This is a genomic window from Pseudoduganella sp. jia 9, assembly GCF_055502615.1.
On record NZ_JBUPWE010000010.1, the window covers coordinates 1 to 57,671 of the forward strand.

Consider the following 57,671-nt stretch of genomic DNA (forward strand, 5'->3'; position numbering starts at 1 on the left):
TACCGCATGCCGCTGTCGGCCATCGTGTCGATCCTGCACCGTATCAGCGGCATGCTGCTGTTCGTGCTGCTGCCGTTCATCCTGTACCTGCTGCAGGAAAGCATCCGCTCCGAGATCTCGTTTGCCCACTTCCAGGGCATCGCCTCGCATCCGTTCAGCAAGCTGGTCATCCTGGCCCTGGTGTGGGGCTACATGCACCACTTCTGCGCCGGCATCCGCCACCTGGTGATGGACACCCACGTTGGCCTGGACAAGGATTCGGCCCGCAAGACGTCGGTCGCCGTGCTGGTCATCAGCCTGGCCGTGACCTTCCTGGTTGCCCTGAAACTGTTCGGAGTGTTCTAAGCCATGAAAAACAATATCGGACCGAAGCGCCTCGTCGTGGGCGCCCACTACGGCCTGGGCGAGTTCCTGGCGCAGCGCGCCACCGCGATCGTGATGGTGGTGTACACCGTCGTCCTGTTGCTGGCTTTCCTCACCGGCAGCAATTTCTCCTATGAAGGCTGGGCCGGCCTGTTCGCCCAGACCTGGTTCAAGCTGTTCACGCTGGCCACCCTGATCGGCCTGTTCTATCACGCCTGGGTCGGCGTCGTCAGCGTCTACCAGGACTACATCAAGAACGTCGGTGTTCGCTTCCTCATTCAAACCGCGTCGGCCATGTGGCTGATCGCGTGCGCCGTGTGGTCGGTGCAGATACTCTGGAGTGTGTAAATCGTGGCAGCAATCAAATCCTCCATTCCCGTACGCCGCTTCGACGCGGTGATCGTCGGCGCCGGCGGCTCCGGCATGCGCGCTTCCCTGCAACTGGCCGAAGCGGGCCTGAACGTGGCCGTGCTGTCGAAGGTCTTCCCGACCCGTTCGCACACCGTCGCCGCACAGGGCGGCATCGGCGCCTCGCTGGGCAACATGGCCGAAGACAGCTGGTTCTGGCACATGTTCGACACCGTCAAGGGCGGCGACTACCTGGGCGACCAGGACGCGATCGAATTCATGTGCCGCGAAGCACCGAAGGTCGTGTATGAACTCGAACACTTCGGCATGCCGTTCGACCGCAATCCGGACGGCACGATCTACCAGCGTCCGTTCGGCGGCCACACGGCCAATTTCGGCGAGAAGGCCGTGCAGCGCGCCTGCGCCGCGGCCGACCGTACCGGCCACGCGCTGCTGCACACGCTGTACCAGCGCAATGTGCGCGCCCGCACCCACTTCTTCGTCGAATGGATGGCGCTGGACCTGATCCGCGACGCCGAAGGCGACGTGATCGGCGTCGTGGCGCTGGAAATGGAAACCGGCGACGTGATGATCCTGCAGGCGAAGACGACGATCTTCGCCACCGGCGGTGCCGGCCGCATCTTCGCCGCATCGACCAACGCGTTCATCAACACCGGCGACGGCATGGGCATGGCGGCACGCGCCGGCCTGCCGCTGCAGGACATGGAGTTCTGGCAGTTCCACCCGACCGGCGTGGCCGGCGCGGGCGTCCTGATCACCGAAGGCGTGCGCGGCGAAGGCGGCATCCTGATCAACTCGCAGGGCGAGCGCTTCATGGAGCGCTATGCGCCGACGCTGAAAGACCTGGCGCCGCGCGACTTCGTGTCGCGCTCGATGGACCAGGAAATCAAGGAAGGCCGCGGCGTGGGCCCGAACAAGGACCACGTGCTGCTCGACCTGCGCCACATCGGCAAGGAAACCATCGAGAAGCGCCTGCCGTCGATCCTGGAGATCGGCCACAAGTTCGCCAACGTCGATGCAACGAAAGAGCCGATCCCGGTGGTGCCGACGATCCACTACCAGATGGGCGGCATCCCGACCAACATCCACGGCCAGGTCGTGGCACCGTCGGCCGATGGCGGCCAGAAGATCGTGAACGGCCTGTACGCGATCGGCGAATGCGCCTGCGTCTCCGTGCACGGCGCGAACCGCCTGGGCACGAACTCGCTGCTCGACCTGGTGGTGTTCGGCCGCGCGGCCGGCAACCACGTGGTGGCATCGAACCTGAAGCAGAAGGAACACAAGGACCTGCCGAAGGACGCGTCGGACTACGCGATGGACCGCCTGAACCGCCTGGAAACCTCGACCGGTTCGGAAAAGGTGCAGGGCGTGGCCAACGACATCCGCGCCACGATGCAGAAGTACTGCGGCGTGTTCCGTACCGACGACCTGCTGAAGGCCGGCTTCGACGAGATCATGAAGCTCGACGAGCGCCGCAAGCATGTGTCGTTCAAGGACAAGTCGAAGGTGTTCAACACCGCCCGCGTCGAAGCGCTGGAACTGGACAACCTGATCGAGACGGCCAAGGCAACCATCACGTCGGCCGTCGCCCGCAAGGAATCGCGCGGCGCGCACGCGCACAGCGATTTCCCGAACCGCGACGACGACAACTGGATGAAGCACACGCTGTGGTTCTCCGAAGGCAACCGCCTGGAGTACAAGCCTGTCGTCACCAAGCCGCTGACGGTGGAAACCTTCAAGCCCAAAGCACGCACTTTCTAAGGTAGCAAGAACATGGCACGTACTCTCAAATTCAAGATTTACCGCTACGATCCGGACAAGGATGCCAAGCCTTACATGCAGGACCTGACGGTCGAGCTGAAGGACACCGACAAGATGCTGCTGGACGCGCTGCAGCGCATCAAGTCCGACGTGGACGATTCGCTGGCCCTGCGCCGCTCGTGCCGCGAAGGCGTGTGCGGTTCGGACGCGATGAACGTCAACGGCAAGAACCGCCTGGCGTGCACGACGAACCTGAACGAACTGAGCGAACCGATCATCCTGCGCCCACTGCCGGGCCTGCCGGTGATCCGCGACCTGATCGTCGACATGACGCAGTTCTTCAAGCAGTATGAATCGATCAAGCCGTTCCTGATCAACGATTCGATCCCGCCGGAGAAGGAACGCCTGCAGACGCCGGCCGAGCGCGAGGAACTCGACGGCCTGTACGAATGCATCCTGTGCGCGTGCTGTTCGACGTCGTGCCCGTCGTTCTGGTGGAATCCGGACAAGTTCGTCGGCCCGGCCGGCCTGCTGCAGGCTTATCGCTTCATCGCCGACTCGCGCGACGAAGCCACCGGCCAGCGCCTGGACAACCTGGAAGACCCGTACCGCCTGTTCCGCTGCCACTCGATCATGAACTGCGTGGACGTTTGCCCGAAGGGCCTGAACCCGAACAAGGCGATCGGCAAGATCAAGGAACTGATGGTGCGCCGCGCCATCTGAGCCACGAAAATACTGGGCAATAAACGCCAATGAACACTGAAGACAACCGTTCGCATCAACAGGACCCCGCCAACCGTGCCCGCCTGCGCTGGCGCTCCCGGCGGGGCCTGCTGGAAAACGATCTGATATTGACGCGTTTTCTCGATGCGCACGAAACGGAATTGACCGACGACGAAGTGGACGCGCTGACGCGGCTTCTCGACTTGTCGGACAATGCGCTGATGGATCTGGTATTGGCGCGCAGCGAGCCGGAAGGCGAGCTCGATCTGCCGCACGTGCACGCACTGCTTGGTCGTCTGCGCCGCGCCTGATTTTTTTACAATAGCCGCACCTCATCCTGGAAGGAAGAGCATGAACACTTCTGATAACAAAGCCACCCTGTCGTTCTCGGACGGCAGCGCGCCGATCGAATTCCCGATCTACAAGGGCACCGTCGGCCCGGACGTCATCGACATCCGCAAGCTGTACGGCGCAACCGGCAAGTTCACCTACGATCCGGGCTTCATGTCCACGGCCGCATGTAACTCGTCGATCACCTACATCGACGGCGACAAGGGTGAACTGCAATACCGCGGCTACCCGATCGAACAGCTGGCCGTGAACGCCGACTTCATGGAAAGCTGCTACCTGCTGCTGAACGGCGAACTGCCGAACGAACAGCAGAAGGCCGACTTCGTGAAACTCGTGTCGAAGCACACGATGGTGCACGAGCAGATGCAGTTCTTCTTCCGTGGCTTCCGCCGCGATGCGCACCCGATGTCGGTGCTGGTCGGTACCGTGGGCGCGCTGGCGTCGTTCTACCACGACTCGCTGGACATCAACGATGCCAAGCAGCGCGAAATCTCGGCAATCCGCCTGATCGCCAAGATGCCGACGCTGGTGGCGATGGCGTACAAGTACTCGATCGGCCAGCCGTTCATGTACCCGCGCAACGACCTGTCGTACAGCGCCAACTTCATGCGCATGATGTTCGGTAACCCGTGCGAAGAGTACGAAGTGAACGACGTGCTGGTGCGCGCGCTGGACCGCATCCTGATCCTGCACGCTGACCACGAGCAGAACGCTTCGACGTCGACCGTGCGCCTGGCCGGTTCGTCGGGTGCCAACCCGTTCGCCTGTATCGCAGCCGGCATCGCCTGCCTGTGGGGCCCGGCACACGGCGGCGCCAACGAAGCGGCACTGAACATGCTGAAGGAAATCGGCTCGGTCGAGAACATCCCTGCCTTCATCGAGAAGGTCAAGGACAAGAACTCGGGCGTGAAGCTGATGGGCTTCGGTCACCGCGTGTACAAGAACTTCGATCCGCGCGCCAAGCTGATGCGCGAAACCTGCCACGAAGTGCTGGAAGAACTGGGCCTGCAGGACGACCCGCTGTTCAAGCTGGCCATGGAGCTGGAAAAGATCGCGCTGGAAGACGAATACTTCGTGTCCCGCAAGCTGTACCCGAACGTCGACTTCTACTCGGGCATCGTGCAATCGGCACTGGGCATCCCTGTCTCGATGTTCACCGGTATCTTCGCGATGGCCCGTACCATCGGCTGGATCGCCCAGTGGAACGAGATGATCGCCGATCCTGAACAGAAGATCGGCCGCCCGCGCCAGCTGTTCGTCGGCTCCGCGCTGCGCGACGTGCCGGTGCTGAAGGATCGCAAGTAAGCGTTTGGCTTCAAGCAAATAAAAAGCGGGCTTCGGCCCGTTTTTTTTTATCTCTGCAAACAATCCACGTTGCACCGTGTCTACACGGCTGGGACTTGACCGCAGGCGGTGGATTACCCGCCGCGGTAACGGTTTTACGACACGCTGGCCAGTATCCTTGCCTGTTCCTCTTCCGGCCCCGGCCGCTGCTGCGCCCAGTAGTCGATGACGAGCGAACGTTCCAGGCAATCGGCAAGGGTTTTCACGAAGCGCACGTGGGCCGGGTGATTCAGATAGTCGTCGCGCGCTTCGGCGCTGGTGAACGTGAGCATGAAGCAGTGCGTGTAGCCGTCGTTCAGGCCTTCCGGGCTGACGTTGGTGCCGGTTTCGTAGCCGACGATGCCGGGAATCGCCTCCGGCAACCTGGCAAAGCCGGCGACGACGGCGTTCACCGCGTCGGCCGGGGCATCGTTCTTGAACGCAAACAGCACGACATGGCGCAGCAGCAGGTGCGGAACGGCGGAGGTATCGGCAAGCATGGCGGTCGGCAGGAGTGAATGACGGCCTATCGTACACCCGCCTCGCGGCCGCGCCGCGCGCAAGTGAGCGTTGTTGCGCCGATCGCGTGATATTTTTCTTGGCGGTATTCATCCGCCTGGCATTCTGGTAACGTTTGCCCGCGTTTTCGCGCTAATGCGCCGCCAGCCATTCCTCCAGCGCGGGCCGCGTCATCGGCTGGCTGATGAAGTTCCCCTGCACGCTGCTGCAGCCGTTGGCGGCGAGGAAATCGTGCTGGTCGCGGGTTTCGACGCCGGTGGCCACCACGCGGATGTTCAGATTGTTGCCGATGTCGAGCATGGTCTTGGCCAGCGCGCCGCTGCCGGGCATGGCGTCGATTTCCTGCACGCTCCGGCGTGTCATCTTCAGCTGGCAGACCGGGAGCCCGCGCAGGCAGGAGAGATTGTTCATGCCGGCGCCGAATTCGTCCACCGAAAGGCAGATCCCCAGTTCGCGCAGGCCGTTGGCCAGCCGCGTGGCCTGTTCCGGATTGTTCATCAGCTGTTCCTCGCGCATTTCCAGCGTCAGGCGCGCAGGGTTCACGCCGTGGTGCGCCACGCGCTTGGCGATGTAGGGCAGGTAATCGCGCTGCGAGAATTCGCGGCTGGAAGCGTTCACGGAAATCGGGATATCCGGGAAGCCCAGCTCCGCCAGCCTTCGCAGCATGCAGCAGACATCCTCCAGCACGCGCCTGCCGAGCGGCACGATCAGGCCGCTTTCTTCCGCGTCGGGCAGGAAATCGGCCGGCAGCAACTCACCCCGTTCCGGATGGCGCCAGCGCAGCAGCGCCTCGACGCCAAGGATCTCGCCGGTATCGACGGCAACGTGCGGCTGGAACAGCAGATACAGGTCGTCGCGTTCGAGCGCCTGGCGCAGTGCCGCTTCCATGCGCTGCCGGGCGGCCGAACTGTCCGCCATGTCGGACGAATAGAAGTGCACGGCATCCGGCCCGCCGTGCTTGCCTTCGTACATGGCCGTGTCGGCCGCGTGCAGCAGCTCGCCCGGCGTGCGGCCATCGTCGGGCCACACCGCCACGCCCATGCTGGCGCCGACCGACAGCATCCGGCCTTCGATTTCCATCTCCGGCGCCATGGTGCGGCGGATCCGTTCGATCATCCTCAGCGTGAAGCGCAGGCTCGGCTGCGCCGCCAGCACCATCACGAATTCATCGCCGCCGAGGCGGGCCACCGTATCCGATTCGCGCAGCGCCGATAGCAGGCGCTGCGCGACGTGCTTTAGTACCTGGTCGCCCGCCGAGTGGCCCATCGTGTCGTTGATTTCCTTGAACTTGTTCAGGTCCATCAGGATCACGGCCACTTTTTCATCGCTGCGCTGGGCCGCCTGCACGGCGTGCTCGAGCCGGTCGCGCAGCAGCAGCCGGTTCGCCAGGCCCGTCAGCGGATCGTGCGTGACCAGGTATTCGAGCTGGGCCGTACGCTGTTTCAGCGTCGTGATGTCCTCGATGATGCCGATGAAATGCGTGACATTGCCGGCCTGGTCGCGCACCGGCGTGACTGTCAGGTGATTCCAGAACAGCTCGCCGTTCTTGCGCTTGTTGCGGAACACCACCGTGGCCGCACGATGTCCCGCGATCGCGCTGGCAAGGTGGCTGCGCTGCTCGTCATCCATGCCGTGGGCGGCCATGAAGCGCGAATCGTGGTTGATCGATTCCACGGCCGAGTAGCCGCTGATGCGCTCGAACGCCGGGTTGACGTACTCGATCGGATTGTCGCGGCCCTCGTGGCGGGTGATGACGATGCCGTTGCTGGCGGCCAATAACGCGCGTTCGAACAATTCGAGCTTGTCGCGCTGGCGATAATGCCGCGTCAGGTCGACGCCCATGCCGCACAGGTAGCGGCCATCGCCGACGATCGACAGCCGGGAACCGACGAACAGGAAAGGCGTGGTGCCGCCCTCGGCATTGCGCACGCGGGCTTCGATCTGCACCCGTTCGTCGCCGCTCTGGAATACGGTGCAGAACGCGCGCGCGACGCGGGAGCGCATGTCCGGCTCGAACAGTTCCAGCATATGGGTGGTGCGCAGGCGCTCCGGCGTCAGGCCGGTGACCTGTTCCAGCTGCCGGTTCCACAAGACGAAGTAGCCGGACTCGTCCAAGACATAAAAAGTCCCTGCAAGCAGGTCGATCACGTCCCGCAACGGCAAGTTGCCGACAAGCGCAGCCGCGCTTTCCATGATGTGTGCTCCCCGATTCCGTGGTTCTAGTTATTGATGGGCGGCCGAAAGGGGCCAGCGGAATGGCCAGGCACCGGCACGCCGTCATTTATGCAGACTGCTTAAAGTGTGGATGAAATCACAAAAAAGTGACGCGCGGTTGCCATGCACGGCTGAGCGGGAGTTTCAATCCTGTGGCCGCTCTTCGTCGAGCAGCGCGGAAATTTCGGCGCGCTCGCGAGCCGACACGTGGCCGCCGCGCAGCGCGGCCAGCACCAGTGCCTTGCCGGAGCCGGCAAACGCCTTCTGGATCAGATCCTTCAGCAGGCGGGTCTGCATGTGATCCTGTTCCTGGGCCGGTGCGTAGATGTGCGCCCTGGCGCTTTCGTCGCGCGTGACGAGGCCCTTGCCGTGCATGACCTGGAGCAGGCGCAGCACGTTTGCATAGGTCAGCTCCGGCCGGCCGGGGAGGGCGGCGGCATGCACCTGCCTGGCCGTGGCGGAGCCTTGCGCGTATAGCAGGCGCAGCATTTCCAGTTCGGCGGGGGTCGGTTTCGGTGGCGTACTCATGGCGCTATTCCTGGGGGAGTCGGAAGTAGAATAAGTGATCTAGAAAGGGTTGTCTATCGGGGCCGCCGCCGCCCCGCCGTGGGCCCTGGAAAGAAGTGTCCAATTAACTCATTGGTGGTTGTTGCATCTCAATGCAGCGTGCTATCCTAAGTGGCTATTTCTGGAAGCTCGGAAGTAAATTGTCTTACGGGCAACCAAAGAGGTCCTTCCCCCACAACTTGATGTGCGATCCGCTAACCGGTCAGGCCGTGTCGCGGAAGGTTTGTATAACCCGCCCCATACTCGCGAAGCGCGAAGAAAGGTGAGCAAGAATGATGCAACAACAGACGTCCAACTCCTACCTGTTCGGTGGGAATGCGCCGTACGTAGAGGAACTCTACGAAGCGTACCTGGAAAATCCAGGCTCCGTGCCCGACAACTGGCGCGCCTATTTCGACTCGATGCAGCACGTGCCTGCCGTCGACGGCTCGAATAAACCCGACGTCAACCACTCCTCCGTCATCGCCTCGTTCGCCGAGCGTGCCAAGTCCGGTCCGATCCGCACCGTGACCGCGACCGCCGACGCCGAGATGGGCCGCAAGCGCGTGGCCGCCACCCAGCTGATCGCAGCCTACCGCTACCTGGGCTCTCGCTGGGCCAACCTCGACCCGCTGCAACGCCAGGAACGCCCGGCCATTCCGGAGCTGGACCCGGCATCGTACGGCTTCACCGATGCGGACATGGACACCGTGTTCAACATCAGCAACACCTACTTTGGCCCGGAAACCGCATCGCTGCGCGACCTGCTGAACTACCTGCGCGAAACGTACACCCGTTCCGTCGGCGCGGAGTTCATGTACATTTCCGACCCGGCTGAAAAGCGCTGGCTGCAGGAACGCCTGGAGTCGATCCGCTCCACGCCGAACTTCACGGCCGAGAAGAAAAAGCACATCCTGGAACGCCTGACGGCCGCCGAAGGCCTCGAGCGCTACCTGCATACCAAGTACGTGGGCCAGAAGCGCTTCTCGCTGGAAGGCGGCGAAACGTTCATCGCCTCGATGGACGAGATCATCCAGCGCGCCGGCGAAAAAGGCGTGCAGGAAATCGTCATCGGCATGGCCCACCGCGGCCGCCTGAACGTGCTGGTGAACACCCTGGGCAAGGCACCGAAGGACCTGTTCGAGGAATTCGAAGGCAAGCACGGCGACGACCTGCCGGCCGGCGACGTGAAATACCACCAGGGCTTCTCGTCCGACATCTCCACCGCCGGTGGCCCGGTCCACCTGTCGCTGGCGTTCAACCCGTCGCACCTGGAAATCGTCAACCCGGTGGTCGAAGGTTCCGTCAAGGCGCGCATGGACCGCCGCGGCGATACGCAGGGCGCGCAGGTGCTGCCGATCCTGGTGCACGGCGATGCCGCATTCGCCGGCCAGGGCGTGGTAATGGAAACGCTGAACCTGGCGCAGACCCGCGGCTACGGCACGGGCGGCACGGTGCACATCGTGATCAACAACCAGATCGGCTTCACCACGTCCGACCCGCGCGATGCGCGTTCGACGATCTACTGCTCCGACGTCGTGAAGATGATCGAGGCACCGGTGCTGCACGTGAATGCCGACGATCCTGAAGCGGTGGTGCTGGCTTCGCAGATCGCGCTGGACTACCGCGCGCAGTTCCAGAAGGACATCGTTGTCGACATCATCTGCTTCCGCAAGCTGGGTCACAACGAGCAGGATACCCCGGCGCTGACGCAGCCGCTGATGTACAAGAAGATCGCGCAACACCCGGGCACCCGCCGCCTGTACGCCGACAAGCTGGCGGCCCAGGGCGTGATCCCGGCCGACGGCGGCGACAAGATGGTCGCTGCCTACCGCGACGCAATGGACGCCGGCAAGCACACTGTCGACCCGGTCATCTCGAACTTCAAGAACAAGTTCGCCGTCGACTGGCTGCCGTTCCTGAACCGCAAGTGGACCGACGCGGCCGACACCGCCGTGCCGCTGACGGAACTGAAGCGCCTGGCCGGCCGCATCACCACCGTGCCGGAAGGCTTCAAGGTGCACTCGCTGGTTGAAAAAGTGCTGGCCGACCGCGCCAACATGGGCAAGGGCGAGCAGAACCTGGACTGGGGCATGGGTGAACACCTGGCCTACGCGTCGCTGGTTTCGTCCGGCTACGCCGTGCGCCTGACCGGCCAGGATGCCGGCCGTGGCACGTTCACGCACCGCCACGCGGTGCTGCACGACCAGAACCGCGAACGCTGGGATGCCGGCACCTACGTGCCGCTGCAGAACGTTTCCGAGAACCAGGCGCCGTTCACCGTGATCGACTCCGTGCTGTCGGAAGAAGCGGTGCTGGGCTTCGAATACGGTTACTCGACCGCCGAGCCGAACACGCTGACGATCTGGGAAGCCCAGTTCGGCGACTTCGTCAACGGTGCCCAGGTGGTGATCGACCAGTTCATCAGCTCCGGCGAAGTGAAGTGGGGCCGCGCCTCCGGCCTGGTGATGCTGCTGCCGCACGGCTACGAAGGCCAGGGTCCGGAGCACTCCTCCGCCCGTCCTGAACGTTTCCTGCAGCTGTGCGCGGAGAACAACATGCAGGTGGTGCAGCCGACCACCGCAGCGCAGATCTTCCACCTGCTGCGCCGCCAGATGGTGCGCCAGTTCCGCAAGCCGCTGGTTGTGATGACGCCGAAATCGCTGCTGCGCAACAAGGATGCCGGTTCGCCGCTGTCCGAGCTGGCCAAGGGCGCGTTCCAGACCGTGATCGGCGAGACCGACGACAAGATCGATGCGAAGAAGGTCAAGCGCGTGATCGCCTGCTCCGGCAAGGTGTATTACGACCTGGCCAACGCCCGCAAGACCCGCGGCCAGACCGATACGGCGATCATCCGTGTCGAACAGCTGTACCCGTTCCCGCACAAGGCGTTCGCCGCCGAACTGAAGAAGTTCCCGGCGCTGACCGAAGTGGTGTGGGCGCAGGACGAGCCGCAGAACCAGGGTCCATGGTTCCAGATCCAGCACAACATCTTCGAGTCGATGGATGCCGGCCAGCGCCTGGCATATGCCGGCCGCCCGGCTTCCGCATCGCCTGCCGTCGGCTACTACGACAAGCACTACGCCCAGCAGAAGGAATTGCTGGAGACGGCGTTCTCGAAGCTGAAGGGCTTCATCCTGACCAAGTAAGCACAGTACGCCGCGCGGCCCTTCGAGGGCCGCGCGGCAGCAACGCATCCATCGAATACACGGAGTAACAACACATGGCACAAATCGAAGTCAAAGTTCCTCAACTGTCGGAATCCGTCGCCGAAGCGACCCTGCTGGCCTGGCACAAGCGGGTCGGCGACACCGTCGCGCGCGATGAAAACCTGATCGATATCGAAACCGACAAAGTGGTCCTGGAACTGCCGGCACCGAGCGCCGGCGTGATCGTGCAGATCATTCAGAACGACGGCGCCACCGTGGTCGCCGACCAAGTGATCGCCATCATCGACACCGAAGCCACCGCCAAGGTCGCGCCGATTCCGGTTTCCGCCGCACCGGTTTCCGCCGAAGCGCCGCCGACCCCGGCTCCTGCCGCCACTGCCGCAGCCGCAACCGGCGGCGCCAAGGGTGACGTGGCCATGCCGGCCGCCGCCAAGATCCTGTCCGAAAAAGGCCTGTCCGCGACCGATGTGTCCGGCTCCGGCAAGGACGGCCGCGTGACCAAGGGCGACGCCCTGGCCGCTTCGGCCAAGCCGGCAGCCGCGCCGGCACCGGCACCTGCAGCCGCCAAGCCGGCCCTGCAAAAGGTTGCCGCACCGACCGCGCTGAACCTGGGCGACCGTCCGGAAGAGCGCGTGCCGATGAGCCGCCTGCGCGCCCGTATCGCCGAGCGCCTGGTCGAATCGCAATCCACCAACGCCATCCTGACCACCTTCAACGAGGTGAACATGAAGCCGGTGATGGACCTGCGCAACAAGTACAAGGACAAGTTCGAGAAAGAGCACGGCGTGAAGCTGGGCTTCATGTCGTTCTTCGTCAAGGCCGCCGTTGCCGCGCTGAAGAAGTACCCGATCATCAACGCTTCGGTCGACGGTAACGACATCGTCTACCACGGCTACTTCGACATCGGTATCGCCGTCGGCTCGCCGCGCGGCCTGGTGGTGCCGATCCTGCGCAATGCCGACCAGATGACGATCGCCGAGATCGAGAAGAAGATCGGCGAATTCGGCGCCAAGGCCAAGGAAGGCAAGCTGACGCTGGACGACCTGACCGGCGGCACGTTCTCGATCTCGAACGGCGGCACCTTCGGCTCGATGCTGTCGACCCCGATCATCAACCCGCCGCAGTCGGCGATCCTGGGCGTGCACGCGACCAAGGACCGCGCCGTGGTGGAAGACGGCCAGATCGTCATCCGCCCGATGAACTACCTGGCCATGTCGTACGACCACCGCATCATCGACGGCCGCGAAGCCGTGCTGGGCCTGGTGGCGATGAAGGAAGCGCTGGAAGATCCGGCGCGCCTGCTGCTGGACCTGTAATCGAAGCGTAGGTAAATCACCGCGTGCCGGTACGCGACCGGCGTGTGAAGACGTGGTGTCGGCACCCTCGGGTGTCGGACACCGGTTTTTCCCGCCGGCGCAAGTGCTCTCAAAGCACCCCGGTACTAAAGCGAGAGGCATCCTGTGACCATCTCCGACGAAATCCGCCGCCTGCACGAGCTGCACCAGGCGGGCGCCCTGACCGACGCGGAATTCGCGCGCGCCAAGGAACGCCTGCTGGACGGCGGACCTGGCCAGGCAACGTCCGCCGGTAACGGCGACCTGTCCAGCGAGCTGTCGCGGCTGCGCCGCTCGCGCGCCGACCGCTGGCTCGGTGGCGTATGCGGCGGGCTTGGCAAGGCTTCCGGTGTCGATGCGTGGATCTGGCGGCTCGTGTTCGTGCTGTTCACGATTTCGTTCGGCTTCGGGCTGGTGATTTACATTCTGTTGTGGATATTCGTCCCGGAAGACGAGCGTCTTCCGGGAGACGAGATAATTGGAAAATGACATGAGCACAAAACAATTCGACGTAGTGGTGATCGGCGCCGGCCCCGGCGGCTATATCGCGGCAATCCGCGCGGCACAGCTGGGCTTTTCCGTTGCCTGTATCGACGAGTGGGCCAACGAGAAGGGCGGCCCGGCACCGGGCGGCACCTGCACCAACGTCGGCTGCATCCCGTCGAAGGCGCTGCTGCAATCGTCCGAGCACTTCGAGCATGCCGGCCACGCTTTCAAGGAACACGGCATCGAAGTGTCCGGCCTGGCGCTGAACCTGGGCCAGATGCTCAAGCGTAAGAACAACGTCGTGAAGCAGAACAACGACGGCATCCTGTACCTGTTCAAGAAGAACAAGGTGACCTTCTTCCACGGCCGCGGCGCATTCGGCGGCGCAGCCGGTGCCGAAGGCTACCCGATCGAGATCTCCGGCCCGACCACCGAAACGATCAATGCCAAGCAGGTAATCGTGGCGACCGGTTCGAACGCGCGCCCACTGCCGGGCGCTCCGTTCGATGAAAAGCTGATCCTGTCGAATACGGGCGCGCTGGCCATCGAAGGCGTGCCGGCCAAGCTGGGCGTGATCGGCGCCGGCGTGATCGGCCTGGAGATGGGTTCCGTATGGCGCCGCCTGGGTTCCGACGTGACCGTGCTGGAAGGCCTGCCGACGTTCCTGGGCGCTGTCGACGAGCAGATCGCCAAGGAAGCGCACAAGATGTTCACCAAGCAGGGCCTGAAGATCAGCCTGGGCGTGAAGGTGGAGTCCGTGACGGCCGGCGACAACAACGTGACCGTGAAGTACGCGGACGCGTCGGGCGCCGCCCAGGAAACCGTGTTCGACAAGCTGATCGTGTCGATCGGCCGTACCCCGAACACCAACGGCCTGGCTGCCGACAAGGCCGGCCTGGCACTGGACGAACGCGGCTTCATCGCCGTGGACGACGAGTGCAAGACCAACCTGCCGAACGTGTGGGCGATCGGCGACGTGGTGCGCGGCCCGATGCTGGCGCACAAGGCGGAAGAAGAGGGTGTTGCCGTGGCCGAGCGTATCGCCGGCCAGCATGGCCACACCAACTTCGACACGATTCCATGGGTGATCTACACGTCGCCGGAAATCGCCTGGGTCGGCAAGACCGAGCAGCAGCTGAAGGCAGCCGGCACCGCGTACAAGGCCGGTACCTTCCCGTTCCTGGCCAACGGCCGCGCGCGCGCGCTGGGCGATACGTCCGGCATGGTGAAGTTCCTGGCCGATGCCACCACCGACGAGATCCTGGGCGTGCACATCGTGGGCCCGATGGCTTCCGAGCTGATTTCCGAAGCCGTGGTGGCGATGGAGTTCAAGGCTTCGGCCGAGGACATTGCCCGCATCTGCCACGCGCACCCGTCGCTGTCGGAAGCAACCAAGGAAGCTGCGCTGGCCGTCGACAAGCGCACGCTGAACTTCTAAGCGTCAACGTATAGCTCAGCTTGAGCTCAACCTGGGCCGGCGCCATTGCGCCGGCCCGGTGTTTTTGTACGAACAGAATCTGTCATGAACGTCCTCGAGTTTTACCAGCATGCGCTGGAACAGCGCAACTTCAAGCCCGATGAAGCCCAGCGCCGCGCCGTGGAGCGGCTGCAGCAATGCTACGACGAATGGGTGGAGTACAAGGCCCAGCGCTCGAACAGCTTCAAGCGGCTGATCAACCGGCCCGACGTGCCGCGCGGCGTTTACATGTGGGGCGGCGTGGGGCGCGGCAAGTCGTTCCTGATGGATTCGTTCTATTCGGTGGTGCCGGTGGTGCGCAAGACGCGCCTGCACTTCCATGAATTCATGCGCGCCGTGCACATCCAGCTCGACGAGCTGATGGGCATCGCCGACCCGCTCGACGAGGTGGCGAAACGGATCGCGAAAAAATACCGGCTGATCTGCTTCGACGAGTTCCACGTGTCCGACGTGGCCGATGCGATGATCCTGTATAACCTGATGAAGGCGCTGTACGACAACGGCGTGTCGTTCATCATGACGTCGAACTACGAGCCGTCGACGCTGTATCCGGACGGCCTGCACCGCGACCGCATCCTGCCCACCATCGCGCTGCTGAAGGAGCGCATGGACGTGCTGAACGTGGATGCCGGCGTGGACTACCGCGGCCGCGCGCTGGAGCAGGTGGATGCGTATTACACGCCGCTCAATGCCACCACCGATCATCAGCTGCGCGATGCCTTCATCAAGCTGGCCGACACGCAGGAAGAAGATCCCCATGTGACGATCGAAGGCCGCGAGCTGCGCGCGCTGCGCCGCGCCGGCACGGTGATCTGGTTCGATTTCCACACGCTGTGCGGCGGCCCCCGCTCGCAGAACGACTACCTGGAGATCGCCAGCCGTTTCCATACCGTGATATTGTCCGGTGTGCCGATGATGTCGGCCGGCCAGTCGTCCGAAGCGCGCCGCTTCACCTGGCTGATCGACGTGTTCTACGACCAGGGCGTGAAGCTCATCATATCCGCCGAAGTGGAACCGGAAGAGCTGTACACGTCGGGCATGCTGGCCAACGAATTCCACCGTACGGTGTCGCGCATCGTCGAGATGCAGTCGCGCGAGTACATGGAAAAGGCGCAGCGCGGCGGGGCCGCGGCACTGACCTGACCGGCGGCCTGGAATCCACGCTCGAAATAGACGGAATCAAACGATGGGACTGCATTTGAAAGCTGTAATGTTGATCGGCGGCCTGCTGCTGGCGGGCGGCGCGCTGGCGCAGGCCGGTACGCCCGAGCCGGTTCAGTCGGTGGAGCAGGCCGACGCGGTGCTGGCGCAGGTGGCCAGGGAGCGCGCCGCGGCGGAAAGCGCATACGCCGAGCGCGAACAGGTGTGCTACGCGAAGTTCTTCGTCAATAACTGCCTGGACGAGGCCAAGGAAGAGCGTCGTGCCCGGCTGGCGGAACTGCGCACGCGCGAGATCGACGCGAATTACTTCAAGCGCAAGAGCGCCGTCGACCTGCGCGACCGCGAGCTGCAGGACCGCAACCAGCGCGACGCCGCCGAGGAAGCATCGCGCGCCGCCAATCCGCCCGCACCGCCACCGGCCGCGGCCGACAAGGCGCGCCCGGTACCGGCCGGCAAACTGCCGGCCCAGCGGCAGGCCGAGCACGCCGCCCGCGAACAGCAGCGCGCCGCGCAAGAGGCGGCGGAAGCGGGCGACCGTGCCCGCAAGGTCGAAGAGTTCCAGCAAAAACAGGTCGACGCCGCCGAGCGCCAGAAACGCGTGGCCGAAAAGCAGGCCGAACGCGCAGCCAAGCGCGCCAAGCGCGCAGCCGACGAAGCCGCCAAGCAGGCTGCCGAGGCGGAACGGGCAAAGCAGAACGCGCAGGGCAAATAAGCCCGCGTTGCAACACCACAAAAGCCGGCAGCGATGCCGGCTTTCTTTTTGCCAATGTATTGCCTGGAACCGGGGTCTGACCCCGGTTTGAGGCAATTTTGTGTCAAGACAAGGTCAGCGTGACGTCGATGTTGCCGCGCGTGGCTTTCGAGTAGGGGCAGTTCGCGTGGGCGCCGTCGACGATGGCCTGGGCGGTGTCGCGTGGCAGGCCGGGCAGGCTGATGGCCAGCCGGGCTTGCAGGAAGTAGCCGCCGGTGCCGGTGCCGAGATCCACTTCGGCGTGCACGCCGGTCTCCGGCGGCAGCGCCACTTTCAGCGCGGCCGCGGTCAGGCCCATGGCGCCGATGAAGCAGGCGGACCAGCCGGCGGCGAACAGCTGTTCCGGGTTGGTGCCGCTGCCGGGGGCGCCGGGCGGGCTGAGGTTGATGTCGAGGCGCCCGTCGTCGCTGCGGGCGGCGCCCTTGCGGCCGCCTGTCGTGAGGGTGCGGCCGGTGTACAGGACTTTGTCGATCTGGTTCATGGTGTTCTTTCGATGCCCGGCGTAACTGTCGTGTCGCGGCGGCCGGGATGCGCCGCGCCACGCGAATGAATGCTCAGCCTTTTTGCGCCAGCAGTGCGCGGATGGTGGCTTCGGTCTTGTCGTAGGCGCCTTCGCCGAAGTGCGTGTAGACCACTTGACCCTTCCTGTCGATCAGGTAGACGGCCGGCCAGTACTGGTTGCTGTAGGCATTCCAGGTGGCATAGCGGTTGTCCTGCGCGACCGGGTACGTGATGTCGAAGCGGCCGATCGCCTTCTTCACGTTGCTGGCGCTGCGTTCGAACGGGAACTCGGGCGTGTGCACGCCGACCACCACCAGTCCCTGGTCCTTGTACTTGCGGTGCCATTCGGTGACGTGCGGCAGCGTGCGGATGCAGTTGATGCAGGTGTAGGTCCAGAAATCCACCAGCACGACCTTGCCGCGCAGCTGTTGCATCGTCAGCGGCGCGCTGTTGTGCCACTGCTCGATGCCCGCGAACTCGGGTGCCGTGGCAGCTGCGGGAGCGGCGGCGGCGCTGGCGGCGGCGAAGGTGCCGGCGACCAGGACGGCGATGCCGGCCTTGGCGAAGTTGACGAAGTTGACGAAGTTGACGTTGGTACGCATGTCAGGGTCCTTTCAGTTCAAAAGAAATCGGGGAATAAGTCGGCGGCCTTTGCATAGATCAGCACGTCGTATTGCAGGTACATCGCCAGCGCGGTGAGCACGATCAGCACGCCGAACACCTGTTGCAGCCGTTCGCTGTGCCGGGCAATCAGGCGCACACGCCCGGCGACGGCCTGGCCGCCCAGCAGGATCGCCAGCATCGGCACGGCGGCGCCCACCGCATACAGGAACAGCAGCCAGGCCGAGCGCCCCACATCCTGGGCCCCCGCCACCAGCACGAGGATCGATGCCAGCACCGGGCCGGCGCACGGCGTCCAGACCGCGCCCAGCGAAGCGCCAAGCAGGAAGCCGCCGCTCGCCGGCACAGGGAAGGACGGCAGCTTCGCCATCAGCCAGTCGTAGGGCCTGCTCCAGATGCGCAGCAGCCCGAAGGCGCCGAGCAGCAGCAGCGACAGGTTGCGCAATGTTTCCTGCGCCACGTGCACGGCGCTCGACGCGGCGCCCAGCAGCAGCCCGAACGCGGTGAAGGTGACGATGAAGCCGGCCATCGTCATGAAGGGACGGCTGCGCCCCGATGCGCCGGCGGCGCTGCCGAACAGGATCGGCAGGACCGGCAGGATGCAGGGCGAGGCGACGGTGAAGACGCCGGCGGCCAGCGCCAGCGGTGCTTCGAGCAGGTGGTTCATGGCGGACTTTCGGTGAGTGGCGATGTGTCCATTGGACCGCCGCCACGTATCGGCGGTGTGTCGCGCCCCGGGGAGAAGTGAAACGCCATATGTCCGCACGCGGGCCGGATACATTGGCATACAAAGGCCGGCCGCCGGTCGGCTATAAAGGCGGCAAGGAGGCTGCACATGACACGAACGAACCCGATTGAAAGATCGATTGCAAGGCTGCGGAGCCTGCTGGCGGTACTGCTGTTTGCCGGCGCCGGCATCGCCGCCGAGCTGCGCTGCCCCGGACCCTGTCCATTGGTGGCAATACAAGTGAAACGCCGTGAGATAAGATGACGCGATGAACGATTCCGACCATGTATTGATCGTCGATGACGACCGCGGTATCCGCGAACTGCTCGCCACCTACCTTGAAAAGGAAGGCATGCGCACGTCGGCGGCCGCCAACGGCCGCCAGATGCGCGCCGCGCTGGAGGCCGCCACGCCGGACCTGATCGTGCTCGACCTGATGCTGCCCGGCGAGGACGGCCTGGCGCTGTGCCGCGAACTGCGCTCCGGCAAGCACCGCAACGTGCCCGTGCTGATGCTGACCGCGCGCGGCGACGAGGTGGACCGCATTATCGGCCTGGAAATGGGCGCGGACGACTATCTCGCCAAGCCGTTCGGCGTGCGCGAGCTGCTGGCCCGCATCCGCGCCGTGCTGCGCCGCACGCGCATGCTGCCGCCGAACATCCAGGTGACGGAAAGCGTGCAGATGCTGGGCTTCGGCGAATGGAAGCTCGACACCACGCATCGCCACCTGCTCGACGAGCAGGGCACGATGGTGGCGCTGTCCGGCGCCGAGTACCGCTTGCTGCGCGTGTTCCTCGACCATCCGCAGCGCGTTCTCAACCGCGACCAGCTGATGAACCTCACGCAGGGCAAGAATGCGGACGTTTACGACCGCTCGATCGACCTGCTGGTGAGCCGCCTGCGCCAGCGCCTGGGCGACGGGGCGCGCGAGCCCCGCTACATCAAGACGCTGCGCAACGAGGGCTACGTGTTCTCGTCGGCCGTCACGCTGCTGGCGGATCCCCCGTGACCGCCCTGATGGCCCGACTGATGCCGCGCAGCCTGTTCGCCCGCATCACGCTGATCCTGTGCCTGGGCCTGGCCGCGACACTGGGCCTGTCGACCTGGCTGACGGTGATGGAACGCGACCGCGCCACGCTCGACATCATGACCGGCTATGTGGAGCGCGAAGTGGTCACCTCGGTCGCGCTGCTCGACCACCTGCCCGCGGCCGAACGGGAGCGCTGGCTGCCGCAACTGGCGCGGCGCAGCTACCGGTTCGTGCTCGGGCCCGGGATCGCCGGCGTGATGCCGGACGCGGAACTGTCGCAGCGCTTCGCTGCCGCGATCACGGACGGTATCGGCAGGCGCTATCCGCTGACCGTGAACGCGGTGCCGGGCGATGCCGAGCGGTTCCAGGTCCACCTGAAACTTTCCGATGGCGCGCCGCTGACGATCGACATGCGCCCGATGCACGGCGCGCCGCTGTCCGGCTGGCTGCCGGCGCTGCTGGCGGTGCAATTGCTCGTGCTGGGGCTGTGCTGCTGGATCGCGGTGCGCCAGGCCACCCGCCCGCTGCACCAGCTGGCGCAGGCAGCGGACGGCCTCGGGCCGGAGCTGCAGGCGCCACGGCTGCCGGAAGACGGGCCTTCCGAGGTGGCGCGTGCGGCGCGTGCGTTCAACGCCATGCAGGAGCGCATCGCGCTGTACGTGGCCGAACGGATCCGCATCCTGGCCGCCATCTCGCATGACCTGCAGACGCCGATCACACGCATGCGGATGCGGGTCGACATGATGGACGACAGCCCGGACCAGCCCAGGCTGCGGCAGGACCTGCGCGAACTGGAAACGCTGGTGAAGGAAGGCATCGCGTATGCGAAGACGCTGCACGGCACCCAGGAGGAAGCGCGCCGCATCGATATGGATGCGCTGGTCGACAGCCTGGTGTGCGACCATGTCGACGCCGGGCAGGACGTGGCGTTGCGCGGCACGCTCGGCACGCCGCTCGTCACCAGGCCGCAGGCGCTGAAGCGCATCCTGGGCAACCTGGTCGACAACGCCGTGAAGTTCGGCGGCGCGGCGGAAGTGGAGGTCGGCCGGGAAACCGATGGCCGCATCGCGATCGCGGTGCTCGACCGCGGTCCCGGGATTCCGGACGACCAGCTGGCAGCGGTGTTCGAGCCGTTCGTGCGGCTGGAAACTTCGCGCAACCGCGATACCGGCGGCACGGGACTGGGGTTGTCCATCGTTCGGCAGCTGGCGGCGACGCTGGGGGCGGAGATCGTGTTGCGCAACCGGGAAGGCGGCGGCCTGGAGGCGCGGCTGGTGCTGCCGGGCTGATGGCAACGCCACGGTCCATCGTACGGCGGATCGTCAGTCCGGTGTCACCAGCCGCAGGATCGCCATCGTGCAATTGTCGCCATTGCCTTGCGCGCGTTCCCTGGCCTTGTCGATCAGCAGTTCGGCGGCCTGGCGCGGCGTGCGGCGCGATACGGCGCCGGCCAGTTCCTTATCGGCGAACCAGGGCCACAGGCCGTCGGTGCACAGCAGGAAGCCGTCGCCGGGCTGCAGGTTTTCATGGCAGCCGACGGACACGAACGGTGCCTTCAGCCGGTTGCCGAGTACATTGTTCAGCAGCCGCGAGGCGCGGTGCCGGCGGGCGGCATCGAGGGGAAGCCGGTCGGCAGCGACGAGATGGGCGATGTAGCCGGCATCGTCCGTCCTGCTGGCGGGGGCGCCGTTGGCAAAACGATACAGCCGGGTATCGCCCACGGTGGCCCAGACCGCCCGGCGGTCCGGCGTGAGCACCAGCAGCGCCATGGCCGACTGCGCGTCGCCGGCCTCGGGCAGCGGATTCATCAGCATAATGTCGTGCGTCTCGCGGGCGATGGCGCGCAGCAGATCGCCGATGCGCTCGACACTGGAGGCGTCGCCGGCACGGAATTGGTCGAACAGTTGTTTGCCGGTATGCAGCAATTGTTCGGCGCCGATCGCATTCGCGGCACCGCCATCGGCCACTACCGCCATGATGTAGCCGGGGGCCTGCGAGGCGGTAAACAAGGCGGCGCGGTCGTGCTGGCGAGGGCGGTTGCCCACGTGCTGGGCGGTGCCGGCTTCGAGTCGATAGATGCTCATGATGACGGGAAATCTCCCCTGCTTTTCTTCAATGCTTACGTGGGAGCCTGCTCCTGGGTTAAACTATGCACCGGTAAGCGGTTTGATGGCAAGCAAATGTTGCCATACGGATTGTTGCGAAGTTGGCAATGTGATGCCGGCGTAGCGAAGTTGGCAACTCCTCACACTGGTAGCGAATTCCCCATGAAGAACGAAGAAGAGATCCGGCGCCGCATCGTCGAACTGGACGTGGAGCATCGCGACCTGGATGCCGTGATTGAAATGCTGACGCGCGACGGGCACCATGACCAGCTCCAGCTGCGTCGCTTGAAGAAGCGCAAACTGCAATTAAAAGACTACGTCACGCTGTTGAAGATGCAGCTGGTGCCCGACGTACCCGCCTGAATTCCCGATTCGCCACACCCAAGAAGACAAAGTGACTGACCACGACCAGGCGCCAGCCGTCCCCGACGGCAATGGCGACGATTCCGTTTCCGCGGCCGCTCCCGGCAAACACGATGCCGAGGTGGAGCGGCTGTTCGGCGTCGGCGGCCCACTGGGGCCGGCGGTCGGCGGTTTTCGTCCCCGCAAATCGCAAACCGAGATGGCCAAGGCCATTGCCCAGGCCATTGCCGAGCAGCAGACGCTGATCGCCGAGGCGGGCACCGGTACCGGCAAGACGTTCGCCTACCTGGTGCCGGCGCTGATGTGGGGTGGCAAGACGATCGTCTCGACCGGCACCAAGAACCTGCAGGACCAGCTGTTCCTGCGCGATATTCCCACCGTGCGCGCGGCGCTGAAGGCGCCGGTATCGGTGGCGCTGCTGAAGGGCCGCGGCAATTACCTGTGCCATTACCACCTGGAGCGCACGCTGGCCAACGGCCGGATGACGTCGCGCGAGGATGTCGGTTACCTGCGCGAGATCTCGCGTTTCCTGAAGATGACGCAGACCGGCGACAAGGCGGAACTGGCGCGCGTGCCGGAAAACGCGCCGGTGTGGAACCTGGTGACGTCCACGCGCGAGAACTGCGTCGGCCAGGAATGCCAGTACAACCAGGACTGTTTCGTGCTGAAGGCGCGGCGCGAGGCGCAGCAGGCCGACGTGGTCGTCGTCAACCACCATCTGTTCTTCGCCGACGTGGCGCTGAAGGATACCGGCGTGGCCGAACTGCTGCCGTCGGCGAACACCATCATCTTCGACGAGGCGCACCAGCTGCCCGATACGGCCACGCTGTTCTTCGGAGAGACCGTGTCCACCAGCCAGGTGCTGGAACTGTGCCGCGACGTGCTGGCCGAAGGCCTGGCCCATGCGCGCGACGGCGCCAACTGGGCCAGCGTGGTGTCAAGCGTGGAGAAGGCTGCGCGCGACCTGCGGCTGACATTCCCGCAGGACGTGGTGCGGCTGTCGCTGCCCCAGATCGCGCCGTCGTCGGATTTCTTCCCGGCGCTGGAAAAACTGAAGGAAGAACTGGACGGCATGCTGGAAGTGCTGGAAGGGCAGGCGCAGCGCGCCGAAACCATCGAGCATTGCCGCACGCGCGGCCTGGAACTGGCGCAGAAGTACAAGGACTGGACGTACGACCCGAAGGTGAAGGTGCCGCCAGGGAAGGAGGCCGTGTACTGGGTGGAGGCGTTTGCCAGCTCGCTGCAGCTGCACAAGACGCCGCTGTCGATCGCGCAGATCTTCAGCAACCAGCGCGAGGGCACGCCGCGCAGCTGGATCTTCACGTCGGCGACGCTGGCGGTAAAGAACGACTTCAAGCACTTCTCCCACCAGCTGGGGCTGTACGACGAACCGGCCATGTCGTGGCCGAGTCCCTTCAATTATCCGGAACAGGGCATCCTGTATGTGCCGCAGGGCTTGCCCGATCCAAACTCGATGGGCTACACGGATGCCGTGCTCGATAGCGCACTGCCCGTCATCGAGGCGGCTGGCGGACGCACCTTCCTGCTGTGCACCACGCTGCGCGCGGTGAAGCGGGCGGCGGAACGCCTGCGCGACGAATTCGAGCGGCGCGGACTGAAGTTCCCGCTGTTCGTCCAGGGCGACCGTGGCCGCACCGAGCTGCTGGACCAGTTCCGCAAGGCCGGCAACGGCGTGCTGATCGGCAGCCAGAGCTTCTGGGAAGGCGTGGACGTGCGTGGCGAGGCGCTGTCGCTGGTCATCATCGACAAGCTGCCGTTCGCGCCGCCGGACGACCCGGTGCTGGCCGCGCGCATCGAAGTGATGGAAAAGAAGGGCATGAACGGCTTCGTCCACCACACGCTGCCCGAAGCGATCATCAACCTGAAGCAGGGCGCCGGCCGCCTGATCCGCGACGAAGGCGATCGCGGCGTGCTGATGCTGTGCGATCCGCGCGTGATCACCAAGCCGTATGGCCGCCGCATCTGGCAAAGCCTGCCGCCATTCAAGCGCACCCGCGAACAGGCGGAAGTGATCGCCTTTTTCCAGCCGTCCGCGGCACCCTGATTCCCCTCTCCACGTGGTGTACTGCGCAGCCGTTTGACTGCGCAGTACACCTTTGCGCCAGCGCAAAGTAACCGTTGACCAGCTTGTTAAAGTGGGCCGCAGCAGTTACACAAAAAAACTCCATGATCAGGGGAGAAACAGGAGAGGACGACATGACGATCCGCTATGGCTGTTTCTTCAGCTATGCCCACGGCCAGCACGCCTACATGAGGGAATTCCGCAATGCCCTCGTCGACGCGCTGCGCTGCTATCTCGAACCACACCTCGATACGGAAGCCGAGCTGTTCGTCGACAGCGAGCAGCTCGGCGGCGGCGACGATCCCGATGCGAGAATTGCGCGTGCCATGTGTGAAAGCGTATGCATGATCATGATCTACACGCCCAAGTACGAGGCCCATCTCTACACCCGGCGTGAATTCGCAGCCATGCAGATGATCGAGGCCGAGCGCCGCACCTGGTACCCGCTGCCCAGCCACCTGATCATCCCGGTGGTGATGACGCGCCATCCGGTCGGCCTGCCGCCGCAGATCAGCGAACCGGGTTTTTATGTGGACTTTTCGCGCTATACCCTGGCGACCGGCGACCTGAAGACGAATCCCGATTTTTTGCCGGACATCGACCGGATCGTGCAGCGCATCGTCGCCCATTATCACTACCTGAAGTACAGCATTCCGCCCGGACATGATTGCAGCAGGTTCGCGTTGCCGCCAGCCCCGCCGGCATGGCGCCCGGTGCCGCCGCCGCATTTTCCCCGCTGATGTCCGCCACCGATCCTGCCGCTGCTTGTCAACGATGATTTCAGCGCGTTTTCACGTGCTTCCCACATGCGCCTCACGTGGTTCACATGTGTTCCTCACGTTTCTACTGTTTTCAACAGGTTTTCTTCATTAAGGGCTCGCTATGGAAACGCATCGACTGTCTCTACCGCCCCTGGACGAACCCGGCGAAGTCATCACCTTCTATTCCCACAAGGGGGGCGCCGGGCGCACCATGGCACTGGCCAACCTTGCCGTCATGCTGGCCCGCCGCAACAATGCGAGCGTGCCCACGCTGGTGATCGACTGGGACATGGAAGCGCCGGGCCTGCACCACTACTTCAGGTCGATCGGGGACGGGCCGGGCGTGCTGGAGCTGTTCGAGGCGTGCCGCGACCAGTTGCTGCGCCGGACGCGGCTGATCGCCGAGCGGGACGATGCGGCGCTTGCCCAGGCGGTGCTGGACGCGGTGGGTTGGGAACAATACGTGACGAGGGCCGATAACGGCCGCCCTCTCTATATGATGCGGGCGGGCAGGCAGGACGCGAGCTACCCGGAGAGGCTCGCCGGGCTGGACTGGGAAGCGCTGTTCGACGCCTGCCCGGCGCTGTTTCGCGTGTTCGCTGCAAACCTGGCGCGCCGCTTCCGGCACGTGCTTGTCGACTCGAGCGCCGGGCGCAGCGGCACGGCGGGCATCTGCACGACCCTGCTGCCGACGAAGCTGGTGCTGGTATTCGCACCGAACCGCCAGCACCTGGAAGGCGTCGAAGCGCTGGTGCAGCGCGCCACCACCTGGCGCCGCAGCCACGAGGACGAGCAGCGCCAGATGCTGATCTATCCGCTGCCTTCGCGCATCGAGATGGACGATTCGGCGCGCCGTGTATTGTGGCGGCGCGGCGACCCGGAGCGAGGCATCCCCGGCTACCAGCCGCTGTTCGAGCGGGCGTTCGCCGAGGCGTATGGCATGTCGCGCATCTCGCTGGAAAGCTATTTCGACGAAGTGCAGCTGCAGCAGGCGCGCAGCCTGGCGTGGGGCGAACCGATGCCGGTATGTGCCGACGAAGAGGATGACCGGTTTTCCGTCACCCGCACATTCCAGGCATTCCTCGGCTGGTTCCTCGGCGGCTACCGGCCGTGGCAGTCGCGTGATGAAATCCCGCTGCTGAACGCGGTGGCCCAGGGACGGGCGGCGATGGAGCGGGGCGGCGGGCGCGGCGTTTCCCTGCCGCTGGCGCGCGACCTGGCCCGCCTGGGCGAGCTGTACCGTCGCGAAGGCCGTCATGAGGCGGCTGCCGGCTGCCTCGAAGAAAGCCTTTCGCTGCATGTGCTGATCCTGGGCGACGACCATGTCGACACGCTGGACAGCAAGGCGGCGCTGGCCGACCTGCTGTTCGAACAGGAGAAGTATGGGGAAGCACATTTCTTGCAGGAAGCGGTATTGGCGGTCCGCGAAAAGCTGTTCGGTGCCGGCGCACCCGTGACGCTGGAAGCCGCGTCCGCCCTGGCGGCCACGCTGGCGCAGATGAACCAGGTTCCCGAGGCGCTGGCGTTGCAGGATGCCGTCATCGACGCCCAGCAGCGCCAGTTGGGCAACGAGCACCTGGCCACCGTCGAAAGCCTTGCCGTGCGGGCCGACATCCTGTGCCACGGCGAACAGCTCGAGGGGGCCGTGGAGCTGCTCGAACAGGTGCTGGCGCTGCGCAGCCGGCTGCTGGGCCCCGAGCATGCGGACACGGTGCGCACCCGCAAGGTGCTGGCCCAGGCGCGTAACCGGTTAAGGCAGCCCGAGCCGGCGGCCACGCGCGACATGCATGGACGTGAGAATGGACATGAGCGCGGGCATGAGCGCGGACACGAGCACGGACATGAGCACGGACATGAGCGCGGGCCGGAGCGCGGGCGCGACAGCAATGGTGGGGGCGTGGAGCAGCCGCACGCCGCTTATCCGCAGAGCCGCGCGCGGCGGGTCAGCCCTGACGAACTGGCGGTGGATGGCGACCTGTCGCCGTCGCGCCTGCGCTGAAAGCGCCACATTTTTCAGCATGGACGAACATCCGCATGCGCTGGCGGGTCGTTGCTTCAGGTAAAATTCCTGTATGAGGATCCTTATCAGTAACGACGACGGCTATCTCGCCCCCGGCATCAATGCGCTGGCGGACGCGCTGGCCGCGATCGCCGATATCGTGGTGGTGGCACCGGACAGCAATCGCTCCGGTGCATCCAATTCCCTGTCGCTGGACCGGCCGCTGTCGGTGCAGCAAGCGGCAAATGGTTTTTATTTTGTTAATGGCACACCGACCGATTGCGTGCACGTGGCCTTGACCGGCATGCTGGTCGAGCGCCCCGACCTGGTGGTTTCCGGCATCAACAACGGGCCCAATATGGGCGACGACACGCTGTATTCGGGAACGGTGGCGGCAGCCACCGAAGGTTATCTTTTTGGCATTCCCGCCATTGCTTTTTCACAGGGTGAATGGGGCTGGGCCCATATCGACGATGCGGCGAAAGCCGCCCGCGATATCGTGCAGCGCTATGCCGAAGCCCTGGAAAAACCGTACTTGCTGAACGTAAACATCCCGAATCGCCCCTACGATGCGCTCGGCCAGCCGGTGGCCACGCGGCTGGGACGGCGCCACCAGGCCGAACCGGTCATCAAGTCGCACGATCCGCGCGGCCGCGAGATTTTCTGGATCGGCCCGCCCGGTGCATGCAAGGATGCCGGCGAAGGCACTGATTTTCATGCCGTTCAGCAAGGGCGCATTTCCATGACGCCGCTGCAGATCGACCTGACCCACCGACCGCAACTCGACCTCCTGGCAAAGGCCCTCGGATGACCGACAAGCCCCGTACTTTTCCGCTGCCCCTGTCGTCGGTGACGGACAAGGGGCAAAAGAAGCAGACCGTGTTCGGCCCGGTGGCAACGCCGCAAACGGCAACCCGTAATGCCGCCTACAACGCCATGCATAATTCAGGCGCGTCCACGACAAACAAGCCTGCTCCCGCCGCGACCGCGACGCATGGTTTCAACGCCCGGCCCGCACGGCCTGCCGGTGCGCCGGCCGAGCGCGTGCCGCCGGCCGCGCCAAGGCAGGATGCGCTGGTGTCGGGCGCGGTACGGCGGGCAATGGTGGCAAGGGTGGCGCAGCAGGGTGTGCGCGACCAGGCGGTATTGAGCGCGCTCGAAGCCGTGCCGCGTCACTTGTTCGTCGAGGAAGGGCTGGCGCCGCAGGCTTACATCGACGCGTCGCTGCCGATCGGCCATCACCAGACCATCTCGCAGCCCTATATCGTGGCGCGGATGATCGAGGTGATGCGGCAGGGGAAGCAGCTTCAGCGAGTACTGGAGATCGGTACCGGTTGCGGCTACCAGGCAGCTGTTCTCGCATGTATTGCACAAGACGTGTATTCCATTGAGCGCATCAAGCCGTTACATGAGCTGGCGAAAGCCAACCTGCGGCCGCTGCGGGTACCGAACCTGCGGCTGCACTACGGAGATGGTATGCTTGGGCTGCCACAGGCAGCGCCGTTCGACGGCATCATCCTCGCCGCCGCGGGTCTGGAAGTACCGCGGGCGCTGTTGGAGCAATTGGCCATCGGCGGGCGACTGGTTGCGCCGGTAGGCGAGCGCAGCCAGCGCCTGGAGCTGGTCACGCGTGTGGCAAAGAGCGAATGGCAACGCCAGATGCTCGAAGATTGCCACTTCGTACCGCTGCGGCCCGGTACGGTGTGAGGCATGCGGTTCGATAACGCGCTCCAGCTCGAAGAGTTGAATAAGAGCGGCGCAAGAACTGCAAATAACAAGTAATTACCCGCCTGGCCGCACGATGATGTCGGGTCATGATGTCTCGGGACTCTTTGAGAATTTCCGAGGACTTCCATGGCCGGGATGCCGCGTGCCGCCCCAAGGTGTAGCCGAGAGATATCAATTCAGATGAGCATGACGAAAAAAAGTTCCCTGTTTGTGTTGTTGCCGCTGGCGGTGTTGGCCGCCTGTACTTCCACCCCGCAGCAGGCCCCCGTGGTCGAGCGCCCCATTACCCGCCGCGCGCCGCCGCCGGCACCCGCGCCCGCGCCTGTCCAGGAAAACCGGGAAGGCTATTACACGGTGAAGAAGGGCGACACGCTGATCCGCATCGCACTCGATCATGGCCAGAATTACCGCGACATCGTGACGTGGAATAATCTCGCCAATCCGAACGATATCAAGGTGGACCAGGTGCTGCGCGTGACGCCGCCTGAAGATGCCCCCGGTGTGCGCACGGCCGCCGTGGCGATGCCGCCGGATACGACGAAGCTCGCCCCACCGGTACCGAAAAAAGTGGAACCGAAGGGCGACAAGAAGCCGTACGCCGAGGCTGACCTGAAGAACGACAAGGATGGCGACGGCAAACCGGACCCGGCACCGAAAGCCGCCGAGAAGCCGGTGCAACTGGCCAGCGTGAAGCCGTCGGTGCCGGCTGCGGCGCCAGTGCCCGCGCTGTCGCCCGAAGACCGCGAGGTGAGCTGGATGTGGCCGGCCGAAGGCAGGGTCGTCGGCCAGTTCGACGAAGGCAAGAACAAAGGTATCGACATCGCCGGGCGGCCCGGGCAGCAAGTGCTTGCCGCAGGTGCAGGAAAGGTGATGTATGCCGGTAGCGGCATCCGCGGTTATGGTAATCTCGTCATTGTGAAACACAGTAACGGCCTGCTATCCGCCTACGCACATAACCGATCCATCCTCGTCAAGGAGGGCCAGACGGTGGGCAAGGGGCAGGCGATCGCCGAGATGGGGGATTCCGATTCCGACAGCGTCAAGCTGCACTTTGAAATCAGGCAGCAGGGCAAGCCGGTGGATCCTTCCAAGTTCTTGCCTAACCGCTAGGAATCCGCGCGGTAGAAGGATTGGGACCGAACCGGATTTGGCTCGAACCAGATTTGGACCGAACCGGATTGGGCCGAACCTCCTTCTGCCGTGCAGCCTCCCAGGCATTGCGCGGATCCCTGCAGGTACCGCGGCGTTGCAGGCAGAACGTACGGCATTGCGTTATGTGGTTTGCCAGATCAGGTAGCTCGCCAAAACAGTAATTCGCCAAATTTGCGTCAGTTTGCGTCAATATGCGTTATTGGCCCGAGATTGGCGCGAATTGGCCCGGATTGGCGCCAGGTATCAGCCCAGGTATCGCCCATGAGGTAACGCCCATGTCCAGCTCGCCGAACGATCCCCTGGAAGACGACTCCCTCCCGGACGACTTGTCGGACGAGAATTTCGGGGGCGACAGCCTGGCCGACGACCGGCTCGGCGGCGATGTCGACGAGGAAGGCGGCGACGAAGGCGTCAGCGCCCCCGTCGAAGGCCGCGTTACCGCGCTGGCCAGCGTCGACGAGTTGAAAAAAGTGCTGGCGGCCGAGCTCTCCACCGATACCACCCAGCATTACCTGAACCAGATCGGCACCCGGCCCCTGTTGACGGCGCCGCAGGAAGTGCATTTCGCCACGCTGGCCAAGGCGGGCGACTTCGCCGCCCGGCAAAAGATGATCGAGCATAACCTGCGGCTCGTCGTCTCCATCGCCAAGCATTACATCAACCGTGGCGTCGTGCTGCTCGACCTGATCGAGGAAGGCAATATCGGCCTGATGCGGGCGATCGACAAGTTCGAACCCGAGCGGGGCTTCCGTTTTTCCACCTATGCCACCTGGTGGATCCGCCAGAGCATCGAGCGCGCCATCATGAACCAGGCGCGCACGGTGCGGCTGCCGGTGCACATGGTGCGCGAGCTGAACCAGATCCTGCGCGGTAAATATCACCTCGAGGCGCAACACCACAACGGCAAGGATGCCAGCGCGGAAGATATAGCCGACCTCGTCGGCCGGCCGGTCGACGAGGTGCAGGATATCCTTGCGTTGTCAGAGCACGCCACGTCGCTCGATGCACCGCTGGACAACGATCCGCAGTCGTCGCTGATGGACATGCTGCCCGGCGATGCGGACGACAGCCCGGATGCGCGCGCCGAACACCGGGAAATGACGCATCTGGTGCGCGACTGGCTGTCGCGGCTGCCCGACAAGCAGCGCATCGTCATCATGCGCCGCTTCGGCCTGGACAACGACGATCCCGCCACGCTGGAAACGCTGGCCGAGGAAATGGGCGTGACCCGCGAGCGGGTCCGGCAGATCCAGCAGGAAGCACTCGTCAAGCTGAAACGGGCAATGGCCGCGCGCGGCGTGGTGCGCGATTCGCTGCTTTGACGTCGTCCGGATAGCCGGCAAGAACCTGTATCGCCCGCCGCGAGCGTCAGCCGAAATATCGTCTGCCGCGAACATCTGCAAACGAACATCGGCAACGAACGTCTGCCCCGGTATGGCCGCCGGTGTCATCCAGCGCGGTATCGCTCACCGGCATCGCTCACCATATTGCCCAACGCGCCGTCCCTCATTGTCGCGTCGAGATCCGGCGAAGGGCCGGCACGGACAGGCAGCAGGCGCCGGCCCTTCGGCGGATTTCATCGTGCCTTCTGCTATCATATTGCCCTTCCAAATCGCCGCCTCGCCGGCCAACCGATAGACACTCATGCAAGACAATAGCATCGACATCAAATCGCTCGACATGGACGCGCGCGGCGTCGGCCACATGCAGGATAACGAAGACGGCACGCCGGGCAAGGTAGTGTTCGTGGAGGGCGCGCTGCCGGGCGAGCGCGTCAGCTTTGAAATGCTGCGCAAGAAAAAGAACTGGGAATCGGGCCGCGTGACGCAGATACACCGCGAATCGGCCATGCGCGTGCAACCGAAATGCGTGCACTTCGATTACTGCGGCGGCTGCTCGATGCAGCACCTGGAGCCATCGGCGCAGGTGGCGATCAAGCAGCGCGTGCTGGAAGATAACCTGTGGCACCTGTCGAAAGTACAGGCGGACGTGATGATGCGCCCTCTGCATGGTCCCACCTGGGGCTACCGCTACCGCGCGCGGCTGTCGGCGCGTTATGTAGCGAAGAAGGGCACCGTACTGGTCGGCTTCCATGAAAAGAAATCGGTCTTCGTGGCCGATATCCAGAGCTGCCAGATCCTGCCGAAGCACGTGTCGGACATGATGATGCCGCTGCGCGCGCTGATCCATTCGCTGTCGATCTTCGACAAGGTGCCGCAGATCGAACTGGCGATCGGCGAAGACCTGACGGTACTCGTGATGCGCAATATGGTGCCGTTGACGGGCGACGACGAAGCGAAGCTGAAAGCCTTCGCCGACCAGTACGACATCCAGTGGTGGCTGCAGCCGAAAGGCCCGGATACCGCGTACCCGTTCTACCCGCTCGGCAAGGAGCTGCATTATCTGCTGCCGGAGTTCGGCATCCGCATGCCATTCAAGCCGGTCGACTTCACGCAGGTGAACCACCAGATCAACCGCGTGCTGGTGCACAAGGCGCTGCGCCACCTCGACGTGCAGCCGGGCGAGCGCGTGGCCGACCTGTTCTGCGGTATCGGCAACTTCACGCTGCCGCTGGCGACGCAGGCGCGCGAAGTGGTGGGCATCGAAGGCAGCACGGCGCTGACGGAACGGGCGCAGCAGAATGCCGTCATCAACGGTGTCGGCGACAAGACCACGTTCTACTGCCGCAACCTGTTCGAGGTAACGAAGGACGACCTGATCGCACTGGGCAAGTTCGACCGCATCCTGGTCGACCCGCCACGCGACGGCGCGATGGCGCTGTCGCTGGCACTGGCCGAGCTGAAGGAAAGCAATCCCGAGCTGCTGCCCAAGCGGATCGTCTACGTATCGTGCAGCCCGTCCACGCTGGCGCGCGATGCCGGCGTGCTGGTCCATCGTGCCGGCTATGTGCTGTCGCAGGCGGGGGTGATGAATATGTTTCCTCATACGTCGCATGTGGAATCGATGGCGGTATTCGATCTGGCTTGACCGGATGCCAATCAGTCCTTGCGCCCGGCACTGCCGGACGCAAGTCCCGCATACGTCGCATGTGGAATCGATGGCGGTATTCGATCTGGCCTGACCGGCTGACGTGCGCGCGCAACTGGGCGCGCTACCGCGCGCGCGCAGGTTGACACGGATTGCGCTTCTTGCAAGACTGGGTTCCCACCTCCGGAGAACCCATGCGCGCCTCTCGTTCCCAGCTGCCGCCGCTGTGCCTGTTTCTTCTGTACTGTTTTCTGTACTGCCTTCCCGCCTTGCCGCTCCCGGCGCAGGCGCAAACCACCATTGAATCGTTCACGCCGCAAGGCACCGTGAAGGGCGTGCGCCAGGTGCAGGCGCGCTTTTCGGGCCAGATGGTGGCGTTCGGCGACTTGCGCCTGGCCGATCCGTTCGACGTCGATTGTCCGCAGCCGGGCAAGGGCCGCTGGATCGACGGCAGCAACTGGAGCTATGACTTCGAGCGCGACCTGCCGGCTGGCGTGGCCTGCCGCTTCACGCTGAAAGCCGGCCTGGCCGACCTGGCGGGGCAGCCGCTGCAAGGCGAGCGTACCCATGCCTTCGATACGGGCGGCCCGGCCGTGATCGCCGCGCTGCCCGGCGAAGGCAGCCGCATCGACGAACGCCAGGTCTTCGTGCTGGCGCTCGATGCGCTGCCGCGCGAGGAAACGGTGGCCGCCAATGCCTGGTGCCGTGCCGAAGGCATCGGCGAAAAGATCCCCGTACGCGCCGTGACCGGCGGCGAACGCGAACAGATCCTGGCAGCGCGCAAGGATTTCGTGCGGCGCCACCTGTCCATGTATTACGCGGCGCGGGGCGTCACCTGGAAGGCAACCGTACGGGTCACCGGCGACCGCAACGCCGCGCAACCGCTGGCGGTGCTGCAATGCGCGCGCACGCTGCCTGCCGATGCCAAGGTGTCGCTGGTATGGGGGGCGGGAATCGCCAGCGCGAGCGGCATTGCCACCAGCGAAGACCAGCCCCTGGCTTACCGCAGCCGACCCGACTTCAGCGCGAAGTTCAGCTGCGACCGGGCCCGGCGCAACGGTCCCTGCATTCCCGTGCTGCCGCTGCGCCTGACATTCACGGCACCGCTGCCGGTCGCCCAGTTGCAGCAGATTGCACTCGTCGGGCCGGACGGCAAGCGCCGGTACCCGTCATTCGACGGCGAAGTGAAGAGCGGCATGACGCTCGACACCGTCACCTTTGCCGCACCGCACGCCGCCAACAGCACGTACCGCCTGCAGTTGCCCGCCGGCCTGAAGGACGATGCCGGCCGCCCGCTCGTCAATGCCGCGCGCTTCCCGCTGGTGGTGCGGACCGGCGCGGCGCCGCCGCTCGTCAAGTTCCCGGCCCGTTTCGGCATCATCGAATCGACCGGCGACCGCTTGCTGCCGGTCACCGTGCGCAATGTCGAGGCCCGGCTGGCGGGCAGGTCGACGGCCTTGCAGGGCAACGCGCTGCGCGTGGCGGATAACGCCGACGGGGAAGTGATCGGCTGGCTGGGCAGGCTGGCCAATCCGCACGGCTGGAAACCGGACGAGCAATATGCCAGCGACATGGACGCTTCCATGCTGGGCGGCGCCGGGCAGCGCTTCACGGTCCCCAAGCCCGGCGGGCGCAGGGCGTTCGAGGTGATCGGCATCCCGTTGCGCAAGCCCGGCTTCTATGTCGTCGAACTGGCCAGCCCGAAACTGGGCGCGGCGCTGCTGAAGAAGCCCGGCACGGCGTACGTCAGCACGGCCGCGCTGGTAACGAACATGGCGGCGCACTTCAAGCATGGCAAGACATCGTCGCTGGTCTGGGTCACGTCGCTGGACAAGGGCAGCCCGGTCGCCGGTGCCAGGGTGGCCGTGCGGGACTGCTCGGGCAAGCCGCTATGGCAAGGCGCCACCGACGCGCAGGGCATCGCCCGCATCGGCACCGAGCTCCCCGCCGCCCGCTGCGGCGGCTATGAGGACCGCTATTTCGTCAGCGCGCGCAGCGGCGGCGATTTCACGTTCACGCTGTCGGACTGGAACGAGGGCATCGAGCCGTGGCGCTTCAACGTCAGCATCGAAGACCGTGCCGCGCACAACCTGATCGCCGCCACCGTGTTCGACCGCACGCTGCTGCGCAGCGGTGAAACGGTGCACATGAAGCATTTCATGCGCCGGCATACCACGGCGGGCATCGAGTTCGTCGGCGCCGGGGAGCGCATTGCGCGCGAGGAGTACGACCCGCAGAGCGACACGATGAAGCGCCACGAGGATGCGGCGCAACCGGGCAAGGTATTCATCCTGCACGAAGGCAGCGACCAGCGCTACGAGTTGCCGCTGGCATGGCGGAACGGCAGCGCGGCGGTGGACTGGACCATCCCGGCGGACGCGAAGCAGGGCTGGTACCAGGTGCTGCTGAACGGCCAGGAATCGGGGCGCTTCCGCGTCGAGCAGTTCCGCGTGCCGACGATGCAGGCCGTGCTGCAAGGGCCGAAGGAGCCGGCGGTGCGCGCCGCGCAGGTACCGCTGGACGTGCAGCTGTCATATCTTTCCGGTGGCGCCGCCGGGGGCACCCAGGTCAAGGTCGCCACGCTGGTGGAACCGAAAGCGGTGCATTTCCCCGACTACGCGGAATACGTGTTCGCCGGGCCGGACGTGCGGGAGGGTGTGGAGCGCGAGAGCGCGGCGTTCGACGATGTCGGCGGCCTGTTCGAAGGGGAAGGTGACGAAAAGGGTACTGGCGCCGCGGTACGCACGCGCAGCGTGACACTCGACCGCGCCGGCGGTGCGCGCGTGGTGCTCGACGGCTTGCCGCAATCGCCGCAGCCGGCCGAACTGCTGGCCGAGATGACGTGGCAGGATCCCAACGGCGAAACGCTGACCGGCTCTGCGCGCATTCCACTGTGGCCGTCGGCCTGGTTGATCGGCATCGCGCCGGACGGCTGGGTGATGAGCAGCAAGGCATTGAAGTTCACCGTGGCGGTGCTCGACACGGCAGGGCGGCCGGTGGCGGGCGCGCCGGTGCAGGTCGATTATTTCAAGCGCGACACGTACTCGCACCGCCGCCGGCTGATCGGCGGCTTTTATTCGTACGAGAACAGCAGCGAGGTCAAGGCGTTGGGGCAAGCCTGCGCCGGCCGCACCGACGCGAAGGGATTGCTGGTCTGCGAGGGCGCGGCACCGCAGGGCGGCAACCTGGTCCTGCGCGCCACCACGTCGGACAGCCGGGGAAACCAGGCGGTGACCAGTCGCGAAACCTGGGTGGCCGATGGCGACGACTGGTGGTACAAGGTCACCGATAACGACCGCATCGACCTCCTTCCCGAGCGGAAGCGTTACGAGCCCGGCGAGCAGGCGTCGCTGCAGGTGCGCATGCCGTTCCGGCAGGCGACCGCGCTGGTCACGGTCGAACGCGAGGGCATTCTCGATACCTACGTTCGCGAACTGTCCGGCGATGCACCCGTGATCGCGATTCCGATGAAGCCATCGTATGCGCCGAACGTGTTCGTCTCGGTGCTGGCGGTGCGGGGCCGGGTCGGCGGTATCGCGCCGACCGCCCTGGTCGACCTGGGCAAGCCGGCCTACAAGCTGGGCGTCGCCGCGCTGAACGTCGGCTGGGCGGCCAACGAACTGAAGGTGCGCGTCGCTGCCGACAAGCCGGTCTACAAGGTGCGCGAAAAAGCCGCGGTCACGGTGCGCGTCGCGCGGGCCGACGGTTCGCGGCCGCCGGCCGGCACCGAGGTGGCGCTGGCGGCGGTCGACGTCGGCCTGCTCGAGCTGATGCCGAACGACAGCTGGAAATTGCTGGAAGCGATGATGCGGCAGCGCGGACTGCAGGTGGCAACGTCCACCGCGCAGATGCAGGTGGTCGGCAAGCGGCACTTCGGCCGCAAGGCGGTGCCCAGCGGCGGCGGGGGCGGCAAGGGCGCCGGGCGCGAGCTGTTCGACACGCTGCTGTTCTGGCAAGCCGCCGTGAAGGTCGATGGCAATGGGGAGGCGCGGGTGCAGGTGCCGCTGAACGATTCGCTGACGTCGTTCCGCATCGTCGCCATCGCGCACGGCAACGCCGACCTGTTCGGCACCGGCCACGCGGACGTGCGCACGTCGCAAGACCTGATGCTGCTTTCCGGCCTGCCTCCGCTGGTGCGCGAAGGCGACAGGGTGCGCGCCGGTTTCACGGTGCGCAACGCCACGGGTGCGGTGCTGCAGGCGGACATGAGCGCCACGCTGGCCGGCAAGGCGCTGCCTGCCAGGAAGGTCAAGCTCGCGGCGGGGCAGGCGCAGGAAGTGGCATGGGAGATCACGGTGCCGGCCGGCGTAACGGAACTGGCGTGGCAGGTTGCCGCCAGCGCCGGCGGCAGCACGGACCGGCTGCATGTGCGGCAACAGGTGCAGCCGGCCGTGCCGGTGCGCACGGTGCAGGCGACGCTGCTGCAGCTGGACAAGCTCCAGGCGATGACGGTGCGGCCGCCCGCCGATGTGATTCCCGGCCGCGGCGGCGTGCGTGCGTCGTTCACGGCGCGCCTCGGCGGCGACCTGCCCGGTGTGCGCGACTGGATGGCGGCTTACGCCTACAGCTGCCTCGAACAGCAGGCATCGCGCGCGGTGGCGCTCGGCGACGCGGCCATGTGGGACCACGTGGCGCAAGCGCTGCCCACCTATCTCGATACCGACGGACTGGCGAAGTATTTCGCGCCGATGGACCAGGGCAGCGATACGCTGACTGCCTACCTGCTGTCGGTGAGCCATGAAGCGGGGTACGAACTGCCGGCCATGCACAAGGCACGCATGCTGGACGGGCTGGAAGCGTTTGTCGAAGGCCGCATCGTGCGCGGCTCGCCGCTGCCGACGGCCGACCTGGCGGTGCGCAAGGTGGCCGCGCTGGAAGCGCTGTCGCGCGAAGGGCGCGTCCAGCCCGGAATGACGGAATCGTTCACGCTGCAGCCGAACCTGTGGCCCACCTCGGCCGTCATCGACTGGTACCTGGTGCTGGCACGCACGCCGGCGCTGCCGCAGCACGATGCGCGCCTGCGCGAGGCCGGGCAGATCCTGAAGTCGCGGCTGAACCTGCAGGGCACCACGCTGACGTTCTCGACCGAGCGCAACGACGACTGGTGGTGGCTGATGGTCTCGGGCGACGTCAACGCGAACCGGCTGCTGCTGGCGATGCTGGACAACCCCGCGTGGAAGGGCGACATGGGCCGGCTGGCGCGCGGTGCGCTGGGCCGGCAGCGGCACGGGCGCTGGAATACCACGGTCGCCAATGCCTGGGGCGCGCTGGCGCTGCGCAAGTTCTCGCAGGTCTTCGAGGCGGAGCCGGTAACGGGGAGTGCCACCGCGGCCCTGGGCGGCGAACGGCGCAGTGTCGCGCTGCAGGACGGCAAGCGAAACAATGAGCAGGGCAACAGGCACGGCATGGCGCCGGCTGCCGCCGTCACGCTGCCGTGGCCGCGCGGGGCCGCGTCGCTGGACCTGCGGCACGAAGGCGGCGGCAAACCGTGGGTAACAGTGCAAAGCCTGGCAGCGGTACCGCTGGCGGCACCGCTGTCGTCCGGCTACGCGATCCGGAAGACGATGACGCCGCTCGAACAGGCGGCGGCAGGAGCGTGGGCGCGGGGTGACACCTACCGCGTCAGGCTGGAACTGGAAGCGCAGAGCGATATGACCTGGGTCGTCGTCGACGATCCGGTTCCCGCCGGCGCCACCGTGCTCGGTTCGGGCCTCGGCAACGATTCGCGGATCGGCGCGCGCGGAGAGAAAGCCGCCGGCTGGGTGTGGCCGGCGTTCCAGGAGCGTACGTTTGCCGCATACCGCTCGTATTACGCATTCGTGCCGAAAGGGAAGTGGACGGTCGAGTACACGGTGCGGCTGAACAACGCCGGCCGTTTCGGCCTGCCGCCAACGCGCGTGGAAGCGATGTACAGCCCCGAGATGTTCGGCGAGCTGCCGAATGCCCCGGTCGAGGTGAAGTGATGCGCCTCCTGTTCGCGGCTTTGCTGCTCGCGTCGGCCGCGGCGCCCGCGGCCGCGTCACCCGCCGTGCCGACGCCCGACCAGGTCAGGACGCAATGGCGCTCGTCGGATATGGTGCTGCTGGACCGCCATGGCGCGCCCGTGCAGGCATTGCGCGTCGACAGGCAGGTGCGCCGCGCCCCGTGGGTAGCGCTGGCGGACATCTCGCCGGCGCTGCCGCTGGCGGTGCTGCAAGCCGAGGACACGCGTTTCATGGAACATGGCGGCATCGACCTGCGAGCGATGGGGCAGGCGGCATGGGACAACCTGTTCCGCAGCCGGCCGCGCGGTGCGTCGACGATCACCATGCAGCTGGCCGGGCTGCTGGATCCGGCACTGAAGGCAGGGCCGGCCGGCCGCACGCTGGGGCAGAAGTGGGACCAGGCAATCGCGGCGCGTGCGCTCGATGCGGCCTGGAGCAAGGCGCAGATCCTCGAGGCTTACCTGAACATCGTGGCGTTCCGCGGCGAACTGCAGGGCGTGGGCGCGGCGGCGCAAGGCCTGTTCGGCAAGGCACCGTCCGGCCTGGACGTTGCCGAGTCGGCGATCCTCGCCAGCCTGCTGCGGGGGCCGTCCGCGTCGCGGGCGGTCGTGGTGCGGCGTGCCTGTGCGCTGGCGAAGGAGCTGAAGGCGGCCACGCCGTGCGGCGATATCGATCGCGCCGCACAACGGGCGTTCTCGCGACAGGCATCGATGGCGCCGCTGCCGCCGGCGCGGGAAGCCGCCGTGCAACTGCTGAAGGGCGCCGGGCACGTTGCTGGTACGACACTCGGCAGCACACTGGATGGCGCGCTGCAGCGCCACGTACAGGCAGTGCTGCGGCAACAGCTGATGGCGCTGCGCGAGCGTCACGTGGCCGATGGCGCCGTGCTGGTACTGGATAACGCCAGCGGCGAGATCCTGGCATGGGTCGGCAATGCCGGCGGCAGCGAGGTCGATGGCGTGACCGCGCTGCGGCAGGCCGGATCGACGCTGAAACCGTTCCTGTATGCGCTGGCGCTGGAGCGCCGGCTGCTGACGGCGGCCTCGCTGCTGGACGATACCCCGCTGGACGTGACAACGCCGTCCGGCCTGTATGCGCCGCAGAACTACGAGCGCGACTTCAAGGGCATCGCCACGGCGCGCGCCAGTCTTGCCGGCTCGTTGAACGTGCCGGCCGTGCGCACGCTGATGCTGGTCGGACTGGACCGTTTCGCCGGGCAGCTGCAGGCGCTGGGCTTCACCAGCCTGACCGAACAGGCCGACTTCTACGGACCATCGCTGGCGCTGGGTTCGGCCGACGTCAGCCTGCTGGAACTGACCAATGCGTACCGGGCCCTGGCCAATGGCGGGGTGGCCGGCGGCGCCACCTTGCGGGCGGGTGTGCGGCCGCAACCGGGCCGGCGCGTGGTCGACGCGGGCGCCGCGTTCATCGTCGGCGACATCCTGGCCGACCGGGCAGCGCGAGCCGCCACGTTCGGCCTGAAAAGCGAGCTGGCAGCGCCGTACTGGTCGGCCGTCAAGACGGGCACCAGCAAGGACATGCGCGACAACTGGTGCATCGGTTTCACGGCGCGCTACACCGTCGGCGTGTGGGTCGGCAATTTCGACGGCAGCGCGATGTGGGATGTGTCCGGCGTCAGTGGCGCCGCGCCGGTGTGGCGCGACGTGATGGATTACCTGAACCGCGACCGTCCCGCCGGCGCGCCGCATGCGCCGGCCGGTGTCGTGCGGCGCACCGTCACGTGGCAGCCGGCACTGGAAGCGCCGCGGCAGGAATGGTTCCTGGCAGGGACCGAGACGTCCCGCGTGACGCTGCTGCCGGACGAACGGCGGCAGCCTGAAATCGTCTATCCCGCCGACGCGGCGATCCTTGCCGTCGACCCCGACATTCCTTCCGGCCGGCAGCGCGTGTTCTTTCTTTCGCACGGACCGCGGGACTTGTACTGGCGGCTCGACGGCACGGTGATCGGCTCTACCGGCGCGCAGGCCGGCTGGCAGCCCGCGCCGGGCAGGCACGAACTCGTATTGCAGGACGGCGAGGGCAGGGAACTCGACCGTATCAACTTTACCGTGCGCGGCGGCAGGTAGCGACGCGGCGGCCCATCAGCAGCAGGCCGGCGCACAGCATGCCGAGCACCGACGGTTCCGGTACCGGCGTCGCGACATAAGTCACATTCGACAGCGCCTGGAAATACACGGAAACGGGCCGCATCTCCGCGCTGCCATTGGCGAACGCCAGCATGAAATCGTCTTCCACCGTCATCCGGTCCGGCCAGTCCGCATAGGCCAGGCTCTGGCGCACGAACTGCGTGAAGGTATCGCCATGTTCGTCGACGATGCCCACGTAAGCCATGCCCACCACTTCGAGGTATTCGCCCGGCAGGCTGCTGCGCGACGCCGCCGTCGCGAAATGGCCGCTGATTGCCAGCACCGTATGGGGCTGCAGCATGAAATGCAAGGCCTGGCTGGCAGTCGCGCCGATCGTGCCATGGTCGCCGAGGCTGGCGTCGCCTGTGGCGAAGGTTGCAACGTTGCCGAGCGCGCCGCTGGTGAGCGCCGAGGCGGCACTTGCGCCGTGGCCGAGTTGTACCGCGCCCGGCCTGTTTGCGCCGGGGTAGCCGGACGCGTAGTAGTCCGCTGTCGCCGCGTACAGGCTGGCGAACAGGGATGAATCGGCGGACAGCACGCCGTAGCCCGGGGCTGCGCCATCGTCCGGTGTCAGGTCGAGCGTGCCGAAGTGGACGTTGCTGATCGATGCCGAAGCGGTGCCGGCCGCGGTTGCGCTGAAAGAGCCCAGCAGCAGCATCAGCGTGGCGATGAATGAGCGTAGAAAGACAGCCATGAGGCCTCCATGCGGTGGAAGTTTGAAAGGGAGGCTCAAGCGCGCGTTCGAGTGCACGCATCATACGTACTGCTCAGCTCGCTTCCGTTGACGTTGCGCACGGATTCTTGTGGAACTTCGGTAGCCGTGCTGCTGGCGCAGCGTCGCAACACCGCAACGATTGTGTTGCAAAAAACTTGGGGACTGTCCCCGGTGTTGTATTGCGACCAGCTCGGCAGCAAGGGCAAAAAAAAGCCGGCGCGAGGCCGGCTTTTCGATGGTGCGGGCAGTGCTTATTCGCGGCTGCCGCTGGTGAAGCCCAGGATCGACAGCAGGCTGCTGAAGATGTTGTACACGCTCAGGTACAGGCCCAGCGTGGCGCTGATGTAGTTCGTTTCGCCGCCGTTGACGATGCGCTGCACGTCATACAGGATGAAGGCGGAGAAAATGCCGATGGCCAGCACCGAGATCGTCAGCGTCAGGGCGGGGATGGCGAAGAAGATGTTCGCCAGCGACGCCAGGATGATGACGACCAGGCCGACCATCGCAAACTTGGCCACGCCGGAGAAATCACGCTTCGACACGGTGGCGATGCTTGCCAGCACGGCAAAGATCGTCGCGGTGCCGCCAAACGCCAGCATGATCAGCGTGCCGCCGTTTGCAAACGTCAGCGTGCGGCTCAGCAGGGGCGCCAGCATCAGGCCCATGAAGAACGTGAAGCCGAGCAGCAGGGCGACGCCCAGGCCGCTGTCCTTGTTCTTCTCGATCGCCCAGATGAAGCCGAACGCGATGCCCAGGAACAGCAGCGCGCCGAGGAAGCCGCCAGGGATCGGCACGCCGAGCGTCATGCCCGCGGCCGCGCCCAGCACGGTCGGAATCATCGACAGAGACAGCAGCCAGTAGGTGTTGCGCACGACGCGGTTCTGGGTGACTGCACGCCCACCCGCATATTGATAAGTTTTTTCCAAGTTCGCCATTTTGCACTCCTTTTGTCGGTACGGTGTACCCTTGCCAAAGCTTAGCACGCGAGGTGCCTAAAAGGGCTTAAGCCCGCCGGGATGGTCTGTTGTGTCGAGCCTGCCCTGAAATCGCTTGTTTTCGAGCACGACCCTTGAAATCCTCCGGAATCCGCCCAACTGCCCGCGAACGGCTGGGCTTCCCAGCCAAACCGCCCGCATGATGCGAGTTTCCAGGGTTTCGATACGGCTTTCCGCCGCTTGTTACGCCATCTTCCGCCCCAACACGCATAGTATATGGGGTGTTGTATGCTAAAATCAAAGGTTGATCGAGAAATCAATTTCGTTTTAACCCTTTCTTTTTACTGGAGTTTTTAATAATGGCAATCGAACGCACCCTGTCCATCATCAAACCGGACGCAGTGGCCAAGAACGTGATCGGCCAGATCTACAGCCGTTTCGAAGGTGCTGGCCTGAAAGTCGTGGCTGCCCGCATGACCCAGCTGTCGCGCGCCGAAGCCGAAGGCTTCTACGCCGTGCACGCTGCCCGTCCGTTCTTCAAGGACCTGGTGGACTTCATGGTTTCCGGCCCGGTCATGATCACCGTGCTGGAAGGCGAAGGCGCCATTGCCAAGAACCGCGACCTGATGGGCGCAACCGATCCGAAGAAAGCAGAAAAAGGCACGATCCGCGCCGATTTCGCTGACTCCATCGATGCCAACGCCGTTCACGGTTCGGACGCTGCCGAAACCGCCGCCACGGAAATCGCGTATTTCTTCCCAGCACTGAACGTGTACTCCCGTTAATCGATTCGATTAGCGGCGCTTAGCAATACATCTGTAGTATCGCCTGACGCCCCGGCATGTCCGGGGCGGAGGTGTTTTGAAAAAAGATTGAACAGTTATGGAAACGACCCTCACCAACCTGCTGGACCTCGATCCCGCGCAACTGATCGACTACTGCGCGCAGTTGGGTGAGAAGCCGTTCCGCGCCAAGCAGCTGCAACGCTGGATCCACCAGTTCGGCGCGTCGGACTTCGACAGCATGACCGATCTCGCCAAGTCGCTGCGCGAGAAGCTGAAGACGCGCGCCCATATCACGGCGCCGGCGGTCATCAGCGACCATACCTCGAGCGATGGCACGCGCAAGTGGCTGGTGGACGTAGGCAATGGCAACGCCGTTGAAACCGTGTTCATTCCGGAAGAAAACCGCGGCACGCTGTGCATTTCCACCCAGGCCGGCTGCGCCGTCAATTGCCGTTTCTGCTCGACCGGCAAGCAGGGCTTCAACCGCAACCTCACGGTCGCCGAGATCATCGGGCAGTTGTGGATGGCCGAGTTCGAGCTGCGCAGGACGAAAGGCATCGAGCCGGGCCCCAAAGGCGAGCGCCAGATCACGAACGTGGTCATGATGGGCATGGGCGAGCCGCTGCTGAACTACGAGCCGACCGCCACCGCGCTGAAGCTGATGCTGGACGATAACGCCTACGGCCTGTCGCGCCGCCGCGTGACGCTGTCCACCTCCGGCGTGGTACCGATGATCGACAAGCTGTCGCAGGACGTGCCGGTGGCGCTGGCCGTGTCGCTGCATGCCTCCAACGACGAGCTGCGCAATGGCCTCGTGCCGCTGAACAAGAAGTACCCGCTGGCTGAGCTGCTGGCGGCCTGCAAGCGTTACCTGGAATTCGCCCCGCGCGACTTCATCACGTTCGAGTACTGCATGCTGGACGGTTTCAACGATTCCGACGAGCATGCACGTGAACTGATCGCACTGGTGAACCACCCGCAATATGGCATCAACTGCAAGTTCAACCTGATTCCGTTCAACCCCTTCCCGGAATCAGGCCTGACGCGTTCGAAGAATCCCCGCATCAAGGCGTTCTCGGAAATCCTGATGAATGCCGGTATCGTGACGACCATCCGCAAGACCCGTGGCGACGACATCGACGCCGCCTGCGGCCAGCTTGCCGGCGAAGTCAAGGACCGCACCCGCGTGGCCGAGCGCATGGAAAAGATGGCTGAGTACAAGACCAAGTTCGGTGCCGATTTCGGCAAGATCGTGGAGATCCGCTCCTGATGACCGCAGCCGCCCAGTGCCGCGCGCGCATGTCCAGCCTCGGCTCCGCCGGGCTGCTGGCCGTGCTGCTGGCCGCCTGTACGGGCGGGCCCGCGGGTACCGGGGCGGCTGGCGACATGAGCGGCAAGGCCGAGCTGCCAACGCTGTCGGATGCGACGGCTGCGCAAAAGCGCGCCCAGATCCGCATGCAGCTGGCGGTCGGCTACTACGAGCAGGGCCAGCTGCCGGTCGCGCTCGACGAGATCAAGAAGGCAATTGCCGCCGATCCCGCCTACGCGGATGCCTATGGCGTGCGCGCGCTGATCTACATGGGCATGGGCGAAACGGCGCTGGCGGACGATAATTTCAAGCGCGCGCTGCAACTGGCGCCGAACAACCCGGATATCGCGAACAACTATGGCTCGTTCCTGTGCCAGAGCGATCGCGTGGCCGAGTCGTTCCGCTGGTTCGACGCGGCACTGGCCAGCCGCCAGTATTCGTCGCCGGTCAAGGCGATGAACAATGCGGGCAATTGCGCGCTGAAGAGCAAGGATTACGAGCGGGCCGAGAAATATTTGCTGCAGGCACTGCAGCTGGCACCGGATCAGCCGTCGACCAGCGCCAACCTGGCGCGGGTCTATTACGAGCGTCGCGACTATGCGCGCGCCAACTTCTTCATTACCCGGCTGGGCAAGGTTGCCCGGCCCGACAGCCTGCCGGCCGACGTGCTGTGGCTGGCAGTCAGGGTGCAGCACAGGCTCGGCGACAAGGGAGCGGAAGAAGGTTGGGCAACGCAGTTGCGGCGCCACCACGCCGCCTCGCCCGAGTATGCTGCGTATCAACGCGGGGCGTTTGATGAGTGAGACAGGGGTAATAATGGATTCAGAAGGGCAAAAGCAGCCGCAGGGACAGACGCACAATCCGTCGCAGGATCGGCGCGATGCTTCCGCACCCGGAGCAACGCTGGCCGCGCAGCGCGAGGCGATGGGCCTGTCGGTGGAACAGATCGCGGATCAGCTGAAGCTGGCCCCGCGCCAGGTGGTGGCGCTCGAGCAGGGCGACTTTGCTTCGCTGCCGAACATGGCCGTCACGCGCGGCTTCATTCGCGCCTACGCCAAGGTGGTGCGGCTCGACCCGGCACCGCTGGTGGCGCACATCGAGGTGACGCCATCGGTCACCACCACGACCGATCATGCGCCGATCAGGCGGGAGAAGATCTCGACGACTTTCTCCCAGTCGCGTTTTCCCACGCTGGCATCGCGCCAGTCGAAGCCGAAAGTCTGGATCATCGGCGGCGTGGTGGCACTGGCCGTCATCGCCGGCGCCGGCGCATGGCAGGCCGGCCTGATCTCGCCGGGCGCCCTGAGCAAACCGGGCACGGTGGCCGCGCCAGCCGCCGTGCCCGCTGCGCCGGGTACGGCCACGACGACGGCCACGACGCCGCTGCTGTCGCCAAACGTGCCGCTGGTATCGACGCCCGGCCAGGGGCCGGCAACGCCGGAGAACACCGCGCCGCTGGTGACGTCGCCGCCGGTCGCGGCCGGCACGGCGCCTGCGACCACGCCGGCTGCGGCTACACCGCCCGCGACCACGCCGGCACCCGCTGCAACGGCTGCGCCAGCCGTGCCGGCAGCGGCGCCCGCGGCGCAGGGCGCCAACACGCTGACGATGGTATTCACGGCCGATTCCTGGGTCGAGATCCGCCGTCCCGGCGCGGCGCCGCTGATTTCCCGCCTGGTGAAGGCGGGCAGCACCGAATCGTTTGAAATCGACCGCCAGTCGACGCTGGTCGTCGGCAAGCCGGAAGCCGTGCAGGCCACGCTGCGCGGCCAGCCGCTGCCGCTGCCGAAGGTGGCGGGCGGCACCATTTCCCGTGTCCAGATCAAGTAATGAGCATGTCCGAACTTATTACCGCCATACCTTCTAACGCGATCCCCTCCGGCCCGCTGGCGCGCCGCTCCAGCAAGGGCGTGCTGGTCGCGCATGGCGACCGCAAGGTATGGGTCGGCGGCGACCATCCTGTCGTCGTGCAGTCGATGACCAATACCGATACCGCCGATGCCGTCGGCACGGCGATCCAGATCAAGGAGCTGGCCCGCGCCGGTTCCGAGCTGGTGCGCCTGACGGTGGACCGTCCGGAAGCGGCGCAGGCCGTGCCGTACATTCGCGACCAGCTCGACAAGATGGGCATCGACGTGCCGCTGGTCGGCGACTTCCACTACAACGGCCACACGCTGCTGACCGAGTACCCGGACTGTGCCGCCGCGCTGTCGAAGTACCGCATCAACCCCGGCAACGTCGGCAAGGGCGCCAAGCGCGACACGCAGTTCGCCCAGATGATCGAAGTGGCGATCCGCCACCAGAAGCCGGTGCGCATCGGCGTCAACTGGGGCTCGCTCGACCAGGCGCTGCTGGCGCGCATCATGGACGAGAACGCGGCCCGCGCGAATCCATGGAGCGCGCAGGCAGTGATGTATGAAGCGCTGATCACGTCCGCCATCGAGAACGCCCAGCGCGCCGAGGAAATCGGCCTGGGCCGCGACAAGATCGTGCTGTCCTGTAAGGTGTCCGGCGTGCAGGACCTGATCGCCGTCTACCGCGAGCTGGCCAAACGCTGCGACTACGCACTGCACCTGGGGTTGACGGAGGCGGGCATGGGCAGCAAGGGCATCGTTGCCTCGACCGCCGCGTTGTCGGTGCTGCTGCAGGAAGGCATCGGCGACACGATCCGCATTTCGCTGACGCCCGAGCCGGGTGGCGACCGCACGAAGGAAGTCATCGTCGGCCAGGAAATCCTGCAGACGATGGGCTTGCGCAAGTTCATGCCGATGGTGATCGCCTGCCCGGGCTGCGGGCGCACCACGTCGACCACGTTCCAGGAACTGGCCGACGATATCCAGACCTTCCTGCGCGAGCAGATGCCGGAATGGAAGAAGAGCCATCCGGGCGTGGAAGCGATGAACGTGGCCGTGATGGGCTGCATCGTCAACGGGCCCGGCGAATCGAAGCACGCCAACATCGGCATCAGCCTGCCGGGCACCGGCGAATCGCCGGCCGCGCCGGTCTTCGTCGACGGCCAGAAGGTGGCCACCTTGCGCGGCGACACGATCGTGCAGGATTTCCAGCGCATCGTGCTGGATTACGTACAGAAAAACTACACATCAGTATCGGTATAAAACCATGTCCGAAAATAAAAAAGCAGAGAAGATCACCTCGGTCAAAGGGATGCCCGACATCCTGCCCGCCGATGCCCACCTGTGGGAAATCTTCGAGAACACCGCGCAGTCGATCCTGCAGAGCTACGGCTACCAGAACATCCGCACGCCGATCGTCGAGGAAACCCGCCTGTTCGCACGCGCGATCGGCGCCGTGACCGATATCGTCGAGAAGGAAATGTATTCCTTCGAGGATTCGATGAACGGCGACCAGCTGACGCTGCGCCCGGAAGGCACCGCCGGCGTGGTGCGCGCCGTGCTCGAACATAACCTCGTGTACGACGGCCCCAAGCGCCTGTGGTACAAGGGCCAGATGTTCCGCCACGAGCGCCCGCAGCGCGGCCGCTACCGCCAGTTCCACCAGTTCGGCGCGGAAGCCGTGGGCTTCACCGGCCCGGACATTGATGCCGAACTGATCATGCTGTGCCGCCGCCTGTGGGACGACCTGGGCCTGCCGGATATCCGCCTGGAACTGAATTCGATCGGTGACGCGGCCGAGCGCGCCGCGCATCGCGTCGACCTGATCAAATACCTGGAACAGCACGAGGAACTGCTGGATGCGGACGCCAAGCGCCGCCTGCATACCAACCCGCTGCGCATCCTGGACACCAAGAATCCGGCGCTGCAGGAAATCGTCAACGGCGCACCGAAGCTGCTCGACTACCTCGGCGAGGAATCGCTGAAGCACTTCGAGGGCGTGAAGAACATCCTCGACCGCAACGCCGTGCAGTACACCGTCAACACGCGCCTGGTGCGCGGCATCGACTACTACAACCGCACCGTGTTCGAATGGGTCACCGACGAGCTGGGCGCGCAGGGCACCGTGTGCGCGGGCGGCCGCTACGATCCGCTGATCGAGCAGTTCGGCGGCAAGGCCACGCCGGCGGTCGGCTTCGCGATGGGCATCGAGCGCCTGATCGAGCTGATGAAATCGGCCGGCGAAACGGCGGCCCCGGCGCAGTGCGACGTGTACCTGGTGCACCAGGGCGCGGAAGCGCAGATGCAGGCCTTCATCCTGGGCGAGCGCATCCGCGATGCCGGGCTGGACGTGATCCTGCATTGCGCCACCGCGGCCGGCGCCGGCTCGTTCAAGAGCCAGATGAAGAAGGCCGACGGCAGCGGCGCGTCGTTCGCCATCATCATCGGCGAAGACGAAGTGGCCAACAATACCGCCAGCGTCAAGGCGCTGCGCGGCGCCGAAGGCGAGCAGCAGCAGGCTGCCGTGGCGTTCGAGGAAGTGGTCGGCTACGTGGTCGACCAGATCATCGGCGGCCACGACTGCGGCGACGACTGCGAAGATCACCACCACCATCACTGATCCCGAAGGAAAGATTCCATGGCATTCGATCACCAAGAAGAAGAACAGCTCGCTTCCCTGAAGGCGTGGTGGGCTAAGTACGGCAACGCCGCAACGTGGGTGCTGGTGGCCGGCCTGGCCGCCTATTCGGGCTGGGCGGGCTGGCAGTATTACCAGCGCACCCAGGCTGTCGAAGCGTCCGCGCTGTACGACGAGCTGCAGTCCTCGGTCGGCAAGGACAACGCCAAGGTGCAGCGCGCCGCCGGCGACATCGAGAGCCGCTATGGCCGCACGCTGTACGCGCAGATGGCCGCGCTGACGGCGGCCAAGAGCGCATTCGAAGCGAACGACCTGAAGACGGCCAAGGCCCGGCTGCAGTGGGTGATCGAGCATGGCAACGAGGAATACCAGGCCGTGGCGAAGATTCGCCTGGCCGGCGTGCTGCTGGACGAGAAAGCCTATGACGCGGCCCTGAAGGCGCTGGACGGCGACGTGCCGGCCAAGTTCGCCGCCGCCGTCAGCGACCGCAAGGGCGACGTGCTGGCAGCGCAGAACAAGCTGGCCGATGCCCGTGCGGCATACCAGGCCGCGCTGGCCGGTACGGACGAGAAAAATCCCGCGCGCCAGCTGATCGAGCTGAAACTCGAAGCCGTCGGCGGCACGGTGCCGGAACCGAAGCCGGCAGCCGCCTGATTCACGACGGCGCGCGCGCCAGTCTCATAGCGCCCGCGGCCGGCATGACGGCACGCGGGCATGCGGGAACGCGTTACCCGTACCGCCTTCCACTTGTAAGGAGCAAGGTTTAATTTATGCGTATCACCGGTAAACTCATCGGCGTGAGCCTGCTGTCCATGACGGCCGCGTGCAGTACCCTCAGCTCGCTGAACCCATTCAAGGAAAAGGACAAGAATCCGCCGGCCGCGCTGGTGGACATCAAGTCGCCGATTCCCGCCAAGATCGTGTGGAAGCATTCGGTCGGCAAGGCCGGCCTGTATGTGTTCTCCCCGGCGCTGGCCGACAATGCGCTGTTCGTGGCCGATGCCGACGGCAATATCGAACGCCTGGATGCGGCCACCGGCCGCTCGCAGTGGAAGATCAAGGCCGGCACCGAGCTGACCGCGGGCGTGGGCGCCAACGGCAAGCTGGTGGCGGTGGGCGGCACGAAGGGCACCGTGATGGCGTTCGACGCGGCCACCGGCAAGGTGCAGTGGAAAGTGCAGGCTTCGTCGGAAGTGCTGTCGGCACCGGCAGTGACCGACGAGCTGGTGATCGTGCGCAGCATGGACAACAAGATCACCGCCTACGACACGAGGACGGGCGACCGCAAGTGGTTCCTGCAGCGCACCACGCCGCCGCTGACCCTGCGCAACGCGCCGGGCATGGTGGTGGCGCAGCCGAACGTGTATGTCGCGCAGCCGGCCGGCAAGCTGCTGTCGCTGGCATTGTCGAACGGCGTGCCACGCTTCGAGGTCTCCGTGGCCGAGCCGCGCGGCGCCACCGAACTGGAACGCGTGTCGGACATCGGCGGCACGCCGGTCGTGATCGACAGCGACATCTGTACCGTCACGTACCAGGGCAAGGTCGGCTGCTTCGACCTGTCCACCGGCGCGGCCAAGTGGAGCAAGCCGGCATCGTCCGACGTGGGCGTGGGCGCCGACCAGCGCTTCGTCTTCGTGGCGGACGACAAGGGCCACGTGTCCGCGTTCAGCCGCGAAGGCGGGGCCAGTGCATGGAAGAACGATTCGCTGGGCAATCGCCAGTTGTCCACGCCGCTGTCGTACGGCCGCGTGGTGGCCGTTGGCGATTTCCAGGGCCATGTGCACCTGCTGTCGCGCGAAGACGGCGCGATGCTGGGCCGCGTGGCCACCGACGGCAGCGCGATCAAGTCGGTACCGCTGATCGCCGGCTCGAACATGATCTTCCAGACCCAGTCGGGAACGGTGGCGGCGATCGCGGTCGAGTAATGCAGTAAATTCATGCAATGGATTCACGAAGTAAAACAGGCAACTGAGCAGTGACGATGCCCGCAAGGCGCGGGCATTCAGTATCTCCAAAAACCAAGCAGTACTAATGACCGCCCAGCGCGGTCGAGCAGAAAACAAATGAAGCCGGTAATCGCACTCGTGGGGCGCCCGAACGTCGGGAAATCGACCCTTTTCAATCGTCTGACCCGCTCGCGCGACGCGCTGGTGGCGGACTTGCCTGGTCTGACGCGCGACCGTCACTACGGCGAGGGCCGCGTCGGCGAACGTCCCTTCCTGGTCATCGATACGGGCGGTTTCGAACCGGTCGCAAAGGAAGGCATCATGTTCCAGATGGCCCTGCAGACCAAGCAGGCCGTGGCCGAAGCGGACGTGGTGATCTTCCTCGTCGACGGCCGCCAGGGCATGACGCCGCACGACAAGACCATCACCGACTTCCTGCGCCGCAGCGGCCGCCCCGTGCTGCTGGTGGTGAACAAGGCCGAGGGCATGAAGTACACCTCGGCCGTGTCGGACTTCTACGAGCTGGGCCTGGGCGATCCGTATGCGATCTCCGGCGCGCACGGCGACGGCGTGACCGACCTCGTGTACGAGGCGCTGGACAAGGCATTCGCCTCGCGCCCGGAAGATGCCGAAGAGCTGCTGCCGTCCGAGCGTGGCATCAAGCTGGCGCTGGTCGGCCGCCCGAACGTGGGCAAGTCCACGCTGATCAATACGCTGCTGGGCGAAGAGCGGGTGATCGCGTTCGACATGCCGGGCACCACGCGCGACTCGATCGAAATCCCGTTCGAACGCGACGGCAAGCACTACACGCTGATCGACACCGCCGGTATCCGCCGGCGCGGCAAGGTCTTCGAGGCCATCGAGAAATTCTCGGTCGTCAAGACGCTGCAGTCGATCTCGGAAGCGAACGTCGTCATCCTGATGCTCGATGCCCAGCAGGATATTTCCGAGCAGGATGCGCACATCGCCGGCTTCATCCTGGAATCCGGCCGGGCCCTGGTGCTGGCCGTGAACAAGTGGGACGGCCTGCAGTCGCACCAGCGCGACCAGGTCAAGAACGACATGGACCGCAAGCTCGATTTCCTCGGCTTCGCCAAGACGCACTTCATCTCGGCGCTGAAAGGCACCGGCGTTGGCCCGCTGATGAAATCGGTCGACGCCGCCTATGGCGCCGCCATGGCCGACCTGTCGACGCCGAAACTCACGCGCGCGCTGCAGGAAGCCATTGAAAAGCAGGAACCGAAGCGCAAGGGCGGCCTGCGGCCGAAGATGCGCTACGCCCACCAGGGCGGCATGAACCCTCCGGTGATCGTCATCCACGGCAACTCGCTGGACGCGATCAGCGAGCCCTACAAGCGCTACCTGGAAAAGCACTTCCGCGAGACCTTCCAGCTCGTCGGTACGCCGCTGCGTATTGAATTGCGCACGGGTAAGAATCCGTTCGACAAACGCGAGAAGAGCTGACCGTACACTTGGCCGCCGGCCGCCAGGGACCGGTGTCTGGCACCATTTCCGGACGAATCGCCCGGAAATGGTGCCGGACACCAGTGTTCGAACGCCTGCCACTACCGGCCGAGTAGCTGGTTTGCGGGCAAAGCCACTTCACATTCCGAATGCAATTTTTTCCTTGTTTTCATTCGGACACCCCTGCATAAATCACAAAAACCGGTTACAGTAGCTTCGAAGCATTTCCGTCTGGCGGAGGGTGTTTTTACCTCTGCAATAAGGAGTAGCCGGCACTTGAATTCAAGCGTTTCGCCTCCAATTCCAACACAACAACATAAACTGGAGCTGTTATGAGCAATAAAGGGCAATTGTTACAAGACCCATTCCTGAACGCGCTGCGCAAGGAGCACGTTCCTGTCTCGATCTACCTCGTCAACGGCATCAAGTTGCAAGGCCATATCGAGTCGTTCGACCAGTACGTCGTCCTGCTGCGCAATACCGTGACGCAGATGGTGTACAAGCATGCCATCTCGACCGTGGTGCCGGCCCGCGCCGTCAACCTCAATATCGATTCCGAGGCGGAGTAACGCGTTGATCGTTGAGACAACGCCGCAGCTTTGCCATCCGCTTCATCGTCCCCTGACCGTCCCATGCGCGCAGCTTTAGTCGGTGTGGATTTCGGCCAGGGCGACTTCGCCGCCAGTATCGACGAATTGATGCTGCTCGCGCGTTCCGCGGGAGCGGAGCCCATCACGACCGTCACCGGCAAGCGTTCCAGCCCCGATGCCGCCTATTTCGTCGGCAGCGGCAAGGCCGACGAGATCGGCCATGCGGTGCAGGACCACGGGCTGGAGATCGTCATCTTCAACCATGCGCTGTCGCCCGCGCAGCAGCGCAACCTGGAAAAGCGCCTGAACGTCCGCGTGCTGGACCGGACCAGCCTGATCCTCGATATCTTCGCCCAGCGTGCCCAGAGCCACGAGGGCAAGCTGCAGGTCGAGCTGGCGCAGTTGCAGCACCTGTCCACGCGGCTGATCCGCGGCTGGACTCACCTCGAGCGCCAGAAAGGCGGTATCGGCCTGCGTGGCCCCGGTGAGACCCAGCTGGAAACCGACCGCAGGCTGATCGGCGAACGGGTGCGGATGCTGCGCGCGCGGCTCGCGAAACTGCGCAAGCAGCACGAAACGCAGCGCCGTTCGCGTGGCCGCAACAATGCCTTCTCGGTGTCGCTGGTCGGCTATACCAATGCCGGCAAGTCGACGCTGTTCAATGCGCTGACCAAGGCCGGCGTCTACGTGGCGGATCAGCTGTTCGCTACGCTGGACACCACGTCGCGCCGCGTCTACATGGGCGAGGATGCCGGCAATGTGGTGATTTCCGATACCGTCGGTTTCGTGCGCGAACTGCCTCACCAGCTGGTGGCGGCGTTCCGCGCGACGCTGGAAGAAACCATCCATGCCGACCTGCTGCTGCACGTCGTCGACGGCGCCAGTCCGGTGCGGATGGAGCAGATCGACGAGGTCAATGCCGTGCTGCGCGAAATCGGCGCCGACCATATTCCCCAGATCCTGGTCTGGAACAAGATCGACGCGGCCGGCCTGGAGCCGGCGGTGGAACGTGATGAGCATGATAAGATTTCACGCGTTTTCATCAGTGCCCGCACCGGCGACGGTCTCGATCTTCTGCGCGCGGCCATTACCGAGACAGCCCAGGTTCAACGGGAGGCGAATCTGCGTCCGAAGGACGACACGCCGCCCGATGCCATTTCCACATTCACCGATGTCTAAAACATGCCTCTTTCCTCTCTAGCGAAAAGATTAGGCCTGAAGCTGTCCCTGAACGACCCCCGCTGGGGCCAGGACAAGGATAACAACAGGCAGGCCCAGGAAGGCAAAAAGCCCGGCGATGGACCGCCGGACCTCGACCAGCTCTGGCGCGACTTCAACCAGCGCCTGAACGGCCTGTTCGGCAACAAGAACCGTAACAACAACAATGGCAACGGCAGCGGCGGTGGCGGCGGCGGTAGCGGCGGCGAACTGAAAGGTGCCGGCGTGACTGCCGGCGCCGTCGCGGTGATTGCCCTGCTGGTGTGGCTGGCAAGCGGCGCCTTCATCGTGCAGGAAGGGCAGAAGGGCATCGTGACCACGTTCGGCCGCTTCAGCCATGAAACCCCGGCCGGCTTCAACTGGCGCTGGCCGTATCCGTTCCAGGCCAATGAAACCGTCAACGTGTCGCAGGTGCGCACGGTGGAAGTGGGCTATCGCGGCAATACCCGCAACAAGCAGGCGCGCGAGTCGCTGATGCTGACCGATGACGAAAACATCATCGACATCCAGTTCGCCGTGCAGTACCAGCTGAGCGATCCGGTGGCATGGCTGTACAACAATCGCGACGCGGAAGACACCGTGCGCCAGGTGGCTGAAACGGCGATCCGCGAGATCGTCGGCCGCAGCAAGATGGACTTCGTGCTGTACGAAGGCCGCGAGAAAGTGGCCTACGATACGCAGCAACTGATGCAGCAGATCCTCGACCGCTACGCGTCCGGTGCGCAGGTCACCAATGTGACGATGCAGGGCGTGCAGCCGCCGGAACAGGTGCAGACCGCGTTCGACGACGCCGTCAAGGCCGGGCAGGACCGCGAACGTCTGAAGAACGAGGGTGCGGCGTATGCCAACCAGGTGGTGCCGACGGCGCGCGGCGCCGCGTTCCGCCTGTTGCAGGAAGCCGAAGCCTATCGCTCGATGGTCGAGCAGAACGCGGCCGGTAATGCCGACCGCTTCAAGTCGGTGCTGGCCGAGTACCAGAAAGCGCCGGGCGTGACGCGCGACCGCATGTACCTGGACACGATGCAGCAGATCTTCGCCAACACCAGCAAGGTGATGGTCGATTCGAAGGCCGGCAGCAACCTGCTGTACCTGCCGCTGGACAAGCTGATCGCGCAAGTCGCGGCCACCGAGGCGCAGCGCGCCAACGTGACCGCGCCGCCGCCGACCGCCGTGCTGCTGCCGCCGCCCGATCAATCCTACAGCGGCGACCAGAACCGCGCGCGTGAATCGTCCCGTAGCCGGGAGGGCCGTTAATGAACCGTATCGTTACTCTCGTCGTCACCGCGTTCATCGCGCTGATGCTGCTGTCCTCCACCGTGTTCGTGGTGGACCAGCGCAAGTTCGCCATCGTGTTCGCGCTGGGTGAAGTCAAGCAGGTGATCCGCGAACCGGGTCTGCACTTCAAGCTGCCGCCACCGTTCCAGAACGTGATCTACCTGGACAAGCGCATCCAGACGCTCGATTCGCCGGAAGCGGACCGCTTCATCACGGCCGAGAAGATGAACATCCTGGTCGATTCCTTCGTGAAGTGGCGTATCGTTGATCCGCGCCTGTACTTTGTCAGGTTCGGTGGCGACGAAGGCCGCGCCGGCAACCGCATGGCGCAGATCGTCAAGGCGGCACTGAACGAGGAAATCACCAAGCGCACCGTGCGCGAAGTGATCTCGGGCCAGCGCGGCAAGGTGATGGAAGGTTTGCGCACCAAGGTCGAGAACGAGGCGAAGCAGATCGGCGTGCAGATCCTGGACGTGCGGCTGAAGCGTGTCGACTACGTCGAGCAGATCAATACTTCCGTGTACGAGCGGATGAAGGCCGAGCGCCTGCGCGTGGCCAACGAACTGCGTTCGACCGGTTCGGCCGATTCGGAGAAGATCCGCGCCGACGCCGACAAGCAGCGCGCCGTGATCCTGGCCGAAGCGTATCGCGAAGCCGAGAAGATCCGCGGCGAAGGCGATGCCAAGGCCAGCGCGATCTACGCCGAGGCATTCGGCCGCAACCCCGAGTTCTACAAGTTCTACCGCAGCCTGGAAGCCTACCGCGGGTCGTTCAAGACCAAGGCCGACGTGATGCTGATGGACCCGAATTCGGAGTTCTTCAAGTACTTCAAGAGCAGCGGATCGGCTGGTAAATAAGCCTCTTCCGTCACCAAAAATGGTGACAAAACCGGTGATGGATTCCAGTTTCCGAGAAATGTTTCTCGAAAACTGGAGCCTGTCACCGGTTTTTGCTTGTCCTTTTTTCCTGTTTGGCCACGTTTTCGCGTAAAATATGCGGTTCGGCTTGCGCCGCCCGCTTGCGCGCCGTGCCGATTGAACGTTTTTCAACAAACCGGTTTTCCCATGCCGAATTGGCTTTTGCCCGAACATATCGCGGACGTTTTGCCGTCCGAAGCGCGCAAGATCGAAGAGCTGCGCCGCCTGATGCTGGATAACTTCCGCCGCTACGGCTACGAGCTCGTGATGCCGCCGCTGCTGGAATACGTCGAGTCGCTGATGACCGGCGCCGGCCAGGATACCGACCTGCGTACCTTCAAGCTGGTCGACCAGATCACTGGCCGCATGCTGGGCCTGCGCGCGGACATGACCACCCAGGTCGCCCGCATCGACGCCCACCTGCTGAACCGTGCCTCCGTCACGCGCCTGTGCTACGCCGGCCCGGTACTGCATACCCGCCCGTCGGGCCTGCACGCCACCCGCGAGCCGCTGCAGATCGGCGCCGAGATCTACGGCCATGCCGGCCTGGAGGCGGATGCCGAGATCCAGGAACTGGCGCTGGCCTCGCTCGAGATGGCCGGCTTCGCCGAGGTGCGGCTGGACCTGGCGCACGTGGGCGTGCTGCGCGCGATCCTGGACCAGGATGCGGCCGCGAAGGCCGACCACGATGCCATCGTGCAGCTGCTGCGCGCGAAGGACGTGCCTGGCCTGCGCGAGCTGACCCAAGGCTATGCCGCCGCCACGCGCGACGCGTTGCTGGCGCTGCCGAACCTGTATGGCGACGTGGACGTGCTGGCCACCGCGAAGCATGCGCTGCCGGACCTGCCGGGCATTGCCAAGGCGCTGGCCGAACTGGCGGCGCTGGCCGCATCGGCCATCGGCCGCGCCGAAGTGGCGATCGACCTGGCCGACCTGCGCGGCTACCAGTACGAAAGCGGCGCCACCTTCGCGCTGTACGTGCCGGGCCTGCCGAATGCCGTGGCACGCGGCGGCCGCTACGATCACGTCGGCGAAGCATTCGGCCGCGCCCGTCCCGCCACCGGCTATTCGATGGACCTGCGCGAACTGGCCCGTTTGCTGCCGACGGCCGACCGCAAGCATGCGATCCGCGCACCATGGGGCAACTCGCCCGAACTGAAGGAACGTATCGCCGAGCTGCGCAAGTCCGGCGAGGTTGTGATCCAGTCCCTGCCGGGTCACAGCAATGAACAGGACGAGTTCGAGTGCGACCGCGCGCTGGTGCTCGACGAGAGTGGTAGTAACTGGAT

At 65.1% G+C, this 57,671-nt stretch carries 48 protein-coding genes (1 of these 48 running past the window's edge); 39 read left to right on the forward strand and 9 right to left on the reverse strand.

Annotation, left to right across the window (positions count from 1 at the left end; translation table 11 throughout):
• The 6 genes from sdhC to gltA all read left to right on the forward strand — a co-directional run.
• A partial coding sequence (sdhC, locus tag ACY34H_RS13995) for a succinate dehydrogenase, cytochrome b556 subunit (protein WP_464977290.1) occupies positions 1–345 on the forward strand: 345 nt, incomplete at its 5' end.
• Between the two features lie 3 nt (positions 346–348).
• A complete protein-coding gene (gene sdhD, locus ACY34H_RS14000; RefSeq protein ID WP_464977291.1) occupies positions 349–711 on the forward strand; it encodes a succinate dehydrogenase, hydrophobic membrane anchor protein in 363 nt (120 codons plus the stop codon).
• 3 nt (positions 712–714) lie between these two features.
• The gene (gene sdhA, locus ACY34H_RS14005) at positions 715–2,493 is read left to right on the forward strand and encodes a succinate dehydrogenase flavoprotein subunit (protein WP_464977292.1); all 1,779 of its coding nucleotides are present in this window, start codon (positions 715–717) and stop codon (positions 2,491–2,493) included.
• Between the two features lie 12 nt (positions 2,494–2,505).
• Positions 2,506–3,216: a succinate dehydrogenase iron-sulfur subunit gene (locus tag ACY34H_RS14010; protein WP_130184894.1), complete on the forward strand. Its 711-nt coding sequence runs from the start codon at positions 2,506–2,508 to the stop codon at positions 3,214–3,216.
• 29 nt (positions 3,217–3,245) lie between these two features.
• The gene (locus tag ACY34H_RS14015; RefSeq protein ID WP_464978103.1) at positions 3,246–3,527 is read left to right on the forward strand and encodes an FAD assembly factor SdhE; all 282 of its coding nucleotides are present in this window, start codon (positions 3,246–3,248) and stop codon (positions 3,525–3,527) included.
• Between the two features lie 40 nt (positions 3,528–3,567).
• Positions 3,568–4,872, forward strand: coding sequence for a citrate synthase (gene gltA / locus ACY34H_RS14020; RefSeq protein ID WP_464978104.1), 1,305 nt, complete (start codon positions 3,568–3,570; stop codon positions 4,870–4,872).
• A 134-nt stretch (positions 4,873–5,006) separates the two neighbouring features.
• On the opposite strand, the gene ACY34H_RS14025 is transcribed toward gltA, so the two are convergent.
• The 3 genes from ACY34H_RS14025 to ACY34H_RS14035 all read right to left on the reverse strand — a co-directional run bounded on the left by ACY34H_RS14025 (position 5,007) and on the right by ACY34H_RS14035 (position 8,151).
• Entirely contained in the window at positions 5,007–5,390 is a 384-nt protein-coding gene (locus ACY34H_RS14025) for a Dabb family protein (RefSeq protein WP_464978105.1), read from the reverse strand.
• A 151-nt stretch (positions 5,391–5,541) separates the two neighbouring features.
• A complete protein-coding gene (locus ACY34H_RS14030; protein WP_464978106.1) occupies positions 5,542–7,602 on the reverse strand; it encodes a putative bifunctional diguanylate cyclase/phosphodiesterase in 2,061 nt (686 codons plus the stop codon).
• Positions 7,603–7,767: 165 nt separating this feature from the next.
• A complete protein-coding gene (locus ACY34H_RS14035) occupies positions 7,768–8,151 on the reverse strand; it encodes a BlaI/MecI/CopY family transcriptional regulator (protein WP_464978107.1) in 384 nt (127 codons plus the stop codon).
• A 311-nt stretch (positions 8,152–8,462) separates the two neighbouring features.
• Between ACY34H_RS14035 and ACY34H_RS14040 the strand changes: the two genes are divergently transcribed.
• The 6 genes from ACY34H_RS14040 (at position 8,463) to ACY34H_RS14065 (ending at position 16,509) form a co-directional block, all read left to right on the forward strand.
• Positions 8,463–11,318, forward strand: a complete 2,856-nt coding sequence (locus ACY34H_RS14040; RefSeq protein ID WP_464978108.1) for a 2-oxoglutarate dehydrogenase E1 component — start codon at positions 8,463–8,465, stop codon at positions 11,316–11,318.
• Between the two features lie 74 nt (positions 11,319–11,392).
• Positions 11,393–12,655 (forward strand): 2-oxoglutarate dehydrogenase complex dihydrolipoyllysine-residue succinyltransferase, encoded by a 1,263-nt coding sequence (gene odhB / locus ACY34H_RS14045; RefSeq protein WP_464978109.1) that lies wholly within the window; start codon positions 11,393–11,395, stop codon positions 12,653–12,655.
• 144 nt (positions 12,656–12,799) lie between these two features.
• Positions 12,800–13,162: a PspC domain-containing protein gene (locus ACY34H_RS14050; protein ID WP_464978110.1), complete on the forward strand. Its 363-nt coding sequence runs from the start codon at positions 12,800–12,802 to the stop codon at positions 13,160–13,162.
• A gap of 1 nt (position 13,163) precedes the next feature.
• Complete coding sequence (gene lpdA / locus ACY34H_RS14055) at positions 13,164–14,597, forward strand: dihydrolipoyl dehydrogenase (protein ID WP_464978111.1); 1,434 nt, start codon at positions 13,164–13,166, stop codon at positions 14,595–14,597.
• Positions 14,598–14,681: 84 nt separating this feature from the next.
• Positions 14,682–15,779: a cell division protein ZapE gene (zapE, locus tag ACY34H_RS14060; protein ID WP_464978112.1), complete on the forward strand. Its 1,098-nt coding sequence runs from the start codon at positions 14,682–14,684 to the stop codon at positions 15,777–15,779.
• Positions 15,780–15,846: 67 nt separating this feature from the next.
• Positions 15,847–16,509: a hypothetical protein gene (locus tag ACY34H_RS14065; RefSeq protein ID WP_464978113.1), complete on the forward strand. Its 663-nt coding sequence runs from the start codon at positions 15,847–15,849 to the stop codon at positions 16,507–16,509.
• A 103-nt stretch (positions 16,510–16,612) separates the two neighbouring features.
• Here ACY34H_RS14065 and ACY34H_RS14070 read toward each other — a convergent pair whose 3' ends face one another.
• The 3 genes from ACY34H_RS14070 to ACY34H_RS14080 form a co-directional block, all read right to left on the reverse strand.
• Positions 16,613–17,029: an organic hydroperoxide resistance protein gene (locus ACY34H_RS14070; protein ID WP_464978114.1), complete on the reverse strand. Its 417-nt coding sequence runs from the start codon at positions 17,027–17,029 to the stop codon at positions 16,613–16,615.
• Between the two features lie 73 nt (positions 17,030–17,102).
• Positions 17,103–17,651 (reverse strand): thioredoxin family protein, encoded by a 549-nt coding sequence (locus tag ACY34H_RS14075; protein WP_464978115.1) that lies wholly within the window; start codon positions 17,649–17,651, stop codon positions 17,103–17,105.
• 17 nt (positions 17,652–17,668) lie between these two features.
• Positions 17,669–18,337, reverse strand: coding sequence for a cytochrome c biogenesis CcdA family protein (locus ACY34H_RS14080; RefSeq protein ID WP_464978116.1), 669 nt, complete (start codon positions 18,335–18,337; stop codon positions 17,669–17,671).
• Positions 18,338–18,665: 328 nt separating this feature from the next.
• Between ACY34H_RS14080 and ACY34H_RS14085 the strand changes: the two genes are divergently transcribed.
• Positions 18,666–19,406, forward strand: a complete 741-nt coding sequence (locus ACY34H_RS14085) for a response regulator (RefSeq protein WP_464978117.1) — start codon at positions 18,666–18,668, stop codon at positions 19,404–19,406.
• Positions 19,407–19,414: 8 nt separating this feature from the next.
• Entirely contained in the window at positions 19,415–20,716 is a 1,302-nt protein-coding gene (locus ACY34H_RS14090) for an ATP-binding protein (RefSeq protein WP_464978343.1), read from the forward strand.
• A 33-nt stretch (positions 20,717–20,749) separates the two neighbouring features.
• Here the strand turns inward: ACY34H_RS14090 and ACY34H_RS14095 are convergent, their stop codons facing one another.
• The gene (locus tag ACY34H_RS14095) at positions 20,750–21,511 is read right to left on the reverse strand and encodes a PP2C family protein-serine/threonine phosphatase (RefSeq protein ID WP_464978118.1); all 762 of its coding nucleotides are present in this window, start codon (positions 21,509–21,511) and stop codon (positions 20,750–20,752) included.
• Between the two features lie 183 nt (positions 21,512–21,694).
• Here ACY34H_RS14095 and ACY34H_RS14100 point away from each other — a divergent pair, with 183 nt between their 5' ends.
• The 11 genes from ACY34H_RS14100 to pbpC all read left to right on the forward strand — a co-directional run bounded on the left by ACY34H_RS14100 (position 21,695) and on the right by pbpC (position 40,677).
• Complete coding sequence (locus ACY34H_RS14100; protein WP_464978119.1) at positions 21,695–21,895, forward strand: YdcH family protein; 201 nt, start codon at positions 21,695–21,697, stop codon at positions 21,893–21,895.
• 31 nt (positions 21,896–21,926) lie between these two features.
• Complete coding sequence (locus ACY34H_RS14105) at positions 21,927–23,960, forward strand: ATP-dependent DNA helicase (protein ID WP_464978120.1); 2,034 nt, start codon at positions 21,927–21,929, stop codon at positions 23,958–23,960.
• Positions 23,961–24,112: 152 nt separating this feature from the next.
• Positions 24,113–24,718, forward strand: coding sequence for a toll/interleukin-1 receptor domain-containing protein (locus ACY34H_RS14110; protein ID WP_464978344.1), 606 nt, complete (start codon positions 24,113–24,115; stop codon positions 24,716–24,718).
• Between the two features lie 142 nt (positions 24,719–24,860).
• Entirely contained in the window at positions 24,861–26,738 is a 1,878-nt protein-coding gene (locus ACY34H_RS14115) for a KGGVGR-motif variant AAA ATPase (RefSeq protein ID WP_464978121.1), read from the forward strand.
• 73 nt (positions 26,739–26,811) lie between these two features.
• Positions 26,812–27,549, forward strand: coding sequence for a 5'/3'-nucleotidase SurE (surE, locus tag ACY34H_RS14120; protein ID WP_464978122.1), 738 nt, complete (start codon positions 26,812–26,814; stop codon positions 27,547–27,549).
• Positions 27,546–28,445, forward strand: coding sequence for a protein-L-isoaspartate(D-aspartate) O-methyltransferase (locus ACY34H_RS14125; protein ID WP_464978123.1), 900 nt, complete (start codon positions 27,546–27,548; stop codon positions 28,443–28,445). Before surE ends, ACY34H_RS14125 begins: the two co-directional genes overlap by 4 nt.
• Positions 28,446–28,652: 207 nt before the next feature.
• Positions 28,653–29,576: a peptidoglycan DD-metalloendopeptidase family protein gene (locus ACY34H_RS14130; RefSeq protein WP_464978124.1), complete on the forward strand. Its 924-nt coding sequence runs from the start codon at positions 28,653–28,655 to the stop codon at positions 29,574–29,576.
• Between the two features lie 317 nt (positions 29,577–29,893).
• Positions 29,894–30,940 (forward strand): RNA polymerase sigma factor RpoS, encoded by a 1,047-nt coding sequence (gene rpoS, locus ACY34H_RS14135; RefSeq protein WP_464978125.1) that lies wholly within the window; start codon positions 29,894–29,896, stop codon positions 30,938–30,940.
• A 322-nt stretch (positions 30,941–31,262) separates the two neighbouring features.
• On the forward strand, positions 31,263–32,606 hold the full coding sequence (gene rlmD / locus ACY34H_RS14140; protein ID WP_464978126.1) for a 23S rRNA (uracil(1939)-C(5))-methyltransferase RlmD: 1,344 nt from the start codon (positions 31,263–31,265) through the stop codon (positions 32,604–32,606).
• A gap of 194 nt (positions 32,607–32,800) precedes the next feature.
• Positions 32,801–38,569 (forward strand): alpha-2-macroglobulin family protein, encoded by a 5,769-nt coding sequence (locus ACY34H_RS14145; RefSeq protein ID WP_464978127.1) that lies wholly within the window; start codon positions 32,801–32,803, stop codon positions 38,567–38,569.
• Positions 38,569–40,677, forward strand: coding sequence for a penicillin-binding protein 1C (gene pbpC / locus ACY34H_RS14150; protein ID WP_464978128.1), 2,109 nt, complete (start codon positions 38,569–38,571; stop codon positions 40,675–40,677). The genes ACY34H_RS14145 and pbpC overlap by 1 nt, the downstream gene beginning before the upstream one ends.
• Here the strand turns inward: pbpC and ACY34H_RS14155 are convergent.
• Together ACY34H_RS14155 and ACY34H_RS14160 are read right to left on the reverse strand one after the other, a co-directional pair.
• Complete coding sequence (locus tag ACY34H_RS14155; protein WP_464978129.1) at positions 40,655–41,431, reverse strand: PEP-CTERM sorting domain-containing protein; 777 nt, start codon at positions 41,429–41,431, stop codon at positions 40,655–40,657. The two genes, pbpC and ACY34H_RS14155, sit on opposite strands and share 23 nt — an antisense overlap.
• 272 nt (positions 41,432–41,703) lie before the next feature.
• Positions 41,704–42,387 carry a Bax inhibitor-1/YccA family protein gene (locus ACY34H_RS14160; protein WP_464978130.1) on the reverse strand — a complete coding sequence of 228 codons (684 nt, stop codon included), beginning with the start codon at positions 42,385–42,387 and terminating at the stop codon, positions 41,704–41,706.
• A 359-nt stretch (positions 42,388–42,746) separates the two neighbouring features.
• Between ACY34H_RS14160 and ndk the strand changes: the two genes are divergently transcribed.
• The 14 genes from ndk to ACY34H_RS14230 all read left to right on the forward strand — a co-directional run.
• Positions 42,747–43,172 (forward strand): nucleoside-diphosphate kinase, encoded by a 426-nt coding sequence (gene ndk, locus ACY34H_RS14165; protein ID WP_131144610.1) that lies wholly within the window; start codon positions 42,747–42,749, stop codon positions 43,170–43,172.
• Between the two features lie 97 nt (positions 43,173–43,269).
• Positions 43,270–44,442, forward strand: coding sequence for a dual-specificity RNA methyltransferase RlmN (gene rlmN, locus ACY34H_RS14170; protein ID WP_464978131.1), 1,173 nt, complete (start codon positions 43,270–43,272; stop codon positions 44,440–44,442).
• The gene (pilW, locus tag ACY34H_RS14175) at positions 44,442–45,284 is read left to right on the forward strand and encodes a type IV pilus biogenesis/stability protein PilW (protein ID WP_464978132.1); all 843 of its coding nucleotides are present in this window, start codon (positions 44,442–44,444) and stop codon (positions 45,282–45,284) included. Before rlmN ends, pilW begins: the two co-directional genes overlap by 1 nt.
• 13 nt (positions 45,285–45,297) lie before the next feature.
• Positions 45,298–46,311 (forward strand): RodZ domain-containing protein, encoded by a 1,014-nt coding sequence (locus tag ACY34H_RS14180; RefSeq protein ID WP_464978133.1) that lies wholly within the window; start codon positions 45,298–45,300, stop codon positions 46,309–46,311.
• 5 nt (positions 46,312–46,316) lie between these two features.
• Positions 46,317–47,597 (forward strand): flavodoxin-dependent (E)-4-hydroxy-3-methylbut-2-enyl-diphosphate synthase, encoded by a 1,281-nt coding sequence (ispG, locus tag ACY34H_RS14185; protein ID WP_464978134.1) that lies wholly within the window; start codon positions 46,317–46,319, stop codon positions 47,595–47,597.
• A gap of 4 nt (positions 47,598–47,601) precedes the next feature.
• Positions 47,602–48,954 carry a histidine--tRNA ligase gene (gene hisS / locus ACY34H_RS14190; RefSeq protein ID WP_464978135.1) on the forward strand — a complete coding sequence of 451 codons (1,353 nt, stop codon included), beginning with the start codon at positions 47,602–47,604 and terminating at the stop codon, positions 48,952–48,954.
• Between the two features lie 18 nt (positions 48,955–48,972).
• Complete coding sequence (locus tag ACY34H_RS14195; protein ID WP_464978136.1) at positions 48,973–49,626, forward strand: YfgM family protein; 654 nt, start codon at positions 48,973–48,975, stop codon at positions 49,624–49,626.
• Positions 49,627–49,742: 116 nt separating this feature from the next.
• Positions 49,743–50,897, forward strand: coding sequence for an outer membrane protein assembly factor BamB (bamB, locus tag ACY34H_RS14200; RefSeq protein ID WP_464978137.1), 1,155 nt, complete (start codon positions 49,743–49,745; stop codon positions 50,895–50,897).
• A 138-nt stretch (positions 50,898–51,035) separates the two neighbouring features.
• A complete protein-coding gene (der, locus tag ACY34H_RS14205; protein WP_464978138.1) occupies positions 51,036–52,382 on the forward strand; it encodes a ribosome biogenesis GTPase Der in 1,347 nt (448 codons plus the stop codon).
• 332 nt (positions 52,383–52,714) lie between these two features.
• Complete coding sequence (gene hfq / locus ACY34H_RS14210; protein WP_093558029.1) at positions 52,715–52,951, forward strand: RNA chaperone Hfq; 237 nt, start codon at positions 52,715–52,717, stop codon at positions 52,949–52,951.
• A gap of 63 nt (positions 52,952–53,014) precedes the next feature.
• Positions 53,015–54,151: a GTPase HflX gene (gene hflX, locus ACY34H_RS14215; protein WP_464978139.1), complete on the forward strand. Its 1,137-nt coding sequence runs from the start codon at positions 53,015–53,017 to the stop codon at positions 54,149–54,151.
• A 3-nt stretch (positions 54,152–54,154) separates the two neighbouring features.
• Complete coding sequence (gene hflK, locus ACY34H_RS14220) at positions 54,155–55,444, forward strand: FtsH protease activity modulator HflK (protein WP_464978140.1); 1,290 nt, start codon at positions 54,155–54,157, stop codon at positions 55,442–55,444.
• Complete coding sequence (hflC, locus tag ACY34H_RS14225; RefSeq protein WP_464978141.1) at positions 55,444–56,322, forward strand: protease modulator HflC; 879 nt, start codon at positions 55,444–55,446, stop codon at positions 56,320–56,322. The genes hflK and hflC overlap by 1 nt, the downstream gene beginning before the upstream one ends.
• A gap of 207 nt (positions 56,323–56,529) precedes the next feature.
• On the forward strand, positions 56,530–57,671 hold the 5' portion of the coding sequence (locus tag ACY34H_RS14230) for an ATP phosphoribosyltransferase regulatory subunit (protein WP_464978142.1). 19 nt of this gene lie beyond the right edge of the window; 1,142 of the gene's 1,161 nt are visible here — the first part of the coding sequence; its start codon is at positions 56,530–56,532; its stop codon lies beyond the right edge, outside the window.

Excerpts from the sequence above, each read along its gene's own strand:
- ACY34H_RS14075 (WP_464978115.1), bottom strand. The coding sequence starts at position 17,651 with ATGCGTACCAACGTCAACTTCGTCAACTTCGTCAACTTCGCCAAGGCC.
- ACY34H_RS14110 (WP_464978344.1), top strand. The coding sequence starts at position 24,113 with ATGACGATCCGCTATGGCTGTTTCTTCAGCTATGCCCACGGCCAGCAC.
- rpoS (WP_464978125.1), top strand. The coding sequence starts at position 29,894 with ATGTCCAGCTCGCCGAACGATCCCCTGGAAGACGACTCCCTCCCGGAC.
- lpdA (WP_464978111.1), top strand. The coding sequence starts at position 13,164 with ATGAGCACAAAACAATTCGACGTAGTGGTGATCGGCGCCGGCCCCGGC.
- ACY34H_RS14100 (WP_464978119.1), top strand. The coding sequence starts at position 21,695 with ATGAAGAACGAAGAAGAGATCCGGCGCCGCATCGTCGAACTGGACGTG.
- ACY34H_RS14130 (WP_464978124.1), top strand. The coding sequence starts at position 28,653 with ATGACGAAAAAAAGTTCCCTGTTTGTGTTGTTGCCGCTGGCGGTGTTG.
- ACY34H_RS14160 (WP_464978130.1), bottom strand. The coding sequence starts at position 42,387 with ATGGCGAACTTGGAAAAAACTTATCAATATGCGGGTGGGCGTGCAGTC.
- ACY34H_RS14155 (WP_464978129.1), bottom strand. The coding sequence starts at position 41,431 with ATGGCTGTCTTTCTACGCTCATTCATCGCCACGCTGATGCTGCTGCTG.
- pbpC (WP_464978128.1), top strand. The coding sequence starts at position 38,569 with ATGCGCCTCCTGTTCGCGGCTTTGCTGCTCGCGTCGGCCGCGGCGCCC.
- ACY34H_RS14090 (WP_464978343.1), top strand. The coding sequence starts at position 19,415 with ATGGCCCGACTGATGCCGCGCAGCCTGTTCGCCCGCATCACGCTGATC.
- ispG (WP_464978134.1), top strand. The coding sequence starts at position 46,317 with ATGTCCGAACTTATTACCGCCATACCTTCTAACGCGATCCCCTCCGGC.
- ACY34H_RS14010 (WP_130184894.1), top strand. The coding sequence starts at position 2,506 with ATGGCACGTACTCTCAAATTCAAGATTTACCGCTACGATCCGGACAAG.
- bamB (WP_464978137.1), top strand. The coding sequence starts at position 49,743 with ATGCGTATCACCGGTAAACTCATCGGCGTGAGCCTGCTGTCCATGACG.
- der (WP_464978138.1), top strand. The coding sequence starts at position 51,036 with ATGAAGCCGGTAATCGCACTCGTGGGGCGCCCGAACGTCGGGAAATCG.
- sdhD (WP_464977291.1), top strand. The coding sequence starts at position 349 with ATGAAAAACAATATCGGACCGAAGCGCCTCGTCGTGGGCGCCCACTAC.
- ACY34H_RS14025 (WP_464978105.1), bottom strand. The coding sequence starts at position 5,390 with ATGCTTGCCGATACCTCCGCCGTTCCGCACCTGCTGCTGCGCCATGTC.
- ACY34H_RS14145 (WP_464978127.1), top strand. The coding sequence starts at position 32,801 with ATGCGCGCCTCTCGTTCCCAGCTGCCGCCGCTGTGCCTGTTTCTTCTG.
- ACY34H_RS14030 (WP_464978106.1), bottom strand. The coding sequence starts at position 7,602 with ATGGAAAGCGCGGCTGCGCTTGTCGGCAACTTGCCGTTGCGGGACGTG.
- ACY34H_RS14080 (WP_464978116.1), bottom strand. The coding sequence starts at position 18,337 with ATGAACCACCTGCTCGAAGCACCGCTGGCGCTGGCCGCCGGCGTCTTC.
- zapE (WP_464978112.1), top strand. The coding sequence starts at position 14,682 with ATGAACGTCCTCGAGTTTTACCAGCATGCGCTGGAACAGCGCAACTTC.
- ACY34H_RS14095 (WP_464978118.1), bottom strand. The coding sequence starts at position 21,511 with ATGAGCATCTATCGACTCGAAGCCGGCACCGCCCAGCACGTGGGCAAC.
- ACY34H_RS14125 (WP_464978123.1), top strand. The coding sequence starts at position 27,546 with ATGACCGACAAGCCCCGTACTTTTCCGCTGCCCCTGTCGTCGGTGACG.
- ACY34H_RS14115 (WP_464978121.1), top strand. The coding sequence starts at position 24,861 with ATGGAAACGCATCGACTGTCTCTACCGCCCCTGGACGAACCCGGCGAA.
- odhB (WP_464978109.1), top strand. The coding sequence starts at position 11,393 with ATGGCACAAATCGAAGTCAAAGTTCCTCAACTGTCGGAATCCGTCGCC.
- hflC (WP_464978141.1), top strand. The coding sequence starts at position 55,444 with ATGAACCGTATCGTTACTCTCGTCGTCACCGCGTTCATCGCGCTGATG.
- surE (WP_464978122.1), top strand. The coding sequence starts at position 26,812 with ATGAGGATCCTTATCAGTAACGACGACGGCTATCTCGCCCCCGGCATC.
- ACY34H_RS14085 (WP_464978117.1), top strand. The coding sequence starts at position 18,666 with ATGAACGATTCCGACCATGTATTGATCGTCGATGACGACCGCGGTATC.
- ACY34H_RS14015 (WP_464978103.1), top strand. The coding sequence starts at position 3,246 with ATGAACACTGAAGACAACCGTTCGCATCAACAGGACCCCGCCAACCGT.
- ndk (WP_131144610.1), top strand. The coding sequence starts at position 42,747 with ATGGCAATCGAACGCACCCTGTCCATCATCAAACCGGACGCAGTGGCC.
- ACY34H_RS14035 (WP_464978107.1), bottom strand. The coding sequence starts at position 8,151 with ATGAGTACGCCACCGAAACCGACCCCCGCCGAACTGGAAATGCTGCGC.
- rlmN (WP_464978131.1), top strand. The coding sequence starts at position 43,270 with ATGGAAACGACCCTCACCAACCTGCTGGACCTCGATCCCGCGCAACTG.
- rlmD (WP_464978126.1), top strand. The coding sequence starts at position 31,263 with ATGCAAGACAATAGCATCGACATCAAATCGCTCGACATGGACGCGCGC.
- ACY34H_RS14180 (WP_464978133.1), top strand. The coding sequence starts at position 45,298 with ATGGATTCAGAAGGGCAAAAGCAGCCGCAGGGACAGACGCACAATCCG.
- hfq (WP_093558029.1), top strand. The coding sequence starts at position 52,715 with ATGAGCAATAAAGGGCAATTGTTACAAGACCCATTCCTGAACGCGCTG.
- hflX (WP_464978139.1), top strand. The coding sequence starts at position 53,015 with ATGCGCGCAGCTTTAGTCGGTGTGGATTTCGGCCAGGGCGACTTCGCC.
- ACY34H_RS14070 (WP_464978114.1), bottom strand. The coding sequence starts at position 17,029 with ATGAACCAGATCGACAAAGTCCTGTACACCGGCCGCACCCTCACGACA.
- hisS (WP_464978135.1), top strand. The coding sequence starts at position 47,602 with ATGTCCGAAAATAAAAAAGCAGAGAAGATCACCTCGGTCAAAGGGATG.
- ACY34H_RS14195 (WP_464978136.1), top strand. The coding sequence starts at position 48,973 with ATGGCATTCGATCACCAAGAAGAAGAACAGCTCGCTTCCCTGAAGGCG.
- gltA (WP_464978104.1), top strand. The coding sequence starts at position 3,568 with ATGAACACTTCTGATAACAAAGCCACCCTGTCGTTCTCGGACGGCAGC.
- pilW (WP_464978132.1), top strand. The coding sequence starts at position 44,442 with ATGACCGCAGCCGCCCAGTGCCGCGCGCGCATGTCCAGCCTCGGCTCC.
- ACY34H_RS14040 (WP_464978108.1), top strand. The coding sequence starts at position 8,463 with ATGATGCAACAACAGACGTCCAACTCCTACCTGTTCGGTGGGAATGCG.
- hflK (WP_464978140.1), top strand. The coding sequence starts at position 54,155 with ATGCCTCTTTCCTCTCTAGCGAAAAGATTAGGCCTGAAGCTGTCCCTG.
- ACY34H_RS14065 (WP_464978113.1), top strand. The coding sequence starts at position 15,847 with ATGTTGATCGGCGGCCTGCTGCTGGCGGGCGGCGCGCTGGCGCAGGCC.